General features: G+C 44.2%; 50 protein-coding genes (2 of these 50 running past the window's edge). 26 read left to right on the top strand and 24 right to left on the bottom strand.

The genetic code is table 11. From position 1 onward, the window contains the following. Positions 1 to 1,037: the 5' portion of a 3-phenylpropionate MFS transporter gene (locus tag OCU48_RS00825; protein WP_141346520.1), read on the bottom strand. It extends 148 nt beyond the left edge of the window; the window shows 1,037 of its 1,185 coding nt (coding positions 1-1,037); the start codon lies at positions 1,035 to 1,037; its stop codon lies off the left edge, out of view. Between the two features lie 173 nt (positions 1,038 to 1,210). Here OCU48_RS00825 and OCU48_RS00820 point away from each other — a divergent pair, with 173 nt between their 5' ends. From OCU48_RS00820 to fis, 9 genes are all read left to right on the top strand, one after another. Then, on the top strand, positions 1,211 to 3,031 hold the full coding sequence (locus OCU48_RS00820; protein WP_141346521.1) for a DUF294 nucleotidyltransferase-like domain-containing protein: 1,821 nt from the start codon (positions 1,211 to 1,213) through the stop codon (positions 3,029 to 3,031). Positions 3,032 to 3,033: 2 nt separating this feature from the next. Then, positions 3,034 to 3,666 (top strand): 3'-5' exonuclease, encoded by a 633-nt coding sequence (locus OCU48_RS00815; protein WP_141346522.1) that lies wholly within the window; start codon positions 3,034 to 3,036, stop codon positions 3,664 to 3,666. Positions 3,667 to 3,858: 192 nt separating this feature from the next. Continuing rightward, positions 3,859 to 5,808, top strand: coding sequence for an acetate--CoA ligase (acs, locus tag OCU48_RS00810; protein ID WP_141346523.1), 1,950 nt, complete (start codon positions 3,859 to 3,861; stop codon positions 5,806 to 5,808). A gap of 332 nt (positions 5,809 to 6,140) precedes the next feature. After that, positions 6,141 to 6,587, top strand: a complete 447-nt coding sequence (aroQ, locus tag OCU48_RS00805) for a type II 3-dehydroquinate dehydratase (RefSeq protein ID WP_141346524.1) — start codon at positions 6,141 to 6,143, stop codon at positions 6,585 to 6,587. A 57-nt stretch (positions 6,588 to 6,644) separates the two neighbouring features. Continuing rightward, positions 6,645 to 7,100, top strand: a complete 456-nt coding sequence (accB, locus tag OCU48_RS00800) for an acetyl-CoA carboxylase biotin carboxyl carrier protein (RefSeq protein WP_141346525.1) — start codon at positions 6,645 to 6,647, stop codon at positions 7,098 to 7,100. Positions 7,101 to 7,114: 14 nt separating this feature from the next. Then, positions 7,115 to 8,458 carry an acetyl-CoA carboxylase biotin carboxylase subunit gene (gene accC / locus OCU48_RS00795; protein WP_141346526.1) on the top strand — a complete coding sequence of 448 codons (1,344 nt, stop codon included), beginning with the start codon at positions 7,115 to 7,117 and terminating at the stop codon, positions 8,456 to 8,458. A gap of 128 nt (positions 8,459 to 8,586) precedes the next feature. Beyond that, positions 8,587 to 9,477 (top strand): 50S ribosomal protein L11 methyltransferase, encoded by an 891-nt coding sequence (gene prmA, locus OCU48_RS00790; RefSeq protein ID WP_141346527.1) that lies wholly within the window; start codon positions 8,587 to 8,589, stop codon positions 9,475 to 9,477. A gap of 131 nt (positions 9,478 to 9,608) precedes the next feature. Then, positions 9,609 to 10,574 carry a tRNA dihydrouridine synthase DusB gene (dusB, locus tag OCU48_RS00785; protein WP_141346528.1) on the top strand — a complete coding sequence of 322 codons (966 nt, stop codon included), beginning with the start codon at positions 9,609 to 9,611 and terminating at the stop codon, positions 10,572 to 10,574. A 45-nt stretch (positions 10,575 to 10,619) separates the two neighbouring features. Beyond that, the gene (gene fis / locus OCU48_RS00780; RefSeq protein ID WP_017027299.1) at positions 10,620 to 10,916 is read left to right on the top strand and encodes a DNA-binding transcriptional regulator Fis; all 297 of its coding nucleotides are present in this window, start codon (positions 10,620 to 10,622) and stop codon (positions 10,914 to 10,916) included. A 421-nt stretch (positions 10,917 to 11,337) separates the two neighbouring features. On the opposite strand, the gene yddG is transcribed toward fis, so the two are convergent. The 4 genes from yddG to zntR form a co-directional block, all read right to left on the bottom strand. Then, a complete protein-coding gene (gene yddG / locus OCU48_RS00775) occupies positions 11,338 to 12,216 on the bottom strand; it encodes an aromatic amino acid DMT transporter YddG (protein ID WP_141346529.1) in 879 nt (292 codons plus the stop codon). Positions 12,217 to 12,317: 101 nt separating this feature from the next. Further along, complete coding sequence (locus OCU48_RS00770; protein ID WP_280176880.1) at positions 12,318 to 12,449, bottom strand: hypothetical protein; 132 nt, start codon at positions 12,447 to 12,449, stop codon at positions 12,318 to 12,320. A gap of 142 nt (positions 12,450 to 12,591) precedes the next feature. Further along, entirely contained in the window at positions 12,592 to 13,773 is a 1,182-nt protein-coding gene (locus tag OCU48_RS00765) for an SO_0444 family Cu/Zn efflux transporter (RefSeq protein ID WP_141346530.1), read from the bottom strand. Then, the gene (zntR, locus tag OCU48_RS00760; protein ID WP_141346531.1) at positions 13,770 to 14,198 is read right to left on the bottom strand and encodes a Zn(2+)-responsive transcriptional regulator; all 429 of its coding nucleotides are present in this window, start codon (positions 14,196 to 14,198) and stop codon (positions 13,770 to 13,772) included. Before zntR ends, OCU48_RS00765 begins: the two co-directional genes overlap by 4 nt. 436 nt (positions 14,199 to 14,634) lie before the next feature. Here zntR and purH point away from each other — a divergent pair, with 436 nt between their 5' ends. The 4 genes from purH to OCU48_RS00740 all read left to right on the top strand — a co-directional run bounded on the left by purH (position 14,635) and on the right by OCU48_RS00740 (position 19,101). Continuing rightward, positions 14,635 to 16,227 carry a bifunctional phosphoribosylaminoimidazolecarboxamide formyltransferase/IMP cyclohydrolase gene (purH, locus tag OCU48_RS00755; protein ID WP_141346532.1) on the top strand — a complete coding sequence of 531 codons (1,593 nt, stop codon included), beginning with the start codon at positions 14,635 to 14,637 and terminating at the stop codon, positions 16,225 to 16,227. Positions 16,228 to 16,314: 87 nt separating this feature from the next. Continuing rightward, positions 16,315 to 17,604, top strand: coding sequence for a phosphoribosylamine--glycine ligase (gene purD, locus OCU48_RS00750; protein WP_141346533.1), 1,290 nt, complete (start codon positions 16,315 to 16,317; stop codon positions 17,602 to 17,604). Between the two features lie 186 nt (positions 17,605 to 17,790). Beyond that, positions 17,791 to 18,615 carry a helix-turn-helix domain-containing protein gene (locus tag OCU48_RS00745; RefSeq protein WP_141346534.1) on the top strand — a complete coding sequence of 275 codons (825 nt, stop codon included), beginning with the start codon at positions 17,791 to 17,793 and terminating at the stop codon, positions 18,613 to 18,615. A gap of 126 nt (positions 18,616 to 18,741) precedes the next feature. Next, positions 18,742 to 19,101: a helix-turn-helix transcriptional regulator gene (locus tag OCU48_RS00740; RefSeq protein ID WP_141346535.1), complete on the top strand. Its 360-nt coding sequence runs from the start codon at positions 18,742 to 18,744 to the stop codon at positions 19,099 to 19,101. Here OCU48_RS00740 and OCU48_RS00735 read toward each other — a convergent pair. Beyond that, entirely contained in the window at positions 19,098 to 19,793 is a 696-nt protein-coding gene (locus tag OCU48_RS00735; protein WP_141346536.1) for a DUF1481 domain-containing protein, read from the bottom strand. The genes OCU48_RS00740 and OCU48_RS00735 overlap by 4 nt on opposite strands. 40 nt (positions 19,794 to 19,833) lie before the next feature. Continuing rightward, positions 19,834 to 20,106 carry a nucleoid-associated protein HU-alpha gene (hupA, locus tag OCU48_RS00730; RefSeq protein ID WP_141346537.1) on the bottom strand — a complete coding sequence of 91 codons (273 nt, stop codon included), beginning with the start codon at positions 20,104 to 20,106 and terminating at the stop codon, positions 19,834 to 19,836. Between the two features lie 256 nt (positions 20,107 to 20,362). Here hupA and OCU48_RS00725 point away from each other — a divergent pair, with 256 nt between their 5' ends. After that, complete coding sequence (locus OCU48_RS00725) at positions 20,363 to 21,475, top strand: CNNM domain-containing protein (protein WP_141346538.1); 1,113 nt, start codon at positions 20,363 to 20,365, stop codon at positions 21,473 to 21,475. A gap of 51 nt (positions 21,476 to 21,526) precedes the next feature. Here OCU48_RS00725 and OCU48_RS00720 read toward each other — a convergent pair whose 3' ends face one another. Continuing rightward, entirely contained in the window at positions 21,527 to 22,114 is a 588-nt protein-coding gene (locus OCU48_RS00720) for a YjaG family protein (RefSeq protein WP_141346539.1), read from the bottom strand. Positions 22,115 to 22,193: 79 nt separating this feature from the next. On the opposite strand from OCU48_RS00720, the gene OCU48_RS00715 reads away from it, so the two are divergent. Further along, a complete protein-coding gene (locus tag OCU48_RS00715; RefSeq protein WP_141346540.1) occupies positions 22,194 to 23,120 on the top strand; it encodes a D-2-hydroxyacid dehydrogenase in 927 nt (308 codons plus the stop codon). A gap of 52 nt (positions 23,121 to 23,172) precedes the next feature. On the opposite strand, the gene pyrE is transcribed toward OCU48_RS00715, so the two are convergent. Together pyrE and rph are read right to left on the bottom strand one after the other, a co-directional pair. Continuing rightward, positions 23,173 to 23,814 (bottom strand): orotate phosphoribosyltransferase, encoded by a 642-nt coding sequence (pyrE, locus tag OCU48_RS00710; protein WP_141346541.1) that lies wholly within the window; start codon positions 23,812 to 23,814, stop codon positions 23,173 to 23,175. 89 nt (positions 23,815 to 23,903) lie between these two features. After that, on the bottom strand, positions 23,904 to 24,620 hold the full coding sequence (gene rph, locus OCU48_RS00705) for a ribonuclease PH (RefSeq protein ID WP_141346542.1): 717 nt from the start codon (positions 24,618 to 24,620) through the stop codon (positions 23,904 to 23,906). A gap of 188 nt (positions 24,621 to 24,808) precedes the next feature. On the opposite strand from rph, the gene OCU48_RS00700 reads away from it, so the two are divergent. Further along, on the top strand, positions 24,809 to 25,675 hold the full coding sequence (locus OCU48_RS00700) for a YicC/YloC family endoribonuclease (RefSeq protein ID WP_141346543.1): 867 nt from the start codon (positions 24,809 to 24,811) through the stop codon (positions 25,673 to 25,675). A gap of 293 nt (positions 25,676 to 25,968) precedes the next feature. On the opposite strand, the gene OCU48_RS00695 is transcribed toward OCU48_RS00700, so the two are convergent. Together OCU48_RS00695 and OCU48_RS00690 are read right to left on the bottom strand one after the other, a co-directional pair. Beyond that, positions 25,969 to 26,403 (bottom strand): hypothetical protein, encoded by a 435-nt coding sequence (locus OCU48_RS00695; protein ID WP_141346544.1) that lies wholly within the window; start codon positions 26,401 to 26,403, stop codon positions 25,969 to 25,971. Beyond that, positions 26,394 to 32,723, bottom strand: coding sequence for an RHS repeat-associated core domain-containing protein (locus tag OCU48_RS00690; protein ID WP_141346545.1), 6,330 nt, complete (start codon positions 32,721 to 32,723; stop codon positions 26,394 to 26,396). Before OCU48_RS00690 ends, OCU48_RS00695 begins: the two co-directional genes overlap by 10 nt. Positions 32,724 to 32,991: 268 nt before the next feature. On the opposite strand from OCU48_RS00690, the gene gmk reads away from it, so the two are divergent. Genes gmk through trmH form a run of 4 tightly spaced genes read left to right on the top strand, consistent with a single transcriptional unit; the run spans position 32,992 to position 36,793 of the window. Beyond that, positions 32,992 to 33,615, top strand: coding sequence for a guanylate kinase (gene gmk / locus OCU48_RS00685; protein WP_141346563.1), 624 nt, complete (start codon positions 32,992 to 32,994; stop codon positions 33,613 to 33,615). Positions 33,616 to 33,674: 59 nt separating this feature from the next. Continuing rightward, positions 33,675 to 33,947, top strand: coding sequence for a DNA-directed RNA polymerase subunit omega (rpoZ, locus tag OCU48_RS00680; RefSeq protein WP_141346546.1), 273 nt, complete (start codon positions 33,675 to 33,677; stop codon positions 33,945 to 33,947). A 36-nt stretch (positions 33,948 to 33,983) separates the two neighbouring features. Further along, the gene (spoT, locus tag OCU48_RS00675) at positions 33,984 to 36,104 is read left to right on the top strand and encodes a bifunctional GTP diphosphokinase/guanosine-3',5'-bis pyrophosphate 3'-pyrophosphohydrolase (RefSeq protein ID WP_141346547.1); all 2,121 of its coding nucleotides are present in this window, start codon (positions 33,984 to 33,986) and stop codon (positions 36,102 to 36,104) included. 2 nt (positions 36,105 to 36,106) lie between these two features. Continuing rightward, a complete protein-coding gene (gene trmH / locus OCU48_RS00670; protein ID WP_141346548.1) occupies positions 36,107 to 36,793 on the top strand; it encodes a tRNA (guanosine(18)-2'-O)-methyltransferase TrmH in 687 nt (228 codons plus the stop codon). A gap of 16 nt (positions 36,794 to 36,809) precedes the next feature. On the opposite strand, the gene radC is transcribed toward trmH, so the two are convergent. Then, positions 36,810 to 37,484: a RadC family protein gene (gene radC / locus OCU48_RS00665; protein WP_141346564.1), complete on the bottom strand. Its 675-nt coding sequence runs from the start codon at positions 37,482 to 37,484 to the stop codon at positions 36,810 to 36,812. A 176-nt stretch (positions 37,485 to 37,660) separates the two neighbouring features. Here radC and coaBC point away from each other — a divergent pair, with 176 nt between their 5' ends. The 5 genes from coaBC to lpxL (OCU48_RS00640) all read left to right on the top strand — a co-directional run bounded on the left by coaBC (position 37,661) and on the right by lpxL (OCU48_RS00640) (position 42,063). Then, complete coding sequence (gene coaBC, locus OCU48_RS00660; protein WP_141346565.1) at positions 37,661 to 38,863, top strand: bifunctional phosphopantothenoylcysteine decarboxylase/phosphopantothenate--cysteine ligase CoaBC; 1,203 nt, start codon at positions 37,661 to 37,663, stop codon at positions 38,861 to 38,863. A gap of 10 nt (positions 38,864 to 38,873) precedes the next feature. Further along, a complete protein-coding gene (gene dut / locus OCU48_RS00655) occupies positions 38,874 to 39,329 on the top strand; it encodes a dUTP diphosphatase (protein ID WP_141346549.1) in 456 nt (151 codons plus the stop codon). Between the two features lie 53 nt (positions 39,330 to 39,382). Continuing rightward, positions 39,383 to 39,973 (top strand): nucleoid occlusion factor SlmA, encoded by a 591-nt coding sequence (slmA, locus tag OCU48_RS00650; protein ID WP_141272674.1) that lies wholly within the window; start codon positions 39,383 to 39,385, stop codon positions 39,971 to 39,973. A gap of 17 nt (positions 39,974 to 39,990) precedes the next feature. Beyond that, positions 39,991 to 40,935 (top strand): LpxL/LpxP family Kdo(2)-lipid IV(A) lauroyl/palmitoleoyl acyltransferase, encoded by a 945-nt coding sequence (gene lpxL, locus OCU48_RS00645; protein WP_141346550.1) that lies wholly within the window; start codon positions 39,991 to 39,993, stop codon positions 40,933 to 40,935. Between the two features lie 180 nt (positions 40,936 to 41,115). Continuing rightward, complete coding sequence (lpxL, locus tag OCU48_RS00640) at positions 41,116 to 42,063, top strand: LpxL/LpxP family Kdo(2)-lipid IV(A) lauroyl/palmitoleoyl acyltransferase (protein WP_141346551.1); 948 nt, start codon at positions 41,116 to 41,118, stop codon at positions 42,061 to 42,063. A 56-nt stretch (positions 42,064 to 42,119) separates the two neighbouring features. On the opposite strand, the gene hemE is transcribed toward lpxL (OCU48_RS00640), so the two are convergent. Beyond that, positions 42,120 to 43,187: a uroporphyrinogen decarboxylase gene (gene hemE / locus OCU48_RS00635; protein WP_141346552.1), complete on the bottom strand. Its 1,068-nt coding sequence runs from the start codon at positions 43,185 to 43,187 to the stop codon at positions 42,120 to 42,122. Positions 43,188 to 43,430: 243 nt separating this feature from the next. Next, complete coding sequence (gene nudC, locus OCU48_RS00630; protein WP_141346553.1) at positions 43,431 to 44,219, bottom strand: NAD(+) diphosphatase; 789 nt, start codon at positions 44,217 to 44,219, stop codon at positions 43,431 to 43,433. Between the two features lie 172 nt (positions 44,220 to 44,391). Between nudC and rsd the strand changes: the two genes are divergently transcribed. Beyond that, positions 44,392 to 44,886 (top strand): sigma D regulator, encoded by a 495-nt coding sequence (gene rsd / locus OCU48_RS00625; RefSeq protein WP_141346554.1) that lies wholly within the window; start codon positions 44,392 to 44,394, stop codon positions 44,884 to 44,886. 159 nt (positions 44,887 to 45,045) lie between these two features. Here the strand turns inward: rsd and rpoC are convergent, their stop codons facing one another. The 9 genes from rpoC to tuf all read right to left on the bottom strand — a co-directional run. Then, on the bottom strand, positions 45,046 to 49,254 hold the full coding sequence (rpoC, locus tag OCU48_RS00620; protein WP_337983895.1) for a DNA-directed RNA polymerase subunit beta': 4,209 nt from the start codon (positions 49,252 to 49,254) through the stop codon (positions 45,046 to 45,048). Between the two features lie 86 nt (positions 49,255 to 49,340). Then, entirely contained in the window at positions 49,341 to 53,360 is a 4,020-nt protein-coding gene (rpoB, locus tag OCU48_RS00615; RefSeq protein ID WP_337983894.1) for a DNA-directed RNA polymerase subunit beta, read from the bottom strand. A gap of 233 nt (positions 53,361 to 53,593) precedes the next feature. After that, on the bottom strand, positions 53,594 to 53,959 hold the full coding sequence (rplL, locus tag OCU48_RS00610) for a 50S ribosomal protein L7/L12 (protein WP_141346557.1): 366 nt from the start codon (positions 53,957 to 53,959) through the stop codon (positions 53,594 to 53,596). Between the two features lie 57 nt (positions 53,960 to 54,016). Next, on the bottom strand, positions 54,017 to 54,511 hold the full coding sequence (gene rplJ / locus OCU48_RS00605; RefSeq protein WP_017032431.1) for a 50S ribosomal protein L10: 495 nt from the start codon (positions 54,509 to 54,511) through the stop codon (positions 54,017 to 54,019). A gap of 277 nt (positions 54,512 to 54,788) precedes the next feature. Further along, a complete protein-coding gene (gene rplA / locus OCU48_RS00600) occupies positions 54,789 to 55,493 on the bottom strand; it encodes a 50S ribosomal protein L1 (protein WP_141346558.1) in 705 nt (234 codons plus the stop codon). A gap of 4 nt (positions 55,494 to 55,497) precedes the next feature. Further along, the gene (gene rplK / locus OCU48_RS00595) at positions 55,498 to 55,926 is read right to left on the bottom strand and encodes a 50S ribosomal protein L11 (RefSeq protein WP_141272658.1); all 429 of its coding nucleotides are present in this window, start codon (positions 55,924 to 55,926) and stop codon (positions 55,498 to 55,500) included. Between the two features lie 142 nt (positions 55,927 to 56,068). Continuing rightward, positions 56,069 to 56,617, bottom strand: coding sequence for a transcription termination/antitermination protein NusG (gene nusG / locus OCU48_RS00590; protein ID WP_141346559.1), 549 nt, complete (start codon positions 56,615 to 56,617; stop codon positions 56,069 to 56,071). Positions 56,618 to 56,629: 12 nt separating this feature from the next. Continuing rightward, positions 56,630 to 57,007, bottom strand: a complete 378-nt coding sequence (secE, locus tag OCU48_RS00585) for a preprotein translocase subunit SecE (RefSeq protein ID WP_141346560.1) — start codon at positions 57,005 to 57,007, stop codon at positions 56,630 to 56,632. 258 nt (positions 57,008 to 57,265) lie between these two features. Next, positions 57,266 to 57,671, bottom strand: partial view of an elongation factor Tu gene (tuf, locus tag OCU48_RS00580; protein WP_337983893.1) — the end only. Its footprint extends 779 nt past the window's final position; 406 of the gene's 1,185 nt are visible here — the last part of the coding sequence; its start codon lies off the right edge, out of view; it ends in the stop codon at positions 57,266 to 57,268.

The raw sequence follows: 57,671 nt of genomic DNA, 5'->3' as shown, positions 1-57,671 counted from the left end.
GCCGTCATCGTCGCCATTACAATACCAAGAGGTATCGCGTTGTAGAGTGCTTGCAGTGCTACCATCTTATGTTGCTCTGCATCTTGGATATAACGAATTGCTGCAATATGTGCTAGTGCAAAGGTAACACCGTGTAGCAACTGAATAAGAATCAATGCAAATAACATGGTAGTTGATGCGGTTAGACCCCAACGTACAATAACGCCAACAGAAGCCACTAAGAATAGAGAGCGCAATGTCCATTTACCAAACCATCGATTGCTGAAAGCAAAGATACACACCTCAGCAACAACACCAAGGCTCCATAGGTAACCAATGATATCGGCACTGTAACCAGCATCTTTCCAGTAGATAGTACTAAAACCGTAATAAGCAGCATGGCTCCCTTGAATTAGTGCAATCAAACCAATGAACTTAATCACTGACCATTCGCGTAGCAAGCTACTGAGCTTAGGTCTAACTGATTGCACGTTCCCTTGCGTTACAGGCATTGGATTGGGATTGCGCATTGACGCCACGATAGAAAACGCAATGCCAGCCAAAGCGGTATACACGATGAAATCAATGCCAAATTGAGCAACAAGGAAACCGACGACTGTTGAACCCGCAATAAAGGCTATCGAACCCCATAAACGAGTTCGACCATAGTCGAGCATCTTCAGACGAGCGTAGTGATTGGCCATTGCATCAGAAATAGGAATAACTGGCCCACAACAGGCATTAAAGAGTATGGTAGCCACAGCCATTAGCCAGAAACTTCCCCCCGTAAAAAGATGAAATGCTATGAAAACGAGCGAAGCTAGACTGAGTACCCGAAGAGCGGGTATCAAGTGTTCAACTTTATGAATGCGAGGAGTAATAATAAGGTTTGCGGCGCATCGGGTAGCAAAGGCTATACCAAGCAGCAGGCCGATATCTGAGGCAGAAACCCCTTGGTCTTTAAACCAAAGTGCCCAGAATGGGAGATAAACGCCATAGGCAAAAAAGAATCCCAGAAAATACTGAGATAGCCACGCGTATGGAGAGGGTTTCAACATCAAACTGTCCTAGATTAAGCAATACTCGCGGCAATTATGAAGTGAACCTAATGGAATAAAAAGGGATAACTTCAATTTCACCTTTTCCTTATTAGACCAAAGTCGTCTGGAGCTTATTTGAGGATTTGTCACACTAGTAGGGTTAGGGTTTGTCGCCAAAGGATTAAGTCTTCATGCCTGAAAAATTTAATACACAGCACCCTCCTTTTGACCGCCTCACTCCTCAGGAGGTAGAGCAGTTAAAGACATCGTTAGATATCGCCTACTTTCGAACTGGCGATGTTCTGCTCGACGCTGGACAATCAACGACACACTTATTCGTGCTGATAAAAGGCTCGGTCGAAGAAAATTACCAGCAAGAGATCTTTGCTCATTACGGTCACGACGATTTATTTGATGTGCGCTCATTATTTGAAGGGAAAGTGCGTCATCAATACGTCGCACTTGAGGATGTATTGTGCTACCTGCTGCCAAGTGAGGTTTTTCTCTCTTTATTCAATAGTAATTCGTCATTTGCCGAATACTTCGATAGCAGTCTATCCAAACGCCAACAGCTCATCAAAGACGCTAAAAAGCAACAAAATTTGGCTGAATTCATTCTCACCAAAGTCGATGACTCTATCTATCACCCTCCATTAGTGTTGCTCCCAGATATTTCAATAAAAGAAGCCACCATTCTATTGAATAATGACGATATCGATGCAGCCTTAGTAAAGCTCTCTGAGGCCGACCCCCGCTTGCAAGAGCACCCTAATCAATCCCCCTATGCCATTGTTACACGCACCAACCTTTTGCATTCTTTAGTGCTTGAAGAGAAAAGCATGCAAACGCCAGTGTCCGACATATCAACATTTCCTGTATTTGAGGTGCATGAGGGTGATTTTGTCTTTAATGCCATGCTCACCATGACGAGAAACAAGATGAAACGAGTAATGGTGGTCAACGAAAAACACGCGGTAGGAATGCTAGACCTGACTCAAATCCTAAGTGCTTTCTCTTCTCATTCTCACGTTCTCAGTTTAAGCATTGCTCGCGCTAAGAATATCGATGAATTAGCACAGGCTTCTCAAAGGCAACATGATTTTGTTAAAAGCCTGCTGATCAATGGCATCCGCACTCGATTTATCATGGAGTTAATTTCTGTGCTCAATGAACAGATCATAGAGAAAGCATTCCAATTAGTCGTTCCCAAAGATGCACAACAGCATTGTTGCCTACTTGTTCTTGGTTCGGAAGGACGAGGAGAACAGGTTCTAAAAACAGATCAAGATAACGCCCTGATCCTTGAAGATGGATTTGATTGGCCTGAATGTAGCGAAACAATGGAAAAATTCACCGAGACCCTACTGGAGCTTGGTTACCCTCTTTGCCCCGGAAAGGTGATGGTCAATAATCAGCTCTGGGTCTCTAGCCAAAGTGAATGGAAGAAAAAAGTGGCTAAATGGATTGAAGTGAGTAATGCGGATTCAGTGATGCAACTGGCCATCTTTTCGGATGCTTTGCCGGTTGCGGGTAATAAGGTTTTGGTAGAGCCCGTTCTCAACTCACTGCACGATACTCTAACTGGCCGGATGCTCACCCTTTCTGACTTTGTTAGGCCTGCTCTACAATTCTCGGTACCTTTAACTCTATTTGGTAATGTCAAAGCACGCAAAGAAGGACTCGACATCAAGCAAGGGGGGATATTCTCTATTGTCCATGGCATTCGCACTCTTGCACTTGAGCACAATCTCCGCCAACGTAATACCTTTGAACGAATCGAAGCCTTACATGAATTAGGCTGCCTAGAAGATGACACCGCCGATAATCTCAGTGAATCCTTGAAGCTCTTCTTCAAGCTACGCCTTGCACAACAATTGGCTCATCAAGACTCATCCAACAACTTAGATCTTAATTCACTCGATAGAACCGAGCGAGACCTACTCAGACACAGTCTGCATGTCGTGAAAAAGTTTAAGCAGTTCCTTAGTTACCACTACCAGATCAGAGACTGACTATGAACTGGCTAATCAGACATTACTGGCACTGGAAGCTAAAGGATTCACCTTATCAATCGCTATTTTCAGAATGTGATAGCGATGAATATGTGTCTATAGACTGCGAAACCACCAGCCTAGAACCAACAAGGGCTGAACTTGTGACGATTGCAGCTACTAAAATAATCAACAATCGCATCATTACTAGCACTCCTTTTCATGTGAAACTCAAGGCGCCCCAATCATTGGATGAGAATTCAATCAAAGTGCATCAAATTCGCCATCAAGATCTTGGCGATGGGCTTGAAGAAAAAGAAGCTTTACTGCAATTACTCGATTTTATTGGTAACCGCTCCATCGTGGGTTACCACATTCGCTACGATAAACGAATTCTAGATATCGCGTTCAAGAAACATTTTGGGTTTCCTCTTCCTAATACCATCATAGAGGTCAGTCATATCTATCAGGAGAAACTCGAAAAGCATTTACAAAATGCCTATTTCGACCTGAGCCTAGAAGCCATTTGTCGACATTTAGACTTACCTATACGTGATCAACACAACGCGCTTCAAGATGCGATTACTGCGGCACTGGTATTCGTTCGTCTCACTAAAGGTGACCTTCCAAATCTCAATATGCCGCATATCAAGTAGCGATTTAGCTCTCAGTTATCGAAATAACCCTTTAATTTCACAGCGATAGTTACCTTCTCATCCTAAAGTCTAATTGTGGAAATTCCGCAGGTAATAGACAGTTATAACCGTTACCTCGAAATGCCAAACAGACCGTCAGATATTGAGCGACTGTCACAACGAATAGCGACAGAGTTCACAAGGAGATCAGTAATGAGTGAAGCCCACATTTATCCGGTTAAACAAAATATCAAATCAGTAACCCATGCAGACAACGATACCTACCTAAGCATGTATCAACAGTCCGTTCAAAACCCAGAACAGTTCTGGGCAGAGCATGGCAAGATCGTCGACTGGATTAAACCCTTCACTAAGGTAAAGGAAACCTCATTTGATACAGGCCACGTCGGTATCAAATGGTTTGAAGACGGCACATTGAACGTGTCAGCGAACTGTATCGACCGTCATTTAGCTGAGCGTGGTGATGAAGTGGCTATCATTTGGGAAGGTGATGATCCTGCCGATGACAAAACGCTTACGTTCAATGAACTGCATAAAGAAGTATGTTTATTCTCTAACGCGTTAAAAGCTCAAGGGGTTAAAAAAGGCGATGTAGTCTGTCTTTACATGCCAATGGTGCCTGAGGCTGCTGTTGCAATGCTCGCCTGTACGCGAATTGGCGCGGTACACACTGTCGTATTTGGTGGTTTCTCTCCAGAGGCGCTTGCTGGTCGTATTGATGACTCTGATGCAAAAGTGGTTGTTACTGCCGATGAAGGAGTTCGTGGTGGTCGTGCCGTCCCGCTGAAGAAAAATGTGGACGAAGCACTACGTAACCCGAATGTTACTACCATTAGCAAAGTGATTGTATTCCAACGTACCGGTGCTGATGTTGATTGGAATGCTGATGTTGATGTTTGGTGGCATGATGCCGTGGCCAGTGTTGATGCCAATTGCCCACCAGAAGAAATGAATGCTGAAGATCCACTCTTTATCTTGTACACCTCCGGCTCTACCGGCAAGCCAAAAGGTGTACTTCACACCACTGGTGGTTACCTAGTGTATGCCACGATGACCTTTAAATACGTGTTTGATTACCAACCGGAAGATGTATTCTGGTGTACCGCTGACGTAGGTTGGATCACTGGCCACTCTTATTTGGTATATGGACCTTTGGCCAATGGCGCGAAAACAATCCTATTTGAGGGCGTGCCAAATTACCCAAATACCAGTCGCATGAGTGAGGTCGTCGACAAGCATCAAGTGACCATTCTCTATACGGCTCCAACCGCTATTCGAGCATTAATGGCAAAAGGTGACGAAGCAATCCAAGGCACAAATCGTAGTAGTCTGCGTATCATGGGCTCGGTGGGTGAGCCCATTAACCCTGAAGCGTGGGAATGGTATTACAACACTATAGGCGACGCAAAATCCCCAATAGTGGATACATGGTGGCAAACCGAAACAGGTGGAATATTGATCACTCCACTACCAGGCGCTACTGAGCTAAAACCAGGTTCAGCAACTCGCCCATTCTTTGGTGTACAACCAGCACTTGTGGACAATATGGGTAACGTCATTGAGGGCGAGGCTTCAGGTAACCTAGTCATTCTTGATTCTTGGCCTGGTCAAATGCGCACTGTATATGGTGATCATGACCGTTTTGAACAAACCTACTTCTCAACCTTCCAGGGCATGTACTTTACGGGTGATGGGGCAAGACGAGATGAAGACGGGTATTACTGGATTACCGGCCGTGTGGATGATGTACTCAATGTTTCAGGTCACCGCATGGGTACTGCAGAGCTAGAATCAGCCCTAGTAGCACACGATAAGATTGCCGAAGCGGCGATTGTTGGCGTTCCCCACGATATCAAAGGGCAGGCCATTTACGCTTACATCACCCTAAATGCGGGTGAATATCCAAGTGCTGAACTACACAAAGAGGTGAAGGATTGGGTTCGTAAAGAAATTGGTCCTATTGCAGTACCTGATACTTTGCACTGGACTGACTCTCTTCCTAAGACTCGCTCAGGTAAGATCATGCGAAGAATACTAAGGAAAATCGCAACAGGTGATACCAGTAATCTGGGTGATACCTCCACTTTGGCAGACCCAAGTGTGGTTGAAAAACTCATTTCAGAGAAAGGTGAACTGGTTTAACCACTTACTTCAAAATCATTAGCCGTCACATCGTGACGGCTTTTTTGTTTAAACACGGTTATAAATTAAACATAATGAAAATAGACAGTTAGCCTAGATTCATTAGGTGAGAGCTATTTAGTCGATTTAACATTATGCCAACATTAAATCGTCGCTAAACTATCTCTCACCACCTGTGATTAGACCAGTAAATTGCTGTTAATTTCGTTGAATTAGCTATAATCATGCGCTAATTTGCTTTTTTACAGAAATCTGACTGGAAATTCTTCAGGATTCGTAAAATAATTAAAGGCAATAGTGAACAACTCACAATTACGGAAGATAGCGACAAGATGGCGACAAAATCACGCGTTCTACTCCTGAATGGCCCAAATCTAAATCTACTCGGTAAACGAGAGCCTGAGGTTTACGGTCACGCTACATTAAATGACATAGTCAATAACCTGCACAAGCAAGCAGAGCAATTGGATGTAGAACTCACTCATGTTCAATCGAATCGAGAATATGAGTTAATTGAAGCTATCCACGCAGCAATGGGAACGATTGATTTTATTATCATCAATCCAGCCGCATTTACCCACACTAGTGTCGCCCTAAGAGACGCACTACTTGGGGTAAGTATTCCGTTTATAGAGGTTCATTTATCTAACGTACATGCCCGAGAGCCATTTCGTCACCACTCATATCTTTCAGATAAAGCAGTTGGCGTGATATGTGGACTAGGAGCACAAGGTTACAAATTCGCACTGTCTGCAGCTATTGAGCAGCTACAGGCATAATAAATCTGAGCCGTCTCGACGAATGCGAGAGGCCACACACAAGACAAGAGAAGAATCATGGATATTCGCAAAATAAAAAAACTAATCGAACTTGTAGAAGAATCAGGAATTGCTGAGCTAGAAATTTCTGAAGGTGAAGAATCTGTGCGCATCAGCCGCCACGGCAATGCACCTGTAGCTCCAATTCAATATGCAGCTGCGCCTGCTCCAGTTGCAGCTCCAGTTCCAGCAGCTGCTCCTGCAGTAGCTGAAGCGGCTCCAGCTCCAGTAGAAGCACCGGGTCACAAAGTTCTTTCTCCAATGGTAGGTACTTTCTACCGTGCACCAGGTCCTGATACAAAACCATTTGTTGAAATAGGCCAATCAGTAACAGCTGGCGAAACTATCTGTATCGTAGAAGCGATGAAGATGATGAACCAAATCGAAGCTGACAAGTCTGGTGTTGTAACAGCAATCCTTACTGAAGACGGTAGCCCAGTAGAGTTCGACCAACCGCTTATCGTTATCGAATAATAGAGGTCGATATTATGCTAGACAAATTAGTCATCGCGAACCGAGGCGAAATTGCGCTTCGTATCCTTCGCGCATGTAAAGAGCTAGGTATTAAAACCGTAGCCGTGCACTCAACCGCTGATCGTGATCTTAAACACGTTCTATTAGCCGACGAGTCTATCTGTATCGGTCCTGCTCGTGGTATCGACAGCTACCTGAACATTCCGCGTATCATCTCAGCAGCAGAAGTTTCTGGTGCTGTGGCGATTCACCCAGGTTATGGGTTTTTATCGGAGAATGCTGACTTTGCAGAGCAAGTAGAGAAGTCAGGTTTCATCTTTGTTGGCCCTAAGGCGGAAACCATTCGCATCATGGGTGACAAAGTTGCTGCTATCAATGCAATGAAAAAAGCAGGCGTACCTTGTGTTCCTGGTTCTGACGGTCCTTTGGACGACAACGAAACAGCCAACAAAGCCCACGCTAAACGCATTGGCTACCCAGTAATCATCAAAGCGTCTGGCGGCGGCGGCGGTCGTGGTATGCGTGTGGTTCGCTCTGAGCCAGAGCTAATCGAAGCGATTGCTATGACTCGTGCGGAAGCAAAAGCAGCCTTCAACAACGATATGGTTTATATGGAGAAATTCCTAGAAAACCCTCGTCACGTTGAAGTGCAGATTATTGCTGATGGTCAAGGCGGCGCTATTCACCTTGGTGAGCGTGACTGTTCTATGCAGCGTCGTCATCAGAAGGTTGTTGAGGAAGCTCCAGCTCCAGGCATCACTGACGACATGCGTAAATACATTGGTGAGCGCTGTACTCGTGCTTGTCTTGAAATCAACTACCGTGGTGCAGGTACTTTTGAGTTCCTATACGAAAATGGCGAGTTCTACTTCATTGAAATGAACACCCGTATTCAGGTAGAGCATCCAGTAACTGAAATGGTTACAGGCGTTGACCTAATCAAAGAGCAACTACGCGTTGCTGCAGGCCAGCCTCTATCTTTCACTCAAGATGATATCAAGCTACGTGGCCACTCTATTGAGTGTCGTATCAATGCTGAAGATCCAGTGCGCTTCCTACCTTGCCCAGGCAAGATTGAACGCTTCCATGCTCCTGGCGGCATGGGCATTCGTTGGGAATCTCATATTTACACGGGCTACACAGTACCACCTCATTACGATTCAATGATTGGTAAGCTAATCACCTATGGTGAAAACCGTGATGTTGCGATCGCCCGCATGAAAAATGCATTGAGTGAAATGATTGTTGAAGGTATTAAGACTAATATCCCTCTTCAACTAGAAATCATGAATGATGAGAACTTCCAGCACGGTGGAGCAAACATCCACTACCTTGAGAAGAAGCTCGGCCTACAATAAGTTTTAATACTTATTAAAAAGGGTCAGAACCAGTCATGCTGGTTCTGACCCTTTTTGTTTACGTAGATGAAGTTGGTTAAATTTACTGCTAAAATCCACGCCAATTATTAATACTCAGAGTGAACTCCATGCCTTGGATTCAAATCAAACTTAACGCCACTGACAAAAATGCCGAGCAAATCGGCGATATGTTGATGGAGCAAACCGGTGCCCTTTCCGTGACCTTCCTTGATGCTAAAGATACCCCTGTATTTGAGCCTCTACCGGGTGAAACTCGTCTTTGGGGCGAAACCGACATCTTAGCCCTGTACGATGCAGAAGCAGATACACAGTGGATTCTAGAGCAAATGGCTGCTAGCAACCTTCTAGAGCAAGGCTTCGCACATAAAGTTGAGCAACTTGAAGACAAAGACTGGGAACGCGAATGGATGGATAATTTCCACCCAATGAAGTTTGGTGAGCGTCTGTGGGTTTGCCCTAGCTGGCGTGAGATCCCAGAGCCTGACGCAGTCAATGTTATGCTTGACCCTGGCTTAGCTTTTGGTACAGGCACACACCCAACTACTTCTCTCTGTTTAGAGTGGTTAGAAGGGCTAGATCTTGAAGGAAAAACAGTAATCGACTTTGGTTGTGGTTCGGGCATCCTTGCGATCGCAGCGATCAAACTAGGTGCCAAGAAGGTAGTTGGGATCGATATTGATCCACAAGCGATCATCGCATCGAAAGCGAATGCCGAACGCAATGGTGTGAAAGACCAACTTGAGTTGTACCTACCGCAAGATCAGCCTGAAAACCTAATCGCTGATGTGGTTGTCGCTAATATTTTAGCGGGTCCTTTGCGTGATCTTTCTGGTGTTATTAAGTCTCTCGTTAAAGATGAAGGCGAGCTAGCTATGTCTGGTGTGCTTGATACTCAAGCCGAAGATGTTGCTAACTATTACCGAGATCAGTTCGATATTGCACCTATTGCAGAGATGCAAGAGTGGTGTCGTATCTCTGGAAAAAAGCACACTAGTTGAGACACATCAAAATTTGAGCAAAAAACATTCGAATTATAGAATATTTTTTAAAATGCTCAAATATTAGGCTTTTCACAAGCCAAAAAAATGCGTAAAATGCGCGCCCTTGCTGTTAATAATGTGACCATGATTTGAAAATCGGAAATTACCAACTTAAGAACAATTTGATTGTAGCACCTATGGCTGGCGTTACGGACAGACCGTTTAGAGAGTTGTGTCTACGATATGGCGCTGGTATGGCTGTCAGTGAAATGATGCTAGCCAACCCTAAAACATGGAACACATCGAAATCACTGCAACGAAGAGTACATGAAGGTGAATCGGGCATTCGCTCAGTACAGATTGCAGGATCGGATCCAAAGTTAATGGCAGAGGCAGCGCAGTTTAATGTTGATAGTGGTGCTCAAATCATCGATATCAATATGGGTTGCCCAGCTAAAAAAGTGAATAAAAAACTAGCCGGTTCAGCACTACTTAAGCATCCAGAGATTGTTCAACAAATTCTGAAAGCGGTAGTAAATGCTGTAGATGTCCCTGTGACACTAAAAACTCGAACCGGTTGGGATACAGAACATAAGAACTGTGTCGAAATCGCTAAAATGGCCGAAGACTGTGGCATACAAGCTCTCGCCTTACATGGTAGGACGCGTACTTGTATGTACAAGGGTGAGGCAGAATACGAAAGCATCAAAGCGGTTAAGCAAGCTATTTCGATACCTGTTATTGCCAATGGCGATATAGATAGTCCTGAAAAAGCGAAGCATGTACTGGAGTTTACCGGTGCAGACGCCTTGATGATTGGTCGCCCTGCCCAAGGTCGTCCATGGATTTTCCAAGAAATCCAACATTATTTAGAAAACGGCACCACGATGCCTGAACCTCCTATGCAGGAAGTGAAAGACATCATGCTTGGTCACGTTCATGAACTTCATCTATTTTATGGTGAGTTCTTAGGTCCGCGCATTGCAAGAAAGCATGTGGGTTGGTATCTAAAAGAGCATGAACAAGCGCGTGAGTTTCGCCGTATCTTTAATGCAATCGAAGTTGCTCAAGAGCAATTAGATGCATTAGAAGAGTATTTCAATTCCTATCATTGATAGGGATATGGTTGCATCATAATTACGAGAAGAGCTAGACTGAATATGTTCGAACAAAACCTGACTTCTGAAGCACTAACGGTTACCACTGTAACTGCTCAAGACCAAATCGCGCAAAAACCACTTCGCGACTCAGTAAAAGTTTCAGTAAAAAACTATCTTGCACAATTAAATGGTCAGGATGTAGACGACCTTTATGAACTAGTACTAGCTGAGGTTGAACAACCACTACTAGACATGATCATGCAATACACTCGCGGCAACCAAACTCGCGCTGCATCTATGATGGGTATCAACCGTGGTACTCTTCGTAAGAAACTTAAAAAATACGGCATGAACTAATATAAATTAGTTTAAGCATCTGAATTAAAAAGGCTTACCATTATTTGGTGAGCCTTTTTTTATACATCAACCACTAAAAAATGATCACTATAATTACCATTTATATAGTTATTGGATTCCCACATTACAAAAAGGTATAGACCTATTCAGGTGCTATAGATCTATCCATATCAGCACCTAAACTATCATTTATGATCATTAACCATTTCATAAATATAGTTATTGGTTTCGGTGTTACCAAAAGCTAACACACCTGTTCAGGGTCTGTTGCGAGCTTAACTGACTGATGTAGTTTTGATTTCCCTTTGTGGTTATGAACCATTAATGATCACATCAACTTTCATTTATATAGTTATTGAGCTCTATAGTTCTAAAAGAGTGCACACCTGTCAGTAAGCAAAGCTCACTCTTATCTTTAGGGTTATTTAGTTACTCTCCAGCACACCAGTGAGCCAACCACAACCATAACAACACCCTGCCAAAAACTACCAGATAGTGCGACACCCAAGATAATTGAAGAAAATAAAGTAGAGAAGATAGGTGTAAAGTAGGACAAGGTAGCAAGAAGTAGCATGTTGCCTTTCATGATACCGCTGTTCCATAGCCCATAACCACTCGCCATGATCATGGCAGCAAGTAACAAATAGAAGCTCGACTCTAGATTTAGAGAGATAGCAGGCTCACTGCTTAAGCCATAGTGGATCCACAGTACAACAGCAGTCATGGCAAAGAATAAAGTAATCGCATTCTTACCATTTGAAAGGCGCTTGGTAATATTACAGTAGATCGCCCATAGGAAGGCTCCGATAAACGCCATTGCATAGGTTGCAGGGTTGCTTTGTACATTCTCAGTTAACTGGCTGAAAGAGAGTGATTGATCGCCAGTAATCGCCCATGCAACACCAATAAAGGCAAGCACCACACTTGGGTATACCCAAGGGTTAGTTTTCTTGCTACTGCTAATTACCGCGATCAGCACCGTTAGTGCAGGCCATAGGTAGTTTATCACTGCCATATCCAGTGCTTGTTGCCTATCATTGGCCATGCCTATGGCTAAAGATAAGCACACCTCATAGGCTGCAAATAGACCACCAGCAACAATGACATACCGCTTAGATAGCGTTTTCAACTTTGGACTGCCGACAACAAACATTAAAATGATCGTAGCGACCGTATAAATACTGGCCGCTCCACCAATAGGCCCAAGTTGTTCCGCGACCTTTCGAGCAACGCCTATCACGCTACTCCACAAGAGAATGGCCGCAATGCCATAGAGTGTGTATTTATGTGCTTTCAAGATTCATCCTTCTTTCTGAAGCACCCATGTTATCTAATCTCCCTCTTCCTGCAATTGTCTATTAAATTCATAGACAAAAAAACCAGCCGTGTGACTAGGTTACTTTAAGTTAGAACAAATTGTTCTTCATCAGAAGCTGGGAATATCCGTTCACCATCGATAGAGTTGGAGGCTAGATATGACGTACTCTCATCGCCACCAATTTTATAGTCATCACTTAAATACAATTCTTTCACGACCAAACCTGTATCTACATCAACCCAGTAGTCGTAGGCTTCTCCCTTCTTTAACGTGTGTTCTTTAGAGATAAATGACTACATTTAGCAATAAAAAAGGCCAGCATTTATCAATGCTGGCCTACTTACCTATATAGATAGTTTAGTGAGCTAAAGAACGTTGTGTAAATACCGTTATTACTTTATTCCAGTAGTACTTTGCCATTAGCAGTGCCAGCACTATCGCTGATGAAATACTTAGCCAATGCGGTAATATTTCATGTTCTCCGGCGCTCAATGGTTGTACTGAGAAACCGTAAGTTGTTACCAAGAAATCAGTGAGAAGCCCAAACACAATCGCAGTACCTACAACTCCAGTTAAGTAAGCAATGAGAGAACGTTTACCCAACTCTTTCCCCACAACACCTAACGTTGCAACATTTGTGGCAGGGCCTGCAAGCATAAACACTAACACCGCACCGGGGCTAATTCCTGACATCAAAAGTCCGGCTGCGATAGGCGTTGATGCGGTTGCGCAGATATACATAGGAACACTGATCGCTACCATCATCAGCATGCTCCAAATGCTCCCTCCCCATTTCGCGAGAAAATCGGTTTCTACATACGTTTGCACTAAAGCAGCAAAGAACAAGCCAATCATCAACCAGGTGCTGATGTCTTTAATTAGATCTGTCGCAGCAAAGTGAACTCCTGACTTGAGTTTTTGCATTGCCGTCTTATTTCCTACTGATTCAGTAGAAGAACAAGAGCTTTGCGTTGAAGAACAGCATGAAGATTTAACTGGCTCAGGTTTCGGAGCACAGCATGATGTTTTCTTACTAGAGCAACAACTTGACGTCATTACAGGCGACTTGATTGCATTGACGCTCATGCCATCAGCCTTAGCTGATGTCAATTTCACACCACTGACTTTTAGTTTAGGTTCACTATCATCTTTACCAACCAATAACCCTGCGACTATTGCACTAGTAACCGCTGCAATGGGGCGTATGATTGCCATAAAAGGTCCAAGCAACGCATAGGACACAGAAACAGAGTCCAAACCAGTCTCTGGCGTGGCCACCAAAAATGAGGTGGTGGCGCTTTTTGATGCACCGCTTCGACGCAAACCTAATGCAGCAGGAATTACACCGCATGAACATAATGGTAGGGGCGCTCCAATAAAGGCAGCCTTAATCGTCGTTTTCGCCCCTTTACCACCCAAATGCTTTGATAAAAGATCAGTGGGAATCCACTCTTTTAAAAGACCAGCAACCACTAGCCCTAGCAACATCCAAAAGCCAGACTCTATAAATAGATCGACAAAATTATCAACCAAACTCACTTTGCTTCATCCTTTACATCATCATCAGCACTTTCTAGTGCTTCCAAAATAGAACAATGAGTCGCAGGCTCATTCCCACCACAGCAAGAAGCACTCAACTTACTCAATGAGCTCTGAAACACCTGCAACTCTCGAATTTTTTCTTGAACATTAAGTAACTTGAGATCCACGATATCTTTGGCTTCATGACAAGTATGGCTGTCTTTATCAATTTGGATTGATAACAAGTCTTCAATTTCGGTCAACGTGAAACCAATTTTCTTTGCTCGAATTATAAACCTCAATCTATCGGCATCATTGTAGTTATAAACCCGATAACCATTATCACTACGTGCGCTTGCCTTTAACAGGCCATGCTTTTCATAAAAACGCAGTGTATCTGGCTTAATGTCAAATAGCTTTGCCAGTTCCCCTATCTTGTACATATCGAGACTCGTTAATATTGTATTACTTCGCTAAGTATAAACCTTAGATATAACTCTAAGGTCAAGTTTAACATCCATAATAAATGATGAATATTTCAAAGTGTTTGTTTTGTACTTTTAAATCACCTGAGTGCCTAAAAGGCACTTTATTTACAATAAAATGCAAATGCCAAACGATTGCGCGAGCTTTTTACTAAATTATTCGCTAGAATACGCGCCATTCGAATTGATGTTTTTTTGCACGCCGAAGATTTTTGTCAAAGTTGTTTCATCATCATGACGCAGACTCAACTTTGACAAACATCTTTTCATCCAACTTGATTCCAAAATCAGCAGAAGTTGTGAGTATGCACCAGACGATCGAGCTAATGATTCGGGGCTTCTCATTTATTCTGTCGATAGCGGATAATCTTAAGTACTTGAGGAATATGGAAGCATGAGTAACGCTCGCCCAATTCGCCGCGCTCTTATCAGCGTATCTGATAAAACTGGCATCGTAGAATTTGCTAAAGCCCTAGCTGAACGCAATGTTGAACTTCTTTCTACTGGCGGTACCGCTCGCCTACTTGCAGAACAAGGCCTAGCAGTCACTGAAGTGTCTGACTACACTGGCTTCCCAGAAATGATGGACGGTCGTGTTAAGACCCTTCACCCTAAAGTACACGGCGGTGTACTTGGTCGTCGTGGACAAGACGATGATGTGATGGAAAAGCACGGCATCAATCCTATCGATATGGTTGTTGTTAACCTATACCCATTCGCTGAAACCGTAGCAAAAGAAGGTTGTACCCTTGCAGATGCAGTTGAGAACATCGATATCGGTGGTCCAACAATGGTTCGTTCTGCAGCGAAAAATCACAAAGACGTGACCATCGTTGTAAACGCTCACGATTACGGTCGCGTAATTGCAGAAATGGATGCAAACGATGCATCTCTAACCCTTGAGACTCGTTTTGATCTTGCGATTGCCGCATTTGAGCACACGGCTTCTTACGATGGCATGATTGCTAACTACTTTGGCACTATGGTTCCTTCTTACGGTGAAAACAAAGAAGGTGACGAAGAGTCGAAATTCCCTCGTACGTTCAACCAACAGTTCGAGAAGAAGCAAGACATGCGCTACGGTGAAAACAGCCACCAAGCAGCTGCATTTTATGTTGAAGCAAACCCAGAAGAAGCGTCTGTATCAACAGCTCGCCAAATCCAAGGTAAAGCACTGTCTTACAACAACATCGCTGACACTGATGCCGCTCTTGAGTGTGTGAAAGAATTTGACGAGCCAGCATGTGTTATCGTTAAGCACGCTAACCCATGTGGTGTAGCGCTAGGCGAAAACATTCTAGAAGCTTATGACCGCGCATTCAAAACAGACCCTACGTCTGCATTTGGTGGCATCATCGCGTTCAACCGCGAACTAGATGCTGCAACTGCAACTGCTATTACTGAACGCCAATTTGTTGAGGTTATCATCGCTCCTTCTGTTTCTGCTGAAGCAGTAGAAATCGTTGCGGCTAAGAAAAACCTTCGTTTACTTGAGTGTGGTGAGTGGACAAGCAAGACCACAGGCTTTGACGTTAAGCGTGTGAACGGTGGCCTGCTAGTTCAAGACCGTGACCAAGGTATGGTGTCAGCAGAAGACCTTAAAGTAGTGTCTAAGCGCCAACCAACAGACGAAGAGCTAAAAGATGCTCTATTCTGCTGGAAAGTAGCGAAGTACGTTAAGTCGAATGCAATTGTTTACTCAAAAGGTGACATGACTATCGGTGTAGGCGCAGGCCAAATGAGCCGTGTTTACTCTGCGAAAATCGCGGGCATTAAAGCCGCTGATGAAGGTCTACAAGTTGAAGGTTGCGTAATGGCATCGGATGCTTTCTTCCCATTCCGCGATGGTATCGACGCTGCGGCTGACGCAGGCATCAAGTGTGTGATTCAACCAGGTGGTTCAATGCGCGATCAAGAAGTTATCGATGCTGCTGACGAACATGGCATGGCGATGATCTTTACTGGTATGCGTCACTTCCGCCACTAATCACTTCGCATTACTTAGACGATTAGTAAATTATCGAGCCTCTCAAATTTGAGAGGCTTTTAAGAATTTAAAACGTGAGGATTAAACATGAACGTATTAATCATCGGTGCTGGCGGTCGTGAGCACGCACTTGGTTGGAAAGCAGCACAAAACCCAAAAGTTAACACTATCTTCGTTGCTCCAGGTAACGCAGGTACGGCTTTAGAGCCAAAGCTAGAAAATGTAAACATCGGCGTAGAAGACATCGACGCTCTTGTTGCGTTTGCAAAAGAAAAAGCAATTGAGCTGACTATCGTAGGCCCAGAAGCACCACTAGTTATTGGTGTTGTAGATGCCTTCCGTGAAGCTGGGCTACCTATCTTTGGTCCAACTCAAGCAGCAGCTCAGCTTGAAGGTTCTAAAGCGTTTACTAAAGACTTTTTAGCTCGTCACGACATCCCAACAGGTTCTTACGCAAACTTTACTGAAATCGAACCAGCGATTGCTTACGTTCGTGAACAAGGCGCACCTATTGTTGTTAAAGCAGACGGCCTTGCAGCAGGTAAAGGCGTTATTGTTGCAATGACCCTTACTGAAGCTGAAGATGCAATCAAAGACATGCTTGCAGGTAACGCATTTGGTGAAGCGGGTAGCCGCGTAGTAATCGAAGAATTCCTAGAGGGTGAAGAAGCAAGCTTCATCGTTATGGTTGACGGCGCTAGCGTGCTGCCTATGGCAACCAGCCAAGATCATAAGCGTGTTGGCGATAAAGATACTGGCCCTAACACTGGTGGTATGGGAGCTTACTCTCCAGCACCGGTAGTGACTCCAGCAATCCACAACCGTATTTTAGAAGAAGTGATCTACCCTACTGTACGTGGCATGGATGCAGAAGGCGCACCTTACACAGGCTTTCTATATGCAGGCCTAATGATTGCCGAAGATGGCACACCTAAGGTTATCGAATACAACTGTCGTTTTGGCGACCCTGAAACTCAGCCTATCATGATGCGTATGGAGTCTGACCTTGTTGAGCTTTGCCTAATGGCAATCGACGAGAAACTAGATGAGGCAGAATCTAAATGGGATCCTCGTGCTTCAATTGGTGTTGTACTAGCAGCCGGTGGTTACCCTGCTGACTACGCTAAAGGCGATGTGATTTCTTTACCATCAATCGATGCTGAAGATCAAAAAATCTTCCATGCAGGTACAGCCAATAATGAAGCAGGCGACGTCGTGACAAACGGCGGTCGTGTACTTTGTGCTACTGCTCTAGGCAACACAGTTTCAGAAGCGCAGCAACAAGCTTACGCACTCGCTAAACAAGTAAGTTGGAACGGCATGTTCCATCGCAACGATATTGGTTATCGTGCGATTGCTCGCGAGCAACAAAAGTAACTACGCTTAAGTCCGCAGTAAAGCCGTAATACCAAAGCCACTTCAGTTTCTGAAGTGGCTTTTTATATTCACACGCTGAATTTATACGTTCCCTATCGCTTTCTCTCTATTTCCACCAAGCCTGTTAAAGTATAATGGTCATACCAGAAACCATAATCCTCACGAATACTTCCCTGTGCATTATCAATGACCATAAACAAGCAAAACTTCCACGAACAACTGAAAGCCCAGAGAATTGCAATTGGCTTATCCCAAGGAGAACTGGCTAATCAGCTTAGTGAAGAACACCGTGTATTTGCTAATGTCACTCAATCGATGATTAGTCTTTGGGAACGAGGAAAGGTTACCCCATCGATATTACGTCGTGTGGGACTTGCGCATTTTTTCTCTGTTAATTACCAATATGCTCAGTCTGAACAGCAACTCATGAAACGCGTAAAGACTTTTGAAAGGCTGTTTGAAAAACAAAGCACATTCTTCGACTACCCAGTTACCAGCGAAGCTGTTGTTAAATATTCTCGACTCACTGACTACCAAAGAGACTGGGTGCACAGTTCGCACTCACATATTCTGCAAGACACTATTAGCCTAGATGAATTAATGAAGTTACTAAATGTTAGCGACCCATGGGTTCGCATTTTTTATCATCAAGGTGCTATTGTTTCAGCCTATGTTTATGAGAAATCAGATAATAAATTAACGATCGTCATCCTATCTGCGATTAATTTATTCATCTGGAAGCATGTACATGAATATATCGCTACCTTGCCTTCAAATATGCTGTTCAGGACACCTATTTACGAAACTAGCTTATCTCTATTGTTCAGAGACCTATATCTAGAGCCAGAGGTCGTCTTTGAAGGTGGTGCTATCTACGAAACATCCATTGGTCACCTCTATCACAACACTTTTGTCAGAAATATGCTCAACAATGATGCCTACGATTTTCGACTTTTAAGATATGAACTCAACAAGAATGAAGAAGCACAGATTCTGAACGAAGCGATTTAAAACCACCTCAATTTCAGTACAAATTAATGCAATATATTTCATATATCTATATATCGCTGAATATCGAATAGCGTACCTTTACTAACTCAATTATCGTGACTCATCATCCAAACAAGGAAAGGGATTATGAGTAAGATTGAAAAAGCCGTGGACTACGTAAATCAACATTTCACAACGGCCCTAACTGCAGAGTCTGTGGCTAAAGCATGTGATTGCTCGGTATTCTATCTACCCAAGCTATTTCGCAATAATTTAGGCATGTCGTACCAACAATATGTAATGTTTAAACGAGTAGAGCGTGCCAAAAACCTGCTTGTAAACAGAAGGCACTACAAAGTAACCATAATTGCTATTGAATCTGGTTTTTTAGATGATACCTACTTTTGTCGCGTATTTAAAAAACAGACAGGTATGACACCGATGGAATATAGAGCTAGGCATCTGAATATACAAAAGCTCCAACCAGTCTCTATCTTAAGTGATTAACTTTGCAGGGACGGTCTCTCAATGCACTCATAATCGCCGTCCTTAAGCATCAGCATTTTATCAACGACAACTTTTTTGGCCTTATACTCGCCAACAAATGCAGCAAAATGGTCTTCATCTATCAATCGTTCAATGACCAGCGATGGCAGTTGGTTTTTAAACTCGATACTCGTAAATGTCTTTCCTTCACAAGTAACAAATACACCTTCTTCCCAATAGCCTTGTATCAGTTCTAAACCTTGTTTTTGTTGGTTTTTCCCGTTGGCTATCAAATCACTTGCCTGTTTCTTAACGTCATCAATTTGCTGTTTACGCATAGGCATAACCTTGCCATTGATACGCAATCGCTGATATACCGCCTCTCCAGTACCACTGAAGCGCAAAGTCATTTGAAAAGGAATTAGATCGCCAGAGTTAGATAGTCTTTCACCTGTACGAGAAATTTCTCGAAGGTTGTCACCATCCCATGTGTAATAGCTTTTGTACCAAGTATTATCTTTGAAGATCACATCATCAGAGCTTGATTCTGGTGAATCAAAACGCTCAGTAAGCCAAAATAAAGATGTTTTCGAATCATCAATTTCGCCACCAGAATACTCACTAATCTGGGCAGATTGACGTAAAGGAGTCGTTGCAGAAGAACAACCCGTTAGAGTTAGTATAACTAATGTAGAAGCAATGAAGTGTTTCATAAAAAAATACGCCGAGCGATGTCACTCGGCGTATTTTACATTAATTAACTGAATCTTTCAGTGCTTTACCAGCAGTAAATGCAGGAACATTTGCAGCTGCAATTTGGATCTCTTCACCAGTCTTAGGGTTACGACCAGTGCGTGCATTACGGTGAGATACTTTAAATGTGCCAAAACCAATTAGTTGAACTTGGTCGCCCTCTTTAAGAGCTTCGGTTACGCCTTCAAGAGTAGCTTCAAGAGCTGCTTTTGCTTGTGCTTTTGATAGGTCCGCTTTTTCAGCAATTGCATCGATTAATTGGGTCTTGTTCATTGGGGTTTCCCTTCTAAAGTGTTTGAAAACAAAGTCACTCTAAATCATAAAGCCCCCATCTGGCAAAGGGTTGCGGGTGTTCTTTGGGTTCAAGCGAACATTTTTTAGCTCATTCTGCAATTCAACTCACAAATTGACCTAATCTGAAGGGGTTGATGCTTGTATTTTCAACACTTTCAACCTAATCAGCAGGCTATCATTTACTGAAAATGACTGTCATAATCCGCTTGTTTCATAAACAATTCACTAGGGTACCATGTTACTTCTAACAATCTATGTCTCCGTTGCTATCGGAGTCTCGTTCATTTGCTCAGTTTTAGAGGCTGTGCTTTTGAGTATTTCACCAAGCTATATTGCTCAGCTGCGACAGCAAGGACACCCTGCTGCCGACAAGCTAAGCAAGCTTAAGTCTGACATCGACCGCCCATTGGCTTCGATTCTGACACTAAATACCATCGCTCACACCATCGGTGCAGCTAGCGCAGGTGCACAGGCGTCTGTGGTATTTGGAAGCCAATGGCTAGGTGTATTTTCTGCAGTGCTTACTCTTGGTATTCTGATTTTGTCAGAGATTGTGCCTAAGACTATTGGTGCGACCTACTGGCGCCAACTGGCACCCGCTTCTGCAGGAGTACTAAATTGGATGGTATGGATGTTACGACCTTTCGTTTGGTTCTCTGAGCAGATAACCAAGCGTCTATCTCGTGGCAATGTAGAGCCTAAGTTACGTGACGAAATTTCAGCGATGGCTATCCTAGCGAAGGATTCTGATGAGTTTGGTGAAGATGAAATTCGAATCCTTAACAACCTGCTGAATTTACCTAATGTGCCTGTCACTAAGGCAATGACACCTCGACCTGTAGTATTTCGCGTTAGTGCCGCGCTCTCTATTAATGAGTTCTTAGCAACACATCACGACACACCGTTCTCACGCCCTCTGGTTTATATAGAGCAAAAAGACAATATCTGTGGCTTTGTACACCGACTGGAGTTATTTAAGCTACAACAGCAAGGCAGAGGTACAGAAGCGCTGGGCAGCATCATGCGCCCTATTCATGTGTTCTTAAACAATAGCGCACTGCCCAAGGTATTCGCTAACATGTTAGCTCAAAGGCTACATATCGCTTTGGTTGTAGATGAGTACGGTACAGTGCAAGGCATCGTAACCCTTGAGGATATTTTTGAGTTCCTACTCGGAACACAAATCGTCGACGAGGCGGATAAAAACGGTGATATGCAAGTGCTCGCTCAAGAGCGTTGGGAGCAATGGACCAAGAAAAAAGGCGTAATCATCAATACAGATGAAGAACCGGATGAAGAAGAAAAAACCGAGGACAAACAGCCACCAGCTGAGTCTAAGGAAAAATAAATAAAAAACGGGAGCCAAGTGGCTCCCATTTTTTATTACTCGATCATCAGCTTATAACTGAACGCCAATGTTGCTGACGCTTTCTTCACGAAGCTCAGCACGCAAATCTTTAATCACGTCGATATCGCGCTCAGTGCATTCACGTAAAGGACGGAAGATAGCCCACTGCACATCCCACTCATCGCACACAGCTTCATTTTCTTTCTGGTTATCGTTGGTGATTTCTTCACTGCCCTGAGCCACTTCAAGATCCGCTACTGTCATCACTGAGTTCTGGCTGATTTTTTGCACCGACTCTGGGAGCAAATCACGATCAAGCAGAGAATGAAGTAATTCAGCTAATCCCATGCAAGCATCAATTGCAGGATAAACCCCATAAAATTCGAACTCTTCTGAATTAGGAACTAGCTCTTCTAGTTTCTCTAGCTGACGCTCAAAGTTTACCTTTGCGCTCTTAACTGTAAGTAACTCCCAAATGCTATCGAGAATATCTCGGTAGATTCGTGCCTCGGCAAATTCCGTTGTCTGACAAAACATGGCATAGTTTGGATACATACGTTCACACAAACTGACCATAAAAGTGATTTGTTGCCAAGGTTCTAGCTTATCAATACGAACCTGAAGAGGATTCTGTAACATAACGACTCACAATTGTGGGAAAACAGCAAAAGTGTACTTGATAACACCCAAATAACAAAGAAACAGGGACGCGCTTTCAATGAAAACTGCCACTCAATACCTTTATGTATTGTCTAAAAACAAGCAAGAGTACTTAGAACTGCTAAAAAAGGCCGACTTACCACAACTTGAGATTACCGAGGATCCTTCTCTGGCAAATATCTTGCTTGCTTCTCCACCGATGGCTTCTGAAGTTATTAACGATTTCCCGAATCTTGAATGGGTGCAATCTATCTATGCCGGTGTCGATGCATTAACTCAGCCTGCGCCGCGTAGTGATTACCAACTCACTAACGTTAAAGGCATCTTCGGGCAGCCAATCAGTGAATATGTATTAAGCTACTCCATTGCACACTTTCGCCATTTTGCTACCTATAAACAACAGCAAACAGATCAAGTGTGGCAACCCTATCCTTACGCTTGCTTGAACGAAAAAACACTCGTAGTCCTAGGTACCGGTTCTATTGGGGCTCATCTTTCCAACGTAGCAAAGGCATTTGGCCTAACCACTGTTGGGGTGAATTCTAGCGGTAAGGCACCTGATAATAGTCAGTTTGATTCTGTCTTTCCGATATCTGAGCTAAACCATGCGTTAAGTTTGGCAGATATCGTTGTATCCATATTACCGAAGACAGCACAGACTAAAGGTGTGCTCAACAAGCAGAGTTTGAGTCATTGCAAGCAGGCGCTATTGTTTAACGTGGGGCGTGGCGATGCCATAGAAACCGAAGGGCTACTCAGTGCTTTGGAAGACGGCTACCTTGAGCACGCGTATTTGGATGTATTTATCAATGAGCCTATCTCACAACAATGTCCGTACTGGCAAAACCCTAATGTAACAGTGACACCACATATTGCGGCGCACAGCTTCCCCAACCAGGTTATCGGGCTATTCAAAGATAACTATCAGCGTTGGTTAGATGAAGAACCGTTGAAGGCTATTGTCGACTTTGACAAGGGCTACTAAAACGCAAAACGCCACCCAAGGGTGGCGTTTTAGGCTCTAATATCAGGATCGATCAGATGCCGTATTGGGCGCGGTAAGCTTTTACAGACTCAAGTTGCTCAGCGTTGCCACCTTTCTCTTCAAGGAACGTTATTAGGTCAGTCAGGCTAACAATCGAAATGATAGAGCAGCCGAAATCACGCTCAACCTCTTGAATAGCAGACAGTTCACCTTTGCCTTTTTCTTGACGGTCAATAGCAACCAAAACACCGGCTAAGTCAGCACCGTTTGCTTGGATAATTTCCATTGACTCACGGATTGCTGTACCCGCAGTGATCACATCGTCCACCAGCATGATACGGCCTTCTAATGGGCTACCTACTAAGTTGCCACCTTCACCGTGATCTTTTGCTTCTTTGCGGTTAAAACAGTATGGCTTATCCGTATCGTGATGATCCGCTAATGCTACTGCTGTCGTTGTTGCGATTGGGATACCCTTGTATGCAGGGCCAAATAGCACATCATAGTCAATATCAGAATCCGCTAGTGCAGCTGCATAGAAACGGCCTAAGCGTGCCAAATCACGACCAGTATTGAACAGGCCAGCGTTAAAGAAGTAAGGGCTAGTACGGCCAGACTTCAGAGTAAACTCACCAAACTTAAGAACCTGTTTCTCAAGTGCAAACTCAATAAATTCACGCTGGTATGCTTTCATTCTTTTCTCTCTTTATTACAAATTAAACATGTGTAAATACGCCCCCTTTCGAGGACAAAAAAATAGCCCCGAAAGGAGCTACTTAAAAACTATTCTGCCAGTGCAGCCTTCTGCACTTCGATGATGTCAGCAATGCCCTTTTGAGCCAGAGCCAATAATTCCATCAATTCTTCATGAGAGAACGGTTCGCCTTCTGCGGTACCCTGAACCTCAATCATTTTGCCTTCTTCAGTCATGACTACGTTCATGTCTGTATCAGCTGCTGAATCTTCAACATACTCTAGGTCACACAGACCTTGACCATTAACGATACCCACTGAAACTGCAGACACGTGGCCCTTCATAGGGTTCGCTTTTAGCTTGCCTTGTGCAACTAACTTTTGGAACGCATCAGCCATAGCAACACTTGCACCAGAGATAGATGCAGTACGAGTTCCGCCATCAGCCTGAATCACATCACAGTCAACCGTCACCATGATTTCGCCCATCGCTTCTAGGTCAACGACAGCGCGAAGACTACGAGCGATAAGACGTTGGATTTCCATAGTACGGCCACCCTGCTTACCACTTGCTGCTTCACGGCGATTACGCGTGTGTGTTGCTCGAGGTAGCATTCCATATTCTGCTGTTACCCAACCTTTACCTTTGCCTTTCAACCAACGCGGAACATTCTCTTCTACAGAGGCGTTGCACAATACCTTGGTATTGCCAAACTCCACCAATACAGAACCTTCTGCATAAGCGGTGTAGTTGCGAGTCATTTTAATAGGACGAACCTGATCTACTGCACGATCGTTTGGACGCATTGGGAGTCACCTAAATAATTGGGTATGGGATTGGGTCGAGATTATATAGGAACATGCGATAGGATGCGACCATGCACGAAGGTGTGCTTTTGTATCAAGAGACTCGGTTTTGTGCGAAGAAGTGCGGTTTTGTGCTAAGATTGCCCGCAATATAGACGCACACCTATGTGATGAATAAAGGTATTTTAATGATTTACAGCATGACCGCTTACGCGCGCAAAGAAGTTAAAGGTGATTGGGGCAACGCAGTATGGGAAATACGCTCTGTTAACCAACGTTACCTAGAAACCTATTTCCGTTTACCAGAACAGTTCCGTGGTCTAGAGCCAATTCTTCGCGAGCGTTTTCGTAAGCGCTTAGCTCGCGGTAAAGTCGAGTGTCACCTGCGCTTTGAAGCAAACCCAAGTGCTAAGGGTGAGCTCACTATCAATGAAGACCTAGCAAAGCAAGTTATCAACGCTGCAAACCAAGTAATGGCAATGACTGGCGAAACTAGCCGCATCAATCCGTTCCAAGTAATGCAGTGGCAAGGTGTTATGGAAACACCGGAGCAAAACATGGACACAGTAAACAAAGACCTACTAGTTGGCTTTGAAGGTGCAATCGCGGACTTCATCGAAGCACGTGCAAGCGAAGGCGAGAACATGAAAGCTCTTATTGACCAGCGCCTAGAAGCAATCACATCTGAAGTGGTTCGCGTTCGTGCTCGCATGCCAGAAATCCTACAATGGCAACGTGACCGCCTACTAAGCAAATTTGAAGAAGCGTCTATCGAGCTAGACTCATCTCGCGTAGAGCAAGAGCTTATTGTATTGGCTCAAAAGTCTGACGTAGCAGAAGAACTAGACCGTCTAGACTCTCACGTAAAAGAAACCACCAGCATAATGAAAAAAGGTGGCGCTGTTGGCCGTCGTCTAGACTTCATGATGCAAGAATTCAACCGTGAGTCAAACACCCTAGCCTCTAAATCAATCAGCACTGACATCACCGCTTCTGGTGTTGAACTAAAAGTTCTGATTGAGCAAATGCGTGAGCAAATCCAGAATATTGAATAGTCGACTTTAAGTCACTCAATATCATTAAGGCCCATTTATGGGCCTTTTTTGCTAAAACTATTAGGTTTAAGAGTCTTTGACTCGAATTCGAAATAGTACACTTGATACCGCAACAAAGAGTAAGCCTTCACCCAAAAGAATAAGTGGCAATTAATTTCTCCGCCTTATCTCCCTCTCTGTAGTGCACCGTACTCATGAAACCACAAATTATAGAATTGCCTAACTACTAAAAAGAGCTGTTACTGTTCTTATAAACTAAGCTTGATTACGAGCTATACGCGATAGCTATTTTGTCAATTATTGTAGCTACTATATCTATCACTGAAGGTAATCATCGTTGGTATCAAGCCAAAAGGTTCGGGGTTTATAGTTACAAACATCAAAGACCATTTATTGTCCATATCTAGGTAAGTTTGTAATCTTAAAAAAGTAACTCCTTTCTCATAGTTAACAGCTAGGAACACAATAGAAACTCGAGGTGTTATTTTTTCAGTCGCCATGGTGTCATAGGATAGTGGCTTTCCATATAGTGTTTCATAACGAATCAAAGCATTCGCTATCGGTGCAGAGTCTCCACTATATGGAGCCCAAAGTTCTGCTGTTTTTTCGGGAGAGTTTGTAAAATGGTACTTTATACTTCCGCTCACTAAATCATCAATAGAGTCATATGCGAAACTAGCAAACGAAACGACAGCAAAGAAAAGAGTGGCACTTAGTTTTAGTAGCATAGTTTGTTCCCGATAAAAGTTCGTTCAAAAGCTTTGTTGAAAGATGAAACTGCACGGTCAATGTAGTTTGTTTCCGTTAAATCAGGGCCTATAAATGTTTCAGAGTAAGATGACGATACATTGACCGGAGAAGACAAACTAGGGCCAACTTTAAAGTTTAGCCCTAAGGTAAAATCGCCATGCGCATCAATGTCAACATTCCCACCAACCGTAGTAACTGGACTTCCTAGACCAACACTCAGGCCTCCATCAATTGAAGTGCCAGCAAGCTCACTAGGATCATCGACGCCGGTAACAAGCTCTGCCGATAGTCCAGTTGTAGCTTCTAACGAAGATATCACCTCAACTTGAACTCTTTGATAAGGGTGCACCTTCACATCTCCATTAACAATTCCTACAGCAAAGCCACTATTACTTGATACTAAAGCTCCAGCCCCAAGAGTAGACTCTTCTGATAAGACTAGTACGGCAAGCCCAAATGGGTCCACCCATAAAAGTGGATTACCACTCACATAACCATAGGCCATTTGTTGGCTAGGATCACGGAGTAGCATATCGGTATTAAGTCGAGTCGTTCCTATGAGTTCATGCTGAATCTCTACAGGAAGATAAGTGTTTTTTAGGCTCCAATAGTCTGGCTGCACAAAGCGATTAGCATGTGGACTGTACCATCGAGCATCAAGATCAATAAGACCTGTACTACTCTCTGTATATTTACCGGTGAACTGATATGGCATGAGCTGAGCTAATTGCTTATTCGCATTTATCCCAGCATTAATTTTCCAGAACGTTTTATCGTTGTGCTTGCGATAAGTCTGCCCAAATGGGCTGTAGCCTAAACGCATTGCCGTTGTTCCAGTCTCATCTAGCACATGTATAGCGCTTCCTATGCGATCATGATGCACATACAAATGGGCAATATCAGAGCCTTTAGTACCGCTGGCTTTTAGCAATGAAGAATCAATGTCATATAGCGTTTGATGAAGCATCACACCATACGGGAGATCGTTTCGAGGCAACAGCGTCAATGAACGAAGTGGGGAGTAATCATTTTCCGTCAAGCTCCACTGTCCTTGCTCCTGCCTACCATCATAGTAACTATACAAAGTGCTGATGTTCTCTTGAGCTTTCTTGTTTGAGTTTTGAGAGGCTTTATAAACTCGCTGAGACTTTATACGTCTTGAACGGACATCGTATCCATAGCTGACAGAACTACCATCTGAGTTAACAACACCAGTCATTCGCCCTAAAGCGTCATGTTCGTAAGCCTGTTGCTCAGCTCCATTACGAACGAGCACCAAATGGCCATTAGCATTGTAATCATATTCAAAGACTTGATTTAAAGAATCCATATCATCATTGTCACAGCTTTCGTCAGCACACAAAAAGCCTGGCAGTCTGTGCCCTTGCATCTCCATCAGTTGATTCGCTGAGTTGTAACGATAGGTAGAGTTGTGTGATTTAGTTTTCTTTTGTAGCAGGTTTCCAGACTCATCCCATTCATATTCGAGATCTTCTTTTCCAGGATAGTCAGCTCGAATTAGTCTATTTACTTGGTCATATTCGAAATAAGCCCATTGGTCATTATCTGTTGACTCTGATTTCCTGTTTTGTGCAATCACATTACCAGCAAGGTCGTAACGGTACTCAAATACTTCAAGACTATTCCATGCCCCTCTCCAGCGATTGCCTTTAAAGTCTTCCTGCTCGATGCTGATATCCGTGACTCTACCAAGTGCATCGTAAGCTATTGTTCGTCGACTGTGGTTAGGGTAATCAATCTGTACTAGCTGTCCCTTCTGGTCATAGGCGAGATTGAATACTCTAATGCCTTCATTACTGTCTCTCTCAATCTTGATAACCCGACCCTCAGCATCATGTTGGTAGCTTACGCCCTCAATGCTAGTGGATTGACTGTAGGTACGCTTGCCTACTGGGCTATATTCATATTGAAAGCTTTGTCCTATTTGGTGATTATCTACCTGTATTAATTGGCTAGCCGCATTATAGTTGTAATGCTCCACTAACTCAGGGCTATTAATACTCGCTAAGCGCCCCTGTCCGTCGTAGCTCAACTTTTCACTAACCCAACTACTTTGATAGCGGTACTGGCGCTCTGTCATATTGCCACGCAGATCATAGTGGAACTGAATGTCTGTATTGTGATCAGGTTGATACACATGACTCACTTGTCCAGCTAGGTCATAGTCATAATGCCATTGATCACCCAACTCATTACTAAATGAGTTCAATCTGGCTAACTCATCATAAGAAAATGACTGGCTTGCCCCATTTGGTAATGTCACACGAGTTAGCTTATTGGCTGCATTAAATTGATACTTTGTGACTACCCCATCAGGCTGCTCTATTTGCACAAGATTTCCAAAATCATCATAGTGATATTCAGTGATCAGAGATAGCTGATTAGTATATGTCTGGATTTGGTTTTGATAGTTATATGTCCAGCCTTCACTCCCTCCAACAGCATCGACCTCTAGTGATAGCCTGCTTAATTTATCGTATTGAAATTGAGTAGTATTTCCGAGAGCGTCGGTTCTCGCAATTAGTTGGTCAAAGGCATCGAAGCTCTGGCTAGTTTCTTCACCAAGGCGATTGCGGATAAGAACAGGGCGCCCTGCTGAATCAAGCTGATAGTGTGTCGTGTTGCCTACTGCATCCGTTGAACCTACAACTCTACCCAAACTATCTAATGTATTTGACTGGCGATGCCCAAGAGGATTGATAGTGGCAAGTAGTCTTCCCATTGAATCATATTGATACTGCGTAGCAGCTCCATTACTGTTTTCTGGTTCAACAATGTACGACACTTGATTATCAGCGTTATAGCCATACTCCCATCTAAATCCATCTCGGTCTGTAAAGGCAACAATGTTGTCATTTGCATCATATTGCCAGAACTCTACGTAGCCAAGCGGGTTCGATGCGGAAATCTTTCGACCGGCCAAGTCATATGAAAAGCGATGTGAGCTACCATCAGGTAATATAAGTTCCGTCACCTGCCCAAATTCGTTGTAACGGTAGGTATTAACTACCCCTAAGCGATAATAAGGAAGCTGCTCCGTTATAACTCGGCCATTTCCATCATAGGTATAATAACTTTCTCGCGATTCACCCTCACTGGTTGTTACAATCTCCGAGATCAGATTCCCTGCAAGGTTATATCCTCGAGATATATGCACCTCGTTGGGCGCAATAATTGAGGCCACTAACCCTTGTTGATTGTATTTGAATAGCCACTCTTGCCCTGCAGCATCTCTATATTCTAGTAAGCGGCCTAATAAATCAAAAGTTCTAATGCTAACTCGACTATTTCCTTGCACCATCACAGCATGGCGACTATCAGACTCTACTTGAGTTACAATCAGTTGACTTGGCTGCTGCTCAAACCGCCACTGCGTTACCAATCCAGACTTGTTAATATAAAGAACTTTGCGCCCCAGCAGATCATATGCAAATTCTTCAATCCCACCCTCAGAATCTGTCGCTCTTTCGACTTGCCCAAATGCGTTATATTCACTTTCGTGTACGCCACCAGCGGCATCGCTTTGTCTTACTGGTAGGCCTCGCCAATTCAAGTCGCTTTGTATACGCATCTGCCCACTGTTGGGAATCGATACAGATACAACCTGCCCTAGCGAGTTAACCTGAAATTGAACACGATTATGGTTGCCGTCTTGGGCTTCAACGATATGACCTAATTCGTTTCGCATAGTTTGAATGGAATATGAACTGCGTTCATTGTCGTAAATAGCGTGTAAACGACCGGCATTATCGTAGAAATGTTCTGTCACGTTACCTAAAGGATTAGAGGTGGATTGTATTTTCCCATCGGCGTAATAACTCCAATGAGAAGAATGGTTGGTGCTGTCTGTTTCTGTAATTTTGCGACCGGCTAAATCATAGGTGAACGCCTTAGTTATCTCTGTCCCTTCCAAAGACGAGTTAATAAGTCGATTACGATTATCGTATTGGTAATGCCAAGTTGCGCCATGAGGTTCAACTACCTTGACCAGGTTATTTTCTGCATCATGACTATAGCGGGTAACATATTCAGTGTTACCGTCTTCACTTAGAATGACGACACGCCTACTCTCTAACTGCTTACGTGGGGTATAAGTAAAGTAGGTTTTTGCTCCAGAAAAGCCTTGTTCAAAGGTGATGAGGCCATTGCTGTCATATCGCTTAAACGCTTCCCTTCCCATAGGGTCAATAATACGAGTTGGTGAGTTTACGCTTCGCCCATCCTCACTTTGGTAATCATAACGAGTTGTTCGCCACATTGACTCTGGCGTTGACAATGAGCCCTCAGAGGTCCAAAGCAGTCGCCCTACTCTGTCGAATTTCTGATGACGAATAATAGATTGTTCAGGTAACGTATTAGGTCCGAAGCGTTCTATCAGAATTGGATAACCAAGTTCATCATAATTAAAGAGAGTATGATTTCCCTGTTGATCGACACGTTTGATAAGTAGGTTGTTGAGCCACTCTTCTTCAATCATTGAGGCATCGGCAAGGATTTTCGTTTCTAGTCGCCCGTTCTGATCATAATTGAAGTATGTAGTCTCGCCCGAATTGTTCGTTTCTGTTAGTACTCTCCCTTGTTCATCTCGCATATAATCCGTTCTTCGACCCATGGCATCTGTACGTGATAGCAAGCGACCAAAGTCGTCATAGCTGTAAACAAGCGCATCCCCTAACTCATTATATTCAGCGATTAAATTCCCATAGTTATCGTACAGATAACTGAGTTCACTGCCATCGCTCTCGAATACCTTTGAAGTGATTTGATTATGCGCGTTGTACTGATAGCGAGTTCGTGTTCCATTACGGTTAATCACCGTTGTAATACGATTCGAGAAATCATACTCATAGGAAAAGGCATTTCCACTCGGGTCGATTTGGGTATCGACAACCGTTTTTCCATTCTGCTTCCGGTAGATGTAATGGGCGCTATTTCCCTCGCCGTCAGATTTTAACGTCAATGCGAGAGGATTAGCTTGATAGTCATATTGATAACTATGTTGCTCTCCATTGAATTGCACTACATCGGTCAACATCCCTCGTTGGTACGAATAGCGAGTGGTTCTCCCCTCTTGATCGACTATCTCGGAGAGTCGGCCATCGGCATAAACAAACTGGAGCGTACGTCCCAACTCATCAGATAGCGATATAGGTTTCTGCTTGTTATCTCTTTCAATATCGACTCGTCGACCATCATTTCCCTTAACCACAACCAGAAAACCATGAACATTGTATTGGTAGCGTGTTCCTTGTAAGTTGGTAACAGTAACCTCTCCCTCATCACTAATATCTAGGCGTGCGCTATGGCCAGAATGAGCTTTAGTAGTAGAGCTATCCACATCATACGAAAATAACTTGCGTGCTCCTTGAGGCGTTACCCACTTTATTGTATGTAGACCTATTTCATATTCAGCAGGAAAGTGGGGGTCAGTCGAATAGTGATTTCTCTTCCGGTAGGCTTCAGATTGATCGTTGTGACGAATTAGCGTTTCCAGTGTCGTTTGAGCTCTATCTCTCTTCTCAAGGTAGGTATTTTGCAACAAGATTAACTCAACTATTGCTTCCGATAGTTTCAATTGAACACTGGTTTCGTTGTAAGCAATTCGGTCAACAAATGATGATTCTATGCTCGTAATGCTGGTTTCAATATTATCGATAACCTGTTGATACTGATTAACCACAGCTTGGTTTTCTTCAATAACAAAGTCTGCATCGATATCTACGCCCCATAAAATCCGGCTATCTAAGGCGCTATGCCATCCAGCCCCTAGCGACCATGCAGAACCTTGGTTAAGCCTATGTTGTCTAGTGAGAGGGAATAGCGGATGTTCATAATCTTGTTCACGGGTTATCTTACAACCGGAATACAATTCCACAGGGCAGCCACTATCATCCCCCTCAAGTCCTTGCTCGCTGTTTTGCTGCTGCTGTTGCTCACTTTCCGCTTGAATAGTCGCGGTTTGAGTCTCCGTTTCCGTTGCGTTTAGATCGACCTCTAGTCCTGCACTGGAAGCAGCTTCCATAGCCTGTGCAGAAATACCGGCAACTTCAGCTTGAATTGCATCAACGTCCTCTTTGACTGGATCCGACTCTAAACCAGAGTCTTCATTATCCTTGTCGTTATCATCATTTTCATCATTGTCTGGAAGGTTGGGTTCTCGACCACCATCGCAGGAGAGCGCCCCCTGACACTCACTTAATAGAGAGATTTCAGATGCATTTACTCTACTTATCGCAGCAATTAACAACACCAACACCAGGCTAAACAGTTTCTTCATACTCAATCCAAGACGCTAAAGCGGTTTGCTTGTTAGTGTATGAATCACGAGATATTTGCAGGTTTGATTCGTTTGGAGCTAGGTTCCAGATTCTCTCAGTGATCGGCACATAACCTTACAGACCATCGTTCTGAATATTATTCGCAGTTGAGATCTGGTGTTTTTCCGTGCTATCCTTCGCAACCATTTTCCTAGGGTTATCGAGATGTTAACTCTAGTGCTATCTTTATTGATGCTTATTCAATATCACTATTTCGGAGCTCTACGAATGGGAAAAGGCACCCTATATATCGTTTCTGCACCTAGCGGAGCAGGCAAATCTAGCCTGATATCAGCTATGCTGGAAAAAAACCCGGTGTACGCAATGAAGGTTTCTGTTTCTCACACTACACGCGGATCTCGCCCTGGTGAGGAAGATGGTGTTCACTATCATTTTGTTGAACGCAATGAATTTGAAGCATTGATAGAGCAAGGTATCTTTTTAGAGCACGCTGAAGTATTTGGTAACTACTACGGTACGTCTCGTGTTTGGATTGAAGAGAACCTAGATAGAGGCATTGATGTATTCTTGGATATTGACTGGCAGGGCGCTCGTCAAATCCGTGAACAAATGCCACACGCGAAAAGCGTTTTTATTCTTCCTCCTTCCAATGGAGAGCTTGAGCGTCGCCTAAATGTGCGCGGTCAAGATAGTTCAGAAATTATCGCTAAGCGAATGAGTGAGGCGAAATCAGAAATGTCACACTATGATGAATATGACTACATCATAGTTAATGACGATTTCGATGCTGCTTTGATGGATTTTAGAGCCATTCTGCGTGCAGAACGTCTTAAACAAGACAAACAAACAGCAAAATACAGTGGAATGCTATCAGCTTTACTAGCAGAGTAATCTAGAAAGCTGTATAATTTCCCGTCATTTAAAATAGTAATTTAGTAATTGGAGTCCTCATGGCACGCGTAACTGTACAAGATGCTGTTGAAAAAGTTGGTAACCGTTTCGACCTTGTTCTAATTTCTGCTCGTCGCGCACGTCAAATGCAAACTGGCGGTAAAGATGCACTTGTGCCAGAAGAGAACGATAAGCATACAGTAATCGCTCTTCGTGAAATCGAAGAAGGTTTGATTACTAAGGAAATCTTGGACGCTAAAGATCGTCAAGAACAACAAGAGCAGGAAGCAGCAGAATTAGCAGCAGTAAGCAGCATCGCTCACACTCGCTAATCTGCACAACACCTCGTAACCTTTCGGGCCCGTAATTTGTATCTATTTGATAGCCTTAAAGATGTTGCCAAAGAATATTTAACAGAGCCTCAAGTTGAGGCTCTACGTCATTCTTATTCGGTAGCAAAAGAAGCACACGAAGGGCAAACGCGCTCTAGTGGCGAACCTTACATTATCCATCCTGTGGCCGTTGCAAGAATCCTTGCAGAAATGCGCCTCGATCTAGAAACCCTCCAAGCAGCGCTTCTTCATGATGTTATTGAAGATACCGAAGTCACCAAAGAAGAACTTGAAAATCTATTTGGTACAGCGGTAGCCGAACTCGTTGATGGTGTTTCGAAACTCGACAAGTTGAAATTCCGAGACCGTAAAGAAGCTCAAGCGGAAAACTTCCGTAAGATGGTTCTGGCTATGGTTCAGGATATCCGCGTTATCTTGATTAAGCTATCTGACCGCACGCACAATATGCGTACGCTAGGTGCACTTCGTCCAGATAAGCGTCGCCGCATTGCTCGTGAAACCCTTGAAATCTACTCGCCATTGGCTCATAGATTGGGTATCCACAATATTAAGACTGAGCTTGAAGAACTCGGCTTTGAGGCTCTCTATCCCAACCGTTATCGCGTCTTAAAGGAAGTGGTGAAAACCGCTCGTGGTAACCGAAAGGAAATGATCCAACGCATTCACTCTGAAATAGAGGGACGCTTGGAAGAGTGTGGTATCCACTTTAAGGTTTTAGGTCGCGAGAAGAATCTTTACTCTATCTATAACAAGATGAAGACCAAGGAACAGCGCTTCCATACCATTATGGATATCTACGCGTTCCGAGTGATTGTTGATGATGCCGATACCTGTTATCGCGTTCTTGGCCAAGCACATAGCTTGTACAAGCCTCGCCCTGGTAGAATGAAAGACTACATTGCGGTACCAAAAGCGAACGGCTACCAATCACTACACACCTCAATGGTAGGTCCTCATGGTGTTCCTGTTGAAGTACAGATTCGTACTGAAGACATGGACCAAATGGCAGATAAGGGTGTTGCTGCTCACTGGTCATACAAAAATAATGGCCAGCGCACAGGTACCACAGCTCAGATTAAAGCTCAGCGCTGGATGCAAAGCCTACTTGAGCTTCAACAAAGTGCCGGTAACTCTTTCGAATTCATTGAGAACGTTAAGTCTGATCTGTTCCCAGATGAAATCTACGTATTTACACCAAAAGGTCGCATTGTAGAACTGCCCGTAGGTGCGACGGCGGTAGATTTTGCTTATGCGGTACATACCGACGTAGGTAACACCTGTGTAGGTACGCGTGTCGATAGAAATCCATACCCTCTAAGTAAATCACTGAAGAACGGTCAAACGATCGAAATCATCAGTGCTCCGGGAGCAAGACCTAACGCGGCTTGGCTTAACTATGTAGTAACTTCTCGCGCTCGCACTAAGATCCGTCAGGTTCTTAAAACTATGCGCCGTGAAGAATCAATTGCTCTAGGCCGTCGCCTGTTAAATCACGCCTTAGGCCGCCACTCTATCGATACTATCTACCCAGAGAATATCGCGCAGGTTCTTAGTGACCTAAAACTAGAGTCTGTAGACGATATGCTAGCGGCTATCGGTCTAGGCGAACTGATGAGTATCATCATTGCCCGTAGACTGTTAGGTGATGCAGATTTACTTACCGAAACCAGTTCTGTAGAACCACGTTCTGATAAGAAGCTTTCTATCAAGGGCGCAGACGGTATTCTTCTGACATATGCCAACTGTTGTCATCCTATTCCTGGTGACCATATTTTGGCACACGTATCTCCGGGTAGAGGCTTAGTGATCCATAGGGAGACTTGTCCGAATATCCGTGGTTATCAGAAAGAACCTGATAAATACATGGCGGTTGAATGGTCTGAGAATCATGAACAAGAGTTCATTACCGAGCTACAGATCGATATGCAAAACAGCCAAGGTGCACTTGCCGAGTTAACCAATGTTATCTCTCGCACAGGGTCAAATATTCACGGTATTTCTACTGAAGAAAAAGATGGCCGTTTATACACAGTGACCGTTGCCTTAACGACTAAAGACAGGATTCACCTTGCTGACATCATGAAAAAGATTCGCGTGATGCCACATGCGCTTAAAGTTCGTCGTCGTCGTAGGTAACAATGAGTCCAGAACGTTATCAAAAAATTGTTGCCGTTCTTAAGGCTCGACAGCCGGATTTAACCCTCTGCCTAGAGGAAGTGCACAAACCCAATAACGTATCTGCAGTGATAAGATCTGCAGATGCGGTTGGGTTACACAAGATACATGCTGTTTGGCCCAACGAAAAAATGCGCACCTTGAGTCACACTTCCGCTGGCGCTCGTAATTGGGTCGAAGTCGAGACTCACAACACCATAGAGCAAGCTTACCAAGCACTCAAAGCCCAAGGTATGCAAATTCTAGTGACCAACCTGTCAGACACTGCTGTCGATTTCCGTGAGGTAGATTACACCAAGCCTACTGCTATTGTGCTCGGTGGTGAAAAAGACGGGACCAGTAAAATGGCTGTAGAGATGGCAGACCAAGACATCATTGTTCCTATGGTAGGAATGGTACAATCCTTGAATGTATCAGTGGCGAGCGCCTTGATCTTGTTCGAGGCACAGCGTCAGCGCCAAAACCAAGATATGTACAACAATCCAACCAAGCAACTCTCCGATCGTATTATTCATAAGACACTGTTTGAACGTGGTCATCCCGTTCTAGCCAAGGTCGCAAAAAGGAAAGGTTTGCCTTATCCAGAGCTTGATGATGCAGGACAAATTGTCGCTGACTCAAATTGGTGGGCAGAGATGCAGCGTCGCTAACTATTGTCTAGCTTTGCTACATCCAACCTCTCTCAGCAAAAGACACTACTTCACCATCCCCTACAACAAAATGATCCAGTATTCGAATATCCACCAGCGCAAGTGCATCGATTAAGCGACGTGTTATGCGCTTATCTGCCTGACTTGGCTCAGCAACACCCGACGGATGATTATGTGCAAGAATCAAGGCACAAGCATTGTGCTGCAGTGAGCGTTTAACCACCTCTCTAGGGTAAACGTTCGCCGCATCTATGGTGCCTTCAAATAGGCTTTCATGGTTGATGACTCGATGCTGATTATCGAGAAATAGTACATAAAATACTTCACGTTGTTTATCTCGCAGTAAACTCAGCAAAAACAGTTTAGTCTGCTGTGGACTAGTCAATGCGTCACCTTTTTCTAGAGTCTCTGCAAGATAGCGCTGTGTCATTTCAATAAAGGCCTGCAATTGAACATACTTGGCTTGCCCTAATCCTTTGTGCTGACAAAACTTATCTTGTGGTGCGGTTAATATGTGCCGCAATGAACCAAAGGACTTTAACAGGTGATCAGCAAGTTCTAAGACATTCATGCCCGGACATCCGGTGCGCAAGAAAATAGCTAGCAATTCAGCATCCGTTAACGAACTCGGACCATGGTTGATTAGCTTTTCTCGAGGAAGCGATTCTTTAGGCAGTGCTTTTAATGTCATCTCATCCCCTTGCTGATCATGGTTAGCGTTAAAGTATTGATGCAAAATCACCATACCGAGAGTAAGACAGAGCAGAAATTGCATCTAAATCGCAAGCAATCAGTCGACTTGTCAAACTCTAATTCCAGCCCAATATATGGTATGGTTACCTTATTAATTTAATTGAGAAAATGAGCATGCAACCTCTTGAAGGGAAAAAAATAGTTCTCGGTATCAGCGGTGGTATCGCAGCCTACAAATGTGCTGAATTGACTCGACGCTTGTCTGAACGAGGCGCTCAAGTCAAAGTTGTCATGACCAAAGCAGCCAAAGAATTTATCACACCATTGACCATGCAAGCTGTCTCCGGACAACCTGTCTCTGAAAGCTTATTAGACCCAGCAGCAGAAGCGTCTATGGGGCATATCGAAATTGCAAAATGGGCTGACTTAGTACTACTTGCTCCTGCAACCGCAGACCTTATCGCACGTATGGCAGCGGGCATGGGTAATGACCTACTGACAACTGTGGTGCTAGCCACCGATGCACCGGTGGCAGTTGCTCCCGCGATGAATCAGCAGATGTACAAAAATGTTGCTACTCAAGAGAATATCGCCACGCTACAACGTCGTGGAATGACCATCTGGGGTCCTGCTTCTGGTGAACAAGCCTGTGGCGATATTGGTGCTGGTCGAATGTTAGAGCCAATGCAGTTAGTTGAGCGATGCATTGCACAATGCCAGCCTAAACTATTGCAAGGAAAGAAGATTGTAATTACCGCAGGCCCTACTCAAGAGGCCATTGATCCTGTGCGATTTATCTCCAATCATAGCTCAGGAAAGATGGGTTATGCATTGGCAGAACAAGCAGCCAAACTAGGTGCGGAGGTTACGCTCATCAGTGGTCCGGTAAACCTAGCAACACCCATTAACGTAACGCGTATCAATGTATCGAGCGCAGAACAAATGCATCAAGCTGCTATGGAGAAAGCACCTCTAAGCGATGTGTTTATTGGTTGTGCTGCAGTAGCGGATTATCGACCAACTGAAGTCGCCGACCAGAAGATGAAAAAAGTCGATGGTAGCGATGAGATTGTGGTTCGTATGGTGAAAAACCCCGATATTATTGCAGGTGTTGCTAACCTTACACAACGCAGACCATTTACCGTAGGATTTGCTGCTGAGACTCAAGATGTTGAGAAATATGCACTGGATAAACTATCGAGAAAAAAACTCGACCTCATTTGTGCGAATGATGTTTCTCAAGCGGGTATCGGCTTCAACTCAAACGACAATGCGTTAAATTTATATTGGCCAAACGGTCACAAGAATTTCCCTCTAGCAAGCAAACAAGCATTAGCCCAAAGCGTACTAGAGCAGATTAACGAACTTACTCAATAAGCATCAAGTAATGAAAAAAATCGACTTAAAGATCCTAGACTCTCGTATTGGTAAGCAATTCCCATTACCTAAATACGCTACTGAAGGCTCAGCAGGGCTAGACCTTCGTGCTTGCCTAGATGAAGCGTTAATTGTCACCCCAGGCCAAACGCACCTGGTGCCTACCGGGCTTGCAATCCATATTGGTGATCCGGGCCTAGCTGCAACCATTCTGCCTCGTTCAGGCCTTGGCCATAAGCACGGCATTGTATTGGGTAATCTGGTTGGTCTAATTGATTCAGACTACCAAGGTCAGTTAATGGTCTCTGTCTGGAACCGAGGACAAGATACCTTCACCATTGAACCTGGAGATCGCATCGCTCAATTAGTTTTTGTTCCTGTGGTGCAAGCCGAGTTTAACTTGGTGGAAGACTTTGACCTCTCAGATAGGGGTGAAGGAGGCTTTGGCCACTCTGGTAAAAACTAACGCTCGAACATAATTACTACAGTCAAAGAATAAACAGAAAAAGGACGTGATTAATGACAGGCAAACGTAGTTCAAATCGTCGCGACGAGATTTTGCAAGCACTTGCTTTGATGTTGGAATCCAGCGATGGTACTTCCAGAATTACTACGGCTAAATTAGCGCAACAAGTGGGCGTATCGGAAGCTGCTCTCTATCGACACTTCCCAAGTAAAGCTCGCATGTTTGAAGGGTTAATCGAGTTTATAGAACAATCGGTTTTAGCTCGTATCAACCAGATCATGGACCAAGAAAAGGACACCATGAATCGATTGCATGAAGTGCTGCGATTCATTCTTCTTTTTGCCGAGCATAACAAAGGGCTCTCTCGCATTCTTTCTGGTCATGCGCTAATGTTTGAAAATGAAAGACTTAGAGAACGCATCAACCAGCTTTTTGGGAAAATAGAAAGCCAACTTAAGCAAATTCTAAGAGAAAGAATGCTACGTGAAGGCAAAGGTTTTGCTGTCGATGAGAAAGTGTTGGCTGCTATCGTGCTGAGTTACGTAGAGGGTCGCTTAAATCGCTTCGTGCGCAGTGACTTCGAAATTAAACCATCCGCTGATTTTGACGAGTATTGGACACTGTTAAGTCAGCAATTAGCTTAATATCCTGGAAGAGGATCATGAATAAATACGCTCCGCCTCAGTTTTCATTCAAATTGCTTCACCCTAAATACTGGAGTGTTTGGATTAGTTTTGGTGCTCTTGCACTGCTTGTTAATCTACTTCCCTATGTCGTGCTTTTTAAATTGGGCCGTGCATTTGGTAAATACTCAAGTAAGCTGGCAAAAAGCCGAGTTAAGGTTGCAAGGCGTAATATTGAACTCGCCTTCCCTGAAAAAACGGCTGAAGATGTTGAGCGTATTGTAGAAGAGAATGTAAAGAATACAGGACTTGCCTTTATTGAAATGGGCATAACCTGGTTCTGGCCAACTTGGCGACTCAAACGTCGCATACGTACGGTTCACCTGCAGCAAGCGATTGACTTTGAAAATGAGGGGCGTGGCGTATTGCTGTGTCACCCTCACACTTTAAACTTAGAAATCAGCGCTCGCGCCTTCGCAGTCTTAGGCTATCCAGGCAGTGGCGTATACCGTCCTAACAACAACCCTGCCTATGACTTTATTCAATATTGGGGAAGAACTCACAACGGCAACACCTTGGTCGACCGTAAGAATGTAAAAGAGATGATTCGTGTACTAAAGCGTGGCGAACGTCTATTTTACTTAGGCGATCATGACTATGGTCGAAATAAGTCTGTATTCGTCCCCTTCTTTGCTGTACAAGAAGCCTGTACCACCACTGGGGCCAATATGCTATTTAGTCTAACTAATTGCGCCATGATCCCTGTAACGGGCTTTAGAGATGAAAAGGGACACTATGAATTGAACCTTGCAGATTCAATTCATGAGAATTTTCCAAAAAAAGATCTTGAAGCAGGTGCTACATTGATGAACCAAGCTTACGAGCAAGTCATCTTGCGTCAAGTTGATCAATGGATGTGGGTACATAAGCGCTATAAGACAATGAAAGATGAAAGCCTCCCCAAGGGGTATCGATACAAGTAGTAATACAAGCTTAATTTACTAATCGCGTTCAAGGGTACTAACTTGATCTGCACAATTACTAGGGCCTTAAGCTTCACTACCAGTGATGATTCACACTACTCCATTTCGAATTTATGCTTAATTCCATGGCTTATTGAATCTTATATTTAGTGACTAACTAATCAGCTTTACAAGGAATTTATGAGTAAATACGACGGACCCACCTTCAGCATCATGCTTTTGCACCCTAAATACTGGGGGGTCTGGTTTGGTTTTGGACTTTTAGCTTTACTGGTTAATGTTCTTCCTTTTCGCGCCCAATTATTATTAGGTCGAAGCCTGGGAAGAATGGCGATGCCGTTCGCAAAGAGCCGAGTGAAGGTTGCCCATAGAAACCTAGAGCTTGCTTTCCCTACAATGCCTCAGAATGAGATCCAGCGTACTGTAATCGAAAACTTTAAGAACACTGGTTTCGCTCTTTTTGAAACTGGTATCACTTGGTTTTGGCCAACGTGGAGATTAAAACGTCATCTAAAGGTACATAACCCAGAGCCAATTAAAGCTTTCGCAGCACAAAAAAGAGGAGTGTTAGTTTGTCACCCTCATGCTCTCAACCTTGAAGTAAGCGCACGAGCTTTTGCCATACTGGGATACCCTGGACATGGTGTCTACCGTCCGCATTCCAATCCTGCATACGATTTTATTCAGTACTGGGGACGCACACACAACGGCAATAAAGTTATCGACCGTAAAAACCTCAAAGAGATGATCCGTACTCTGAAGAGTGGTGAGCGCCTTTTCTATTTAGGGGATCACGATTACGGCCCGAATAAATCCGTATTTGTACCCTTCTTTGCCATTGAAGATGCCTGCACAGTAACCGGAGCCAACATCCTGGTGAAAATGACTGACTGCGCCATTATTCCAATGACGGGCTTTCGTGACACTGATGGGAAATGGGAGTTGTACTTCGATGACCCGATTCACGAGAACTTCCCGAAAGACGATCTCGAAGCAGGTGCAACCTATATGAACCGAGCTATAGAAAAAGCCATTCTTAGGAAACTTGACCAGTGGATGTGGCTGCATAAGCGCTATAAAACGATGAAAGACAAAAATATGCCTAAAGGCTGTCGCTATCAAAACTAAACGCCACCAGCCATAAAGATAAAAGCCCCTCACTTTACAGTAGAGGGGCTTTTTATTTATTTGTGGTATGGCTTAGATAGCTCATGTACCGCTTCAACAAACACACCTGCATTTTCAGGTGGTACGTCTAAGTGAATACCATGACCCAAGTTAAACACATGGCCTGTACCTCCTTCACCAAAGCCGTCAAGAATTGTTCCAACTTCTTGGCGAATACGCTCTGGTTGTGCGTAAAGCATTGATGGATCCATATTGCCTTGTAGAGCAACCTTGTCACCAATACGCTTCTTTGCATCGGCAATATTGATAGTCCAGTCAAGACCAACAGCATCACAGCCAGTTGCTGCAATCGATTCCAACCACATACCACCATTCTTAGTGAATAGGGTCACTGGTACACGGCGACCTTCGTTTTCACGAATCAATCCGTCCACAATTTTGTGCATGTAACGCAATGAGAATTCATTGTAATCTCGAGGGGTTAACACTCCACCCCACGTATCGAAGACCATCACAGACTGCGCTCCAGCCTTGATTTGAGCATTCAAATACTCAATTACACTATCCGCTAACTTATCTAGTAGCAGATGCAATGTCGCAGGCTCTGCATACATCATCTTTTTTATCTTAGTGAAGGCTTTAGAGCTTCCACCCTCGACCATGTAAGTAGCCAATGTCCAAGGACTTCCAGAAAAACCTATCAGAGGCACTTCACCTTGTAGATCTTTACGAATCTGTCGAACCGCATTCATTACGTATTGCAGTTCACCTTCAGGATCAGGCAGGCCAATCTTATCAACATCAGCTTTACAGGTAATCGGACGCTCAAACTTAGGTCCTTCACCTGTTTCAAAATACAAACCTAGCCCCATTGCATCAGGGATAGTTAGAATATCAGAGAACAGAATCGCCGCATCCAGAGGAAAACGACGTAGTGGTTGCAGAGTCACTTCAGAAGCTAGCTCGGCATTTTTACACAGGGACATGAAGTCGCCAGCAACAGACCTTGTTGCACGGTATTCTGGCAGGTAGCGACCTGCTTGACGCATCATCCATACAGGCGTGTAATCAACGGGTTGCTTTAATAAAGCACGCAGGTAACGATCATTTTTTAATTCAGTCATTTTCTAGGTCTTAGTCCCTTACTACGAAAGCGTTATCTTAACACTTTTTACTTATTGGCAATATTTTAGGATTGAGCGGTTGATCATGTTATACATACTTAGCTAAAGGAATTCTTTGCTCAGTTTACAACCACATGTTAATAATCTGCTCTCTAGCGAAAATACAACAAATTAGAATAAGAGCAACGCTTGCTCATTACAGTTTACCGTTACCCTCCACTTGTGGAGGGTATTTTTTATCTATTACTCTGAGGTTATAGATTCTATTGTTGACTGAATCAGCGCTCTCGCGATTGTCCCCTCAGGAGCTACCTCAGGTAATTCATTCACGTCAAACCATTTAGCATCACTCAATTCCGTGTAATCTGGCTTAACATCGCCCTCTTTATAATCCGCTAAAAAGCCCATCATCATACTGCTTGGGAATGCCCAAGGTTGACTTCCGAAGTAGCGAATGTTTTGCACATCAATACCCGTTTCTTCTTTTACTTCTCGCGCAACACACTGCTCTAACGTTTCTCCTACTTCAAGGAACCCGGCGATAACGGTATACATATTTCCTTTGTGCCTTGGATGTTGTGCGAGGAGTATTTGTGATTCTTTGCGCACAGCGACGATGATACATGGGAAAATACGCGGGTAGTGCAAAGTTCGGCATTGCTGACACTGCATTGCCAATTGGTTGTGATTGAGGCTATTTCTCCCCCCACACTGCCCGCAGAAACGCATCGTTTGTGTCATATGGCCATATTGCACCGCTTTACTCACCAGCAAAAATAGATCATCGGCTAGGTGTAGGAGTTCACGTAAGGAGACCATAGGCAAAGAGGCGTCAACATCAGAATCATTCAACCAATACACTGGATGATCTTCATAACGACCAATTTCAATTGCACTATCACTTGGCAATGACAGTCCTTGGTCGATATCATCAGCTCGGCCAAAAGGTAATTGGTCATCTTTCAACCATACATCGCTACCATTGACTACTAACCAATAGCCAACTGCTTGATGTTTACTTTTTTTTAACATCCCGTTATCTCTTTGCTTGCAGTTCTACCATTTTACTGGCAATCTAAATCTATACCAGTTGTATAGATGAATTGATTCAAAGCTATTGGTATAACACACAATTTTGCTATTAATATGGAACCCTCTCGTTGTGTTCGAGAGCTTTACCTGACCGGTAAAGGATCATGAGGACATGGTCATGCTAAAGAAATTCAAACAAGTACAAGAAGAATGGGGTGGCTCTAGTGAAGTCATTGACCATTGGCTAGAGACGCGCCAAGCATTGCTTGTCGAATATATCAAACTAGCAGCATTGCAACCTTCTTCATCTCCATCCAACGTCATCACACTACCCAGTAAAGGTGAGCTTCAAGATTTCTCTCAACATCTTGTAGATTATATCTCTGAAGGTCACTTTAAGATCTATGACATGGTAATGGATAAGTGGAACTCTACTGGTTTTCAAACTACAGAAGAGATCAGCCAAACTTACGCGAAGATTGTGCTTACTACTGAACCGCTCCTCAGCTTTACTGATACATATGCAGAAATCGGTGAAGACGAGGAACTCGAATCATTTGAAAGCGACATGTCTAAAGTTGGAGAAGTTCTAGAGCTTCGCTTTGAGGTAGAAGACAAGTTGATTCAATTGATCGCCGATAGCTTAGCAATGCCCCCAGGCGCCTAGCTAAAAGCGTTCTACATATCACCTAGGGAGCTTGACAGCTTTCTAGGTTTTTTCGATTAAAATATTCCCACAAGTGCGAAGTTCTCTGAAAATCCACAATCAACAGACATTAAAAAAGGCACCCTAAGGTGCCTTTTTGCTATCAGCTATACAGCTCGATTACTCGTCTGAGAAACCTGCGTTTAGAAGTGCAGCCAAGTTGTCCGTTGCTTGCTCAGCAGATGGACCAGGTTGCTCTTCACGGCTAGCTTGACGATTCTGGTGGTAAGCGAAACCCGTACCCGCTGGGATCAGACGACCCACGATTACGTTTTCTTTCAGACCACGAAGCTCATCACGCTTACCAGAAACAGCAGCTTCTGTTAGTACGCGAGTTGTCTCCTGGAACGATGCCGCAGAGATGAACGACTCAGTTGCTAGAGATGCTTTAGTGATACCTAGTAGCTCACGTTCAAAGCCAGCTGGCTCTTTACCTTCTGCTTCTAGTGCACGGTTAGCAATCTTAACGTGTGAGTATTCCACTTGCTCGCCAGGTAGGAACTCAGAGTCACCAGCTTGTGTAATAGTACACTTACGTAGCATTTGACGAACGATAGTCTCAATGTGCTTATCGTTAATCTTAACGCCCTGTAGTCGATAAACTTCTTGTACTTCGTTAGCGATGTACTGAGTCATTGCATGGATACCACGTAGACGTAGGATATCATGCGGAGTCTCAGGACCGTCGGCGATAACGTCACCGCGCTCAACCTTCTCACCTTCGAATACGTTCAGCTGGCGATGCTTAGGAATCATCTCTTCGTAAGCGTCTCCGCCTTCACGAGTGATTACTAGACGACGCTTACCTTTGGTTTCTTTACCAAACGACACAGTACCTGTGTGCTCAGCAAGGATCGCAGGCTCTTTAGGCTTACGAGCTTCAAACAAGTCAGCAACGCGTGGCAGACCACCGGTGATATCTTTGTTTCCGCCAGATTTCTGAGGGATACGTGCAAGAGTGTCACCAACGCCTACTTCTGCGCCATCTTCGATGTTTACAATCGCTTTACCAGGTAGGAAGTATTGAGCTGGCATATCAGTACCAGGGATCATTACATCGTTACCTTTCGCATCAACAAGTTTGATAGCTGGACGCATGTCTTTACCAGCTGCAGGACGTGCCGCAGGGTCAGTTACTTCGCTTGAAGATAGACCTGTAAGGTCATCTGTTTGACGAGAAACTGTAACGCCATCAATCATGTCAACGTACTGGATGCTACCTGCCACTTCAGTGATGATTGGCAGTGTGTGAGCTTCCCAGTTTGCGATAACAAAACCAGAATTTAGTTTTGCTGATTCAACATCGCTTTCTTTAATGTTAAGAATTGTACCGTATGGAAGTTTGTGCTTCTCTTTCGTACGACCTAACTCATCTACGATGGTAAGTTCTGACGCACGAGAGGTAATCACAAGCTTACCTTCTTTGTTCACAACGTACTTAGCGTTGTGAAGGAAAGGTGTACCGTCGTTCTTAGTTTGAATGCTGTTTTCAGCAGCCGCTGTCGATGCCGCGCCACCGATGTGGAACGTACGCATGGTAAGCTGTGTACCTGGTTCACCGATAGACTGAGCAGCGATAACACCTACTGCTTCACCTTGGTTCACTAGGTGACCACGTGCTAGGTCACGACCGTAACATAGTGCACAACAACCGAAGTCTGCATCACAGGTAACTACTGAACGCACTTTCATGCTGTCTACAGAGTTTTCTTCCATGATCTGACACCACTTCTCATCAATTAGAGTATTACGTGGGATCAGTACTTCTTCAGTACCAGGCTTAATCACATCTTCAGCTACAACACGACCTAGAGCTAGCTCAGAAAGCGGAACTTTAACGTCACCACCTTCGATATGAGGCATCATTTCAACGCCTTCATGAGTGCCACAGTCATGTTCGTGAACTACGACGTCCTGTGCAACGTCTACTAGACGACGCGTTAGGTAACCAGAGTTCGCTGTTTTCAGTGCTGTATCCGCAAGACCCTTACGAGCACCGTGCGTTGAGATAAAGTACTGAAGTACGTTTAGACCTTCTTTAAAGTTCGCAGTGATTGGCGTCTCGATGATTGAACCATCTGGACGAGCCATCAGACCACGCATACCAGCAAGCTGACGAATCTGCGCAGCAGAACCACGAGCACCGGAATCGGCCATCATGTAGATGCTGTTGAACGATTCTTGTTGTTCTTCTTCACCGTCACTGTTGATCACAGTTTCAGAAGACAAGTTATCCATCATTGCTTTCGCAACGCGGTCGTTCGTAGACGCCCAGATATCGATAACTTTGTTGTAACGCTCACCCGCAGTTACCAGACCTGATTGGTACTGGTCTTGGATTTCACGTACTTCTTCTTCAGCTGATTCGATCTCATCGTACTTAGCTTGAGGAACAACCATATCATCGATACCAACAGATACGCCAGATAGTGCCGCGTAAGCAAAACCTGTGTACATGATTTGGTCAGCGAAGATAACAGTGTCTTTAAGACCAAGCTTACGGTAAGCCTCATCTAGAAGCTTAGAAATCTGTTTCTTGCCTAGCTTCTGGTTTACTAGTTCAAACGGTAGGCCCGATGGAACGATCTGCCATAGCATTGCACGACCGACAGTAGTATCTACCATCTTAGTTTCTGTCGTGCTATTACCGTCTTCATCTTTGATGGTTTCAGTAATACGAACTTTTACACGTGCGTGAAGTTCAGCGCTCTTAGTGCGGTATGCCTTTTCAGCCTCTTCTGGGCCAGCAAGGTACATGCCTTCACCTTTCACGTTGATCTTGTCACGAGTCATGTAGTAAAGACCCAATACAACGTCCTGAGAAGGTACGATGATAGGATCACCTGACGCTGGCGACAGAATGTTGTTTGTCGACATCATCAGTGTACGTGCTTCAAGCTGAGCTTCCAGAGTTAGAGGTACGTGTACCGCCATCTGGTCACCATCGAAGTCGGCGTTGTACGCAGCACACACAAGTGGGTGTAGCTGAATCGCTTTACCTTCGATTAGTACTGGTTCGAACGCTTGGATACCTAGACGGTGAAGTGTCGGTGCACGGTTCAATAGCACTGGGTGTTCGCGAATAACTTCATCCAGGATATCCCAAACTACTGCTTCTTCACGCTCAACCATTTTCTTAGCTGCTTTAATCGTTGTCGCTAAACCACGAAGCTCAAGCTTGCTGTAGATGAATGGCTTAAATAGCTCAAGTGCCATCTTCTTAGGAAGACCACACTGGTGCAGACGAAGGTATGGACCTACTGTGATTACAGAACGGCCAGAGTAGTCTACACGCTTACCAAGAAGGTTCTGACGGAAACGACCTTGTTTACCCTTGATCATATCAGCAAGAGATTTCAAAGGACGTTTGTTAGAGCCTGTAATGGCACGACCGCGACGACCGTTATCTAGAAGCGCATCAACAGACTCTTGCAGCATACGTTTTTCGTTACGTACGATGATGTCCGGAGCAGATAGCTCTAGTAGACGCTTCAAACGGTTGTTACGGTTGATAACACGACGATATAGGTCGTTCAGATCTGAAGTCGCAAAGCGACCGCCATCTAGTGGTACTAGAGGACGTAGATCTGGCGGAAGTACTGGAAGTACAGTCAGAATCATCCACTCAGGGTTGTTACCTGATGATACGAATGCTTCAACCAACTTCAAGCGCTTAGTAACTTTCTTACGCTTAGTTTCAGAGTTAGTTGTTTCTAACTCTTCGCGCATTAGTTCAGCTTCTTGCACAAGATCCATGGTAGAAAGCAGATCTTTGATCGCTTCTGCACCCATCTTAGCAGTGAACTCGTCACCCCACTCTTCTAGTTTGTCCAGATACTCTTCTTCAGTAAGCATCTGACCTTTTTCTAGATCAGTCATACCCGCTTCTGTTACTACGTACATCTCGAAGTAAAGAACACGTTCGATATCACGCAGTGGGATATCCATTAGTAGACCGATACGAGACGGTAGTGATTTTAGGAACCAAATGTGCGCTACAGGCGACGCTAGTTCGATGTGGCCCATGCGGTCACGACGAACTTTAGTTTGTGTAACTTCTACGCCACACTTCTCACAGATAACTCCGCGGTGCTTCAGACGCTTGTATTTGCCACATAGACATTCGTAATCTTTAACTGGGCCAAAGATACGTGCACAGAACAGACCATCGCGCTCAGGTTTGAACGTACGATAGTTGATTGTCTCAGGCTTTTTAACTTCACCAAAAGACCATGAACGAATCATGTCTGGTGAAGATAGACCGATTTTGATTGCATCAAATTCTTCAGTCTTATGCTGTGCTTTTAGAAAGTTTAATAAGTCTTTCACGATCAGCTCCTGTAAGGAGTTAAAAGGGGCTCACCTACCGGTGAGCACCTTCTTACCAATAACCACTTTTCTTTAAAAGAAAGGGATTACTCTTCGTCTTCTAGCTCGATGTTGATACCTAGCGAGCGAATCTCTTTCAACAATACGTTGAACGATTCAGGCATGCCTGGTTCCATCGCGTGGTTGCCATCTACGATGTTTTTATACATCTTAGTACGGCCATTCACGTCATCCGACTTAACGGTTAGCATTTCTTGAAGGGTGTAAGCAGCACCGTATGCTTCTAGTGCCCATACTTCCATCTCACCGAAACGCTGACCACCGAACTGAGCTTTACCACCAAGTGGTTGCTGAGTTACTAGGCTGTACGAACCAGTCGAACGTGCGTGCATCTTGTCATCAACAAGGTGGTTCAGTTTCAGCATGTACATGTAACCTACAGTTACAGGACGCTCAAACGAATCACCAGTGCGACCATCAAACAGAGTCAGCTGACCAGATTCTGGCAAGTCACCCAGTTTAAGTAGATCTTTGATGTTTCTCTCAGATGCACCGTCAAATACTGGAGTCGCAATTGGCAGACCGCCACGTAGGTTCTTGATAAGCGTGCGAACTTGATCGTCCGATAGCTCAGCAATATCTACTTCTTGACGGCTGTCACCTAGATCATAAACCTTCTGCAAGAACTCACGGAACTTAGCAAGTTCCTGTTGTTCTTTAACCATCTGGTTGATCTTGTCACCGATACCTTTCGCAGCTAGACCCAAGTGTACTTCTAGGATCTGACCAATGTTCATACGCGAAGGTACACCCAATGGGTTAAGAACGATGTCGACCGGCTGACCTTTCTCATCGTAAGGCATGTCTTCAACAGGGTTAATCTTAGAGATAACACCCTTGTTACCGTGACGACCCGCCATCTTATCACCAGGCTGGATACGACGTTTAACCGCTAGGTAAACCTTAACAATCTTAAGAACGCCAGGTGCTAGATCATCGCCTTGAGTGATCTTACGACGCTTAGTTTCGAACTTCTTATCGAAGTCAGCTTTAAGCTCATCGTTTTGCTCTGCAAGTTGCTCAAGTTGAGATTGCAGTGCGTCATCTTCAAGAGTCTGCTCTAACCACTGTTTGCGGTTAATGCTGTCAAGTTTCGCTTCCGAGTAACCACCAGCAATCAATACAGCGCGAACACGGTTAAGAAGGCCACCCTCAAGAATCTGGAATTCTTCAGTAAGGTCTTTCTTCGCTTCTTTCAGCTGCATTTGCTCAATTTCTAGAGCACGCTTGTCTTTCTCAACGCCATCGCGAGTGAAGACTTGAACGTCAATGATGGTACCTGAAACAGAGTTAGGTACACGTAGTGAAGTATCTTTAACGTCAGATGCTTTTTCACCGAAGATTGCACGTAGCAGTTTTTCTTCAGGAGTTAGCTGAGTTTCGCCTTTCGGAGTTACCTTACCAACTAGGATGTCGCCACCCTTAACTTCAGCACCAATGTAAACGATACCTGACTCATCTAGTTTAGATAGAGCAGCTTCACCTACGTTTGGAATATCAGCAGTGATCTCTTCAGAGCCAAGCTTAGTATCACGAGCCACACAAGATAGTTCTTGGATGTGAATAGTAGTAAAGCGATCTTCTTGTACTACACGCTCAGAAACTAGGATTGAATCCTCAAAGTTGTAACCGTTCCAAGGCATAAATGCGATACGCATGTTCTGACCAAGAGCCAGTTCACCAAGGTCGGTAGAAGGACCATCTGCTAGAACGTCACCTTTTGCTACTGGTTCGCCAGGTAGCACGGTAGGACGTTGGTTAATACAAGTGTTCTGGTTAGAACGCGTGTATTTAGTAAGGTTGTAAATGTCGATACCGGCTTCGCCTGGTACCAATTCATTTTCATTAACCTTAACTACGATGCGAGATGCGTCTACAGACTGAACCGAACCGCCGCGCTTAGCTACCGCTGTAACACCAGAGTCAACCGCAATATTGCGTTCAACACCAGTACCTACTAGTGGCTTATCAGCACGCAGAGTTGGAACTGCCTGACGTTGCATGTTTGCACCCATCAATGCACGGTTTGCATCATCGTGCTCTAGGAATGGGATCAAAGATGCAGCGATAGATACTACCTGGTTCGTAGCAACATCCATATAACTCACGTTTTCACGTGGGTGCAGACCTGATTCACCCTTCAAGCGGGCAGTGATTAGTTCGTCTGAGAATGTGTTGCTTTCAGTCAGTATGGTATTCGCCTGAGCGATAACGTATTGACCTTCTTCGATAGCAGACAGGTAATCAACGTCTTCGGTTACTACACCATCAACAACGCGACGGTATGGGGTTTCTAGGAAACCATACTCATTACAACGTGCGTAAGCAGATAGTGAGTTAATTAGACCGATGTTTGGACCTTCAGGAGTTTCGATCGGACATAGACGACCGTAGTGCGTAACGTGAACGTCACGAACCTCAAAGCCAGCACGCTCACGAGTTAGACCACCAGGACCTAACGCAGAGATACGACGCTTGTGAGTAACTTCTGAAAGCGGGTTGTTCTGATCCATAAACTGAGAAGAGCCAAAGAACTCTTTCACTGCCGCAGAAATTGGCTTAGCGTTGATCAGGTCTTGAGGCATGATTGCATCAAGATCACCAAGGCTCAAACGCTCTTTAACAGCACGTTCAACACGGACAAGACCTACACGGAATTGGTTTTCAGCCATTTCGCCCACAGAGCGAATACGACGGTTACCAAGGTGGTCAATATCATCAACTTCGCCTTTACCATTACGAATAGAGATGAGTTTCTTCATCACTTCAATGATATCAGTTTCGTCTAGGATACCTTGCTCACCAGCGTCTTCACGCATGATAGAGCTGTTGAACTTCATACGGCCTACAGTTGATAGGTCGTAGCGCTCTTCAGAGAAGAACAAGCTTTCGAATAGAGATTCAGCAGCTTCTTTCGTTGGTGGCTCGCCAGGACGCATCATGCGGTAGATTTCTACCAATGCAGAGATACGGTCTGTAGTGCTATCGCTACGAACAGTGTCTGACATGAATGGACCGTGATCTAGGTCATTCGTGAACAGAACCTCAAGCTTAGTGTGACCCGCTTGCGCAAGGTTAGCTAGGCTCTCTAGGCTGAACTCTTGGTTCGCGCCCACAACGATTTCGCCAGTGCTCTCGTCAATGTAATCTTTTGAAGCCACTTTGCCTACGATGTAGTCAACTGGTACTTCAATGAACTCAACGCCGTCTTTTTCAAGAGAACGGATATGACGAGCTGTAACACGACGGCCAGCTTCAACGTAAGTTTTGCCGTTTGCTTCAACATCAAATGAAGCAGTTTCGCCACGTAGACGCTCAGGAACCAACTCCATCATCAGAGTTTGGTTTTGAACTTCAAAGCGTACTTTATCGAAGAATAGATCTAGGATCTCTTCAGTCGATTTACCCAATGCACGTAGGATAATAGACGCTGGAAGCTTACGACGACGGTCGATACGAACGAACAAGTTATCCTTAGGATCGAACTCAAAGTCTAACCATGAGCCACGGTAAGGAATAACACGTGCGTTATATAAAACTTTACCAGAAGAGTGGGTCTTACCCTTATCGCTGTCGAAGAATACACCTGGGCTTCTGTGCAGCTGGGATACGATAACCCTCTCGGTACCATTAATCACGAAGGTACCATTGTCTGTCATGAGTGGAATTTCACCCATGTAGACTTCTTGTTCTTTAATATCTTTTACAGTACCAGCTGGTGCATCTTTATCGAATACAACTAGACGCAGTTTAACGCGCAGCGGTTTTGAATAAGTGACACCTCGGATTTGACATTCTTTAACATCAAATACTGGTTCACCAAGACGGTAGCTAACGTATTGCAGCTCAGAATTGCCGTTGTAGCTCTGAATTGGAAAAACAGAACGAAAAGCAGCTTCTAGACCGTATTGTCCTTCAGGATCCTGCTCGATAAATTTATCGAAAGAATCCAGCTGGATCGATAGCAGGTACGGGACGTCCAAAACTTGTGGACGAGTACCAAAATCCTTACGGATGCGCTTTTTCTCGGTATAAGAGTAAACCATGGGGTTCCTCAGCTCGCTGATAAGTGACCCAACTGTCTAATATTCGCTCAAAAATAAAAGACAGAGACTAACAACTGTTTAATATACAAACACTTCGATAAAAAAATCGAAGTGTTATGCGCGGATACAGGGTAGCTAAACAGAGAAAAAACACCCGTGCCCTACAGCGCAAAAAGGCCGGTGGTTAATAAACCACCAGCCATTAGCCATTCGGCTAAGAAACTAAGTAATAATTACTTAACTTCAACAGAAGCACCAGCTTCTTCTAGAGTAGCTTTAAGAGCTTCTGCTTCTTCTTTAGAAACAGCTTCTTTAAGCGGTGCTGGAGCACCATCAACTAGAGCTTTAGCTTCTTTAAGGCCTAGACCTGTAGCGCCACGTACTGCTTTGATAACAGATACTTTGTTACCGCCGATAGCAGTAAGAACTACGTCAAATTCAGTTTGCTCTTCAGCAGCTTCAGCCGCTGCGCCGCCAGCAACTACTGCAGCTGCAGCAGATACGCCGAATTTTTCTTCCATAGCTTCGATAAGCTCAACAACTTGCATTACAGACATTTCTGCAACTGCGTCTAGGATTTGCTCGTTAGTAATAGACATAACAATTCTCTTTTAAGTCAACAATAAGTTTATTTTGCAACCAGTAAAAAGCAAGGCTTAAGCCGCTGCTTCTTCTTTTTGGTCGCGTAGTGCAGCGATAGTACGTACCAGCTTGCCTGCAGAAGCTTCTTTCATGCACATCATTAGGCGTGCGATAGCTTCGTCGTAAGTTGGTAGTGTCGCTAATACATCTGCGTCAGTAACCGCGCCTTCAAATGCAGCAGCTTTGATCTCGAAATCTTTGTTCTCTTTAGCGAAGTCTTTGAAAAGACGCGCTGCGGCACCTGGGTGCTCGTTAGAGAATGCAACTAGAGTAGGACCAGTGAAAGTGTCAGTTAGACACTCATACTCAGTACCTTCCATTGCACGGCGTGCTAGTGTGTTACGCACAACTCTCATGTAAACGCCAGCTTCACGAGCTTGTTTACGTAGAGAAGTCATTGCGCCAACAGGAACGCCACGAGAATCAGCTACAACTGCAGAAAGTGCACCACTGGCAGCTTCGTTGACTTCAGCAACAATTGCTTTTTTGTCTTGAAGGTTTAAAGCCATTTTGGATTTGCTCCTGGTTGTCGTTACACCACTCACCAAAATTGGTGAGAGTAAAAACGGTGCAGTCCCAGAAGAAAGGCAATCTTTTGCAAGTTTGGCTTTCTATCAGTTCGGGCACCATCTACGTAGGTTTACTATTAAGTCACACCGCTAAAAAATAGCTTGTAACGCCTACGGTCTTGGATGGAGACTTACTCTTACATCGAGATGTTTGAGTCAGCCTCAACCACAAATATTAGGCGCGAAATTATACACTAATTTCACGCCTAAGCAAGGATTAGCTTGCTTGAGTGTCCAGGCTAGCCTGATCAACAGCAACACCAGCACCCATCGTAGTAGAGATGGTTACTTTCTTCAGGAAAGTACCTTTCGCTGAAGATGGCTTAGCTTTCTTAAGAGCAACTAGAAGTGACTCTAGGTTTTCTTGAAGCTGGCTAGCTTCGAAAGATGCTTTACCGATAGTAGTGTGGATGATGCCGTTTTTGTCGTTACGGTAACGAACCTGACCAGCTTTAGCGTTCTTAACCGCTTGAGCAACGTTAGGAGTTACAGTACCGACTTTAGGGTTTGGCATTAGACCGCGTGGACCTAGGATAGTACCTAGTTGACCAACTACGCGCATTGCATCTGGAGAAGCAACAACTACGTCGAAGTCCATTACACCCTTTTTAACTTGCTCAGCTAGGTCTTCCATACCAACGATGTCAGCACCAGCTTCTTTAGCAGCTTCTGCGTTTGCACCTTGAGTGAACACAGCAACGCGAATTTCACGACCAGTACCGTGAGGTAGTACAGTTGCACCACGTACGTTCTGATCTGATTTACGAGCGTCAATGCCAAGGTTAACAGCAACGTCAACACTTTCATTGAATTTAGCTGTTGCTAGTTCTTTAAGAAGAGCAACTGCTTCGTTGATTTCGTACTCTTTAGTAACATCAACTTTGTCGCGAATAACGCGCATACGCTTAGTAAGTTTTGCCATCTTATTAACCCTCTACCACTAGGCCCATTGAACGAGCAGTACCCGCGATAGTGCGCTTCATCGCTTCGATGTCAGCGCCAGTCATATCAGCAGCTTTAGTTTCTGCGATCTCTTGAACTTGAGCGTCAGTTACAGTACCAACTTTCTCAGTGTTCGGACGACCAGAACCAGACTTAATGCCAGCTGCTTTAAGCAGAAGAACTGCTGCAGGTGGAGTCTTAGTTTCGAACGTGAAAGAACGGTCGTTGTATACAGAGATAACAACTGGGATTGGTAGACCTTTCTCAACAGATTCTGTTTTTGCGTTGAACGCTTTACAGAATTCCATGATGTTCACACCGTGTTGACCTAGAGCAGGACCAACCGGTGGCGACGGGTTCGCCATACCTGCTGCAACTTGCAGTTTGATATAAGCTTCAACTTTCTTAGCCATGATATTTCCTAATTTTGGGTAATAGCGCTGCCTTACGGCCAGCTCCCCGTTGTTTTAAAAACGCTTTACTTCACGCAAGGAAGTAAAGAGGCGCGAATTATAGATACAATTCACGCCCCAAACAAGCCCTAAAGCCTATTTTTTAGTCAACTTTTTCAACTTGACCGAATTCGAGTTCTACCGGTGTTGCACGACCGAAGATCGATACAGACACTTTTAGACGGCTCTTCTCATAATCCACTTCTTCAACGGTACCGTTGAAATCAGCAAATGGACCATCGTTTACACGAACAATCTCACCCGCTTCGTACATTGTACGAGGACGAGGAGCTTCACTTGCTTTCTCAAGACGATTCAAGATAGCGTCAGCTTCTTTGTCCGTGATAGGTGCAGGTTTATCTGAAGTTCCACCAATAAAGCCCATAACGCGTGGAACGCTACGTACTAGGTGCCATGACTCATCGTTCATAATCATTTGAACAAGTACATAACCTGGGAAGAATTTACGTTCACTCTTACGACGCTGACCAGCGCGCATCTCGACAACTTCTTCAGTTGGTACCAATACATCGCCAAACAGTTCTTCCATATCATGCATTCTGATATGTTCACGAAGAGAGTTTGCTACGCGGCCTTCAAAACCAGAAAAGGCCTGAACCACGTACCAACGTTTCTTTGGAGCTTCACTCATGAATTAAAACCCTCACACCCCAGTCGCTAGAGCAACAAGACGAACCATAATTCCGTCAATGCCCCAAAGCGCTAGAGCCATAACAATACTTACAGCCAATACGATCAAAGTAGTTTGCATAGTTTCTTGGCGAGTTGGCCAAACAACCTTGCGGATCTCCATACGAGATTCACGTGCAAATACGATCGCAGCTTTACCTTTAGTAGTCGTAGCGGCTACACCTAGAGCGATTGCAATTAAAACAACCACACCAGCAGCGCGAGCTACTACAGACATTTCACCATACAGGTAATTTCCCACAACAGCAGCGGCTAGCAGAACAAAAGCGACAATCCACTTGAAGATGTCTGCTGCACTTGAGCTATCAGGAGTTTCTGCATTTGCTTTCATAAAACTAACCTGTGACAAGTCTTACTATAGACGACAATAACCCCGCTGTTGCAGGGCCTATTCATTAGTGTTGAAAATCAACACCTTCTTTTCCGAACTTTCTTTCTAATACAGGCTATAAAACCCACAATAGAAATGAAAATTCTCAAAATTCTTTGCTTGTTAGACGATAAAAAGATCAATTTATCTTCTAATCATAAACAGTAGCGCAGAAAAAGGGCATCAAATGATGCCCTTTTGTTTAGATTTCGTCAATTATTAATCGAAAATCTTAGCAACAACACCAGCACCAACGGTACGGCCACCTTCGCGGATTGCGAAACGTAGACCTTCATCCATTGCGATTGGAGCGATTAGCTCAACAGTCATTTGAACGTTGTCACCTGGCATTACCATCTCTACGCCTTCAGGTAGAGTGATGTCGCCTGTTACGTCAGTTGTACGGAAGTAGAACTGTGGACGGTAACCCTTGAAGAAAGGAGTGTGACGGCCGCCTTCGTCTTTAGAAAGTACGTATACTTCAGACTCAAACTTAGTGTGTGGGTTGATAGAACCTTTAGCTGAAAGTACTTGACCACGTTCAACGTCATCACGCTTAGTACCACGTAGAAGTGCACCAACGTTCTCACCTGCACGACCTTCGTCAAGCAGCTTACGGAACATT

Source organism: Vibrio inusitatus, from assembly GCA_024346935.1.
GTDB classification, from domain to species: domain Bacteria; phylum Pseudomonadota; class Gammaproteobacteria; order Enterobacterales; family Vibrionaceae; genus Vibrio; species Vibrio inusitatus.
The sequence above is the reverse complement of the archived record's forward strand: the minus strand, read 5'-3'. Positions and strand labels throughout refer to the sequence as shown.

What these genes read in the sequence shown, in the direction of transcription:
- hemE (WP_141346552.1), bottom strand. Translation starts at nt 43,187, where the DNA reads ATGACTGAATTAAAAAATGATCGTTACCTGCGTGCTTTATTAAAGCAA.
- OCU48_RS00690 (WP_141346545.1), bottom strand. Translation starts at nt 32,723, where the DNA reads ATGAAGAAACTGTTTAGCCTGGTGTTGGTGTTGTTAATTGCTGCGATA.
- rpoB (WP_337983894.1), bottom strand. Translation starts at nt 53,360, where the DNA reads ATGGTTTACTCTTATACCGAGAAAAAGCGCATCCGTAAGGATTTTGGT.
- rpoZ (WP_141346546.1), top strand. Translation starts at nt 33,675, where the DNA reads ATGGCACGCGTAACTGTACAAGATGCTGTTGAAAAAGTTGGTAACCGT.
- OCU48_RS00720 (WP_141346539.1), bottom strand. Translation starts at nt 22,114, where the DNA reads ATGTTACAGAATCCTCTTCAGGTTCGTATTGATAAGCTAGAACCTTGG.
- gmk (WP_141346563.1), top strand. Translation starts at nt 32,992, where the DNA reads ATGGGAAAAGGCACCCTATATATCGTTTCTGCACCTAGCGGAGCAGGC.
- rplA (WP_141346558.1), bottom strand. Translation starts at nt 55,493, where the DNA reads ATGGCAAAACTTACTAAGCGTATGCGCGTTATTCGCGACAAAGTTGAT.
- OCU48_RS00815 (WP_141346522.1), top strand. Translation starts at nt 3,034, where the DNA reads ATGAACTGGCTAATCAGACATTACTGGCACTGGAAGCTAAAGGATTCA.
- trmH (WP_141346548.1), top strand. Translation starts at nt 36,107, where the DNA reads ATGAGTCCAGAACGTTATCAAAAAATTGTTGCCGTTCTTAAGGCTCGA.
- nusG (WP_141346559.1), bottom strand. Translation starts at nt 56,617, where the DNA reads ATGAGTGAAGCTCCAAAGAAACGTTGGTACGTGGTTCAGGCCTTTTCT.
- coaBC (WP_141346565.1), top strand. Translation starts at nt 37,661, where the DNA reads ATGCAACCTCTTGAAGGGAAAAAAATAGTTCTCGGTATCAGCGGTGGT.
- OCU48_RS00735 (WP_141346536.1), bottom strand. Translation starts at nt 19,793, where the DNA reads ATGAAACACTTCATTGCTTCTACATTAGTTATACTAACTCTAACGGGT.
- radC (WP_141346564.1), bottom strand. Translation starts at nt 37,484, where the DNA reads ATGACATTAAAAGCACTGCCTAAAGAATCGCTTCCTCGAGAAAAGCTA.
- rplK (WP_141272658.1), bottom strand. Translation starts at nt 55,926, where the DNA reads ATGGCTAAGAAAGTTGAAGCTTATATCAAACTGCAAGTTGCAGCAGGT.
- pyrE (WP_141346541.1), bottom strand. Translation starts at nt 23,814, where the DNA reads ATGAAAGCATACCAGCGTGAATTTATTGAGTTTGCACTTGAGAAACAG.
- OCU48_RS00820 (WP_141346521.1), top strand. Translation starts at nt 1,211, where the DNA reads ATGCCTGAAAAATTTAATACACAGCACCCTCCTTTTGACCGCCTCACT.
- purH (WP_141346532.1), top strand. Translation starts at nt 14,635, where the DNA reads ATGAGTAACGCTCGCCCAATTCGCCGCGCTCTTATCAGCGTATCTGAT.
- prmA (WP_141346527.1), top strand. Translation starts at nt 8,587, where the DNA reads ATGCCTTGGATTCAAATCAAACTTAACGCCACTGACAAAAATGCCGAG.
- accB (WP_141346525.1), top strand. Translation starts at nt 6,645, where the DNA reads ATGGATATTCGCAAAATAAAAAAACTAATCGAACTTGTAGAAGAATCA.
- OCU48_RS00725 (WP_141346538.1), top strand. Translation starts at nt 20,363, where the DNA reads ATGTTACTTCTAACAATCTATGTCTCCGTTGCTATCGGAGTCTCGTTC.
- accC (WP_141346526.1), top strand. Translation starts at nt 7,115, where the DNA reads ATGCTAGACAAATTAGTCATCGCGAACCGAGGCGAAATTGCGCTTCGT.
- OCU48_RS00740 (WP_141346535.1), top strand. Translation starts at nt 18,742, where the DNA reads ATGAGTAAGATTGAAAAAGCCGTGGACTACGTAAATCAACATTTCACA.
- purD (WP_141346533.1), top strand. Translation starts at nt 16,315, where the DNA reads ATGAACGTATTAATCATCGGTGCTGGCGGTCGTGAGCACGCACTTGGT.
- rph (WP_141346542.1), bottom strand. Translation starts at nt 24,620, where the DNA reads ATGCGTCCAAACGATCGTGCAGTAGATCAGGTTCGTCCTATTAAAATG.
- acs (WP_141346523.1), top strand. Translation starts at nt 3,859, where the DNA reads ATGAGTGAAGCCCACATTTATCCGGTTAAACAAAATATCAAATCAGTA.
- aroQ (WP_141346524.1), top strand. Translation starts at nt 6,141, where the DNA reads ATGGCGACAAAATCACGCGTTCTACTCCTGAATGGCCCAAATCTAAAT.
- OCU48_RS00715 (WP_141346540.1), top strand. Translation starts at nt 22,194, where the DNA reads ATGAAAACTGCCACTCAATACCTTTATGTATTGTCTAAAAACAAGCAA.
- lpxL (WP_141346550.1), top strand. Translation starts at nt 39,991, where the DNA reads ATGAATAAATACGCTCCGCCTCAGTTTTCATTCAAATTGCTTCACCCT.
- zntR (WP_141346531.1), bottom strand. Translation starts at nt 14,198, where the DNA reads ATGTACAAGATAGGGGAACTGGCAAAGCTATTTGACATTAAGCCAGAT.
- rsd (WP_141346554.1), top strand. Translation starts at nt 44,392, where the DNA reads ATGGTCATGCTAAAGAAATTCAAACAAGTACAAGAAGAATGGGGTGGC.
- OCU48_RS00700 (WP_141346543.1), top strand. Translation starts at nt 24,809, where the DNA reads ATGATTTACAGCATGACCGCTTACGCGCGCAAAGAAGTTAAAGGTGAT.
- nudC (WP_141346553.1), bottom strand. Translation starts at nt 44,219, where the DNA reads ATGTTAAAAAAAAGTAAACATCAAGCAGTTGGCTATTGGTTAGTAGTC.
- slmA (WP_141272674.1), top strand. Translation starts at nt 39,383, where the DNA reads ATGACAGGCAAACGTAGTTCAAATCGTCGCGACGAGATTTTGCAAGCA.
- rplL (WP_141346557.1), bottom strand. Translation starts at nt 53,959, where the DNA reads ATGTCTATTACTAACGAGCAAATCCTAGACGCAGTTGCAGAAATGTCT.
- OCU48_RS00695 (WP_141346544.1), bottom strand. Translation starts at nt 26,403, where the DNA reads ATGCTACTAAAACTAAGTGCCACTCTTTTCTTTGCTGTCGTTTCGTTT.
- dut (WP_141346549.1), top strand. Translation starts at nt 38,874, where the DNA reads ATGAAAAAAATCGACTTAAAGATCCTAGACTCTCGTATTGGTAAGCAA.
- hupA (WP_141346537.1), bottom strand. Translation starts at nt 20,106, where the DNA reads ATGAACAAGACCCAATTAATCGATGCAATTGCTGAAAAAGCGGACCTA.
- lpxL (WP_141346551.1), top strand. Translation starts at nt 41,116, where the DNA reads ATGAGTAAATACGACGGACCCACCTTCAGCATCATGCTTTTGCACCCT.
- OCU48_RS00745 (WP_141346534.1), top strand. Translation starts at nt 17,791, where the DNA reads ATGACCATAAACAAGCAAAACTTCCACGAACAACTGAAAGCCCAGAGA.
- rplJ (WP_017032431.1), bottom strand. Translation starts at nt 54,511, where the DNA reads ATGGCTTTAAACCTTCAAGACAAAAAAGCAATTGTTGCTGAAGTCAAC.
- fis (WP_017027299.1), top strand. Translation starts at nt 10,620, where the DNA reads ATGTTCGAACAAAACCTGACTTCTGAAGCACTAACGGTTACCACTGTA.
- secE (WP_141346560.1), bottom strand. Translation starts at nt 57,007, where the DNA reads ATGAAAGCAAATGCAGAAACTCCTGATAGCTCAAGTGCAGCAGACATC.